At 64.7% G+C, this 56,439-nt stretch carries 52 protein-coding genes and 1 pseudogene (1 of these 53 only partly in view); 28 read left to right on the plus strand and 25 right to left on the minus strand.

All coding sequences use genetic code 11. The features are described 5' to 3' along the window. Nucleotides 1-949: 949 nt before the first annotated feature. Complete coding sequence (locus C7C56_RS06795) at nt 950-1,543, minus strand: group II intron maturase-specific domain-containing protein (protein ID WP_229458252.1); 594 nt, start codon at nt 1,541-1,543, stop codon at nt 950-952. After that, a complete protein-coding gene (locus tag C7C56_RS06800; RefSeq protein ID WP_106756703.1) occupies nt 1,500-2,060 on the minus strand; it encodes a chlorite dismutase family protein in 561 nt (186 codons plus the stop codon). The genes C7C56_RS06795 and C7C56_RS06800 overlap by 44 nt, the downstream gene beginning before the upstream one ends. A gap of 409 nt (nt 2,061-2,469) precedes the next feature. Between C7C56_RS06800 and C7C56_RS06805 the strand changes: the two genes are divergently transcribed. From C7C56_RS06805 to C7C56_RS27980, 3 genes are all read left to right on the plus strand, one after another. Beyond that, the gene (locus C7C56_RS06805; protein WP_106756704.1) at nt 2,470-4,137 is read left to right on the plus strand and encodes a hypothetical protein; all 1,668 of its coding nucleotides are present in this window, start codon (nt 2,470-2,472) and stop codon (nt 4,135-4,137) included. Nucleotides 4,138-4,313: 176 nt separating this feature from the next. Next, entirely contained in the window at nt 4,314-5,648 is a 1,335-nt protein-coding gene (locus tag C7C56_RS06810) for an NYN domain-containing protein (RefSeq protein WP_106756705.1), read from the plus strand. 251 nt (nt 5,649-5,899) lie between these two features. Then, entirely contained in the window at nt 5,900-6,235 is a 336-nt protein-coding gene (locus tag C7C56_RS27980; protein ID WP_146204320.1) for a helix-turn-helix domain-containing protein, read from the plus strand. Nucleotides 6,236-6,543: 308 nt separating this feature from the next. Here the strand turns inward: C7C56_RS27980 and C7C56_RS28645 are convergent. The 4 genes and pseudogenes from C7C56_RS28645 to C7C56_RS06830 form a co-directional block, all read right to left on the minus strand. Next, nucleotides 6,544-6,816: pseudogene (locus C7C56_RS28645) on the minus strand (putative quinol monooxygenase); the annotation flags it as partial. A 178-nt stretch (nt 6,817-6,994) separates the two neighbouring features. Next, nucleotides 6,995-8,083 carry an alpha/beta hydrolase gene (locus C7C56_RS06820; protein ID WP_106756706.1) on the minus strand — a complete coding sequence of 363 codons (1,089 nt, stop codon included), beginning with the start codon at nt 8,081-8,083 and terminating at the stop codon, nt 6,995-6,997. A gap of 111 nt (nt 8,084-8,194) precedes the next feature. Continuing rightward, complete coding sequence (locus C7C56_RS06825; RefSeq protein ID WP_106756707.1) at nt 8,195-8,494, minus strand: antibiotic biosynthesis monooxygenase family protein; 300 nt, start codon at nt 8,492-8,494, stop codon at nt 8,195-8,197. Between the two features lie 279 nt (nt 8,495-8,773). Beyond that, nucleotides 8,774-9,241, minus strand: a complete 468-nt coding sequence (locus tag C7C56_RS06830) for an Lrp/AsnC family transcriptional regulator (protein ID WP_106756708.1) — start codon at nt 9,239-9,241, stop codon at nt 8,774-8,776. Between the two features lie 140 nt (nt 9,242-9,381). Between C7C56_RS06830 and C7C56_RS06835 the strand changes: the two genes are divergently transcribed. From C7C56_RS06835 to C7C56_RS06850, 4 genes are all read left to right on the plus strand, one after another. Then, nucleotides 9,382-12,939 carry an indolepyruvate ferredoxin oxidoreductase family protein gene (locus C7C56_RS06835; RefSeq protein WP_229458254.1) on the plus strand — a complete coding sequence of 1,186 codons (3,558 nt, stop codon included), beginning with the start codon at nt 9,382-9,384 and terminating at the stop codon, nt 12,937-12,939. A 73-nt stretch (nt 12,940-13,012) separates the two neighbouring features. Beyond that, nucleotides 13,013-13,219, plus strand: a complete 207-nt coding sequence (locus tag C7C56_RS06840) for an oxidoreductase-like domain-containing protein (protein ID WP_106756709.1) — start codon at nt 13,013-13,015, stop codon at nt 13,217-13,219. A 213-nt stretch (nt 13,220-13,432) separates the two neighbouring features. Beyond that, nucleotides 13,433-13,849, plus strand: a complete 417-nt coding sequence (locus tag C7C56_RS06845) for a hypothetical protein (protein ID WP_106756710.1) — start codon at nt 13,433-13,435, stop codon at nt 13,847-13,849. A 59-nt stretch (nt 13,850-13,908) separates the two neighbouring features. Then, complete coding sequence (locus tag C7C56_RS06850) at nt 13,909-14,709, plus strand: ferritin-like domain-containing protein (protein ID WP_106756711.1); 801 nt, start codon at nt 13,909-13,911, stop codon at nt 14,707-14,709. A gap of 16 nt (nt 14,710-14,725) precedes the next feature. Here C7C56_RS06850 and C7C56_RS06855 read toward each other — a convergent pair whose 3' ends face one another. Continuing rightward, nucleotides 14,726-15,205, minus strand: a complete 480-nt coding sequence (locus C7C56_RS06855) for a hypothetical protein (RefSeq protein WP_106756712.1) — start codon at nt 15,203-15,205, stop codon at nt 14,726-14,728. Between the two features lie 178 nt (nt 15,206-15,383). Here C7C56_RS06855 and C7C56_RS27985 point away from each other — a divergent pair, with 178 nt between their 5' ends. Next, nucleotides 15,384-15,632, plus strand: a complete 249-nt coding sequence (locus C7C56_RS27985) for a hypothetical protein (RefSeq protein ID WP_106756713.1) — start codon at nt 15,384-15,386, stop codon at nt 15,630-15,632. Nucleotides 15,633-15,642: 10 nt separating this feature from the next. Continuing rightward, a complete protein-coding gene (locus C7C56_RS06860) occupies nt 15,643-16,107 on the plus strand; it encodes an acyl-CoA thioesterase (RefSeq protein ID WP_106756714.1) in 465 nt (154 codons plus the stop codon). 138 nt (nt 16,108-16,245) lie between these two features. Here C7C56_RS06860 and C7C56_RS06865 read toward each other — a convergent pair whose 3' ends face one another. Then, nucleotides 16,246-16,587: an energy transducer TonB gene (locus tag C7C56_RS06865; protein ID WP_106756715.1), complete on the minus strand. Its 342-nt coding sequence runs from the start codon at nt 16,585-16,587 to the stop codon at nt 16,246-16,248. A gap of 360 nt (nt 16,588-16,947) precedes the next feature. On the opposite strand from C7C56_RS06865, the gene C7C56_RS06870 reads away from it, so the two are divergent. The 4 genes from C7C56_RS06870 (at nt 16,948) to C7C56_RS06885 (ending at nt 20,649) form a co-directional block, all read left to right on the plus strand. Beyond that, the gene (locus tag C7C56_RS06870) at nt 16,948-18,414 is read left to right on the plus strand and encodes an esterase-like activity of phytase family protein (RefSeq protein WP_106756716.1); all 1,467 of its coding nucleotides are present in this window, start codon (nt 16,948-16,950) and stop codon (nt 18,412-18,414) included. Nucleotides 18,415-18,558: 144 nt separating this feature from the next. Further along, complete coding sequence (locus C7C56_RS06875; RefSeq protein ID WP_106756717.1) at nt 18,559-19,089, plus strand: hypothetical protein; 531 nt, start codon at nt 18,559-18,561, stop codon at nt 19,087-19,089. Nucleotides 19,090-19,111: 22 nt separating this feature from the next. Continuing rightward, nucleotides 19,112-19,780 (plus strand): phytanoyl-CoA dioxygenase family protein, encoded by a 669-nt coding sequence (locus C7C56_RS06880; protein ID WP_106756718.1) that lies wholly within the window; start codon nt 19,112-19,114, stop codon nt 19,778-19,780. A gap of 170 nt (nt 19,781-19,950) precedes the next feature. Continuing rightward, nucleotides 19,951-20,649: a 2OG-Fe(II) oxygenase gene (locus C7C56_RS06885; RefSeq protein WP_106756719.1), complete on the plus strand. Its 699-nt coding sequence runs from the start codon at nt 19,951-19,953 to the stop codon at nt 20,647-20,649. 69 nt (nt 20,650-20,718) lie between these two features. On the opposite strand, the gene C7C56_RS06890 is transcribed toward C7C56_RS06885, so the two are convergent. Both C7C56_RS06890 and C7C56_RS06895 read right to left on the minus strand, forming a co-directional pair. After that, nucleotides 20,719-23,937: a ligand-binding sensor domain-containing diguanylate cyclase gene (locus C7C56_RS06890; protein WP_106756720.1), complete on the minus strand. Its 3,219-nt coding sequence runs from the start codon at nt 23,935-23,937 to the stop codon at nt 20,719-20,721. A 396-nt stretch (nt 23,938-24,333) separates the two neighbouring features. Then, nucleotides 24,334-25,863 (minus strand): DUF4832 domain-containing protein, encoded by a 1,530-nt coding sequence (locus tag C7C56_RS06895; protein WP_106756721.1) that lies wholly within the window; start codon nt 25,861-25,863, stop codon nt 24,334-24,336. Nucleotides 25,864-26,436: 573 nt separating this feature from the next. On the opposite strand from C7C56_RS06895, the gene C7C56_RS06900 reads away from it, so the two are divergent. Together C7C56_RS06900 and C7C56_RS06905 are read left to right on the plus strand one after the other, a co-directional pair. Next, a complete protein-coding gene (locus C7C56_RS06900) occupies nt 26,437-27,762 on the plus strand; it encodes an MFS transporter (RefSeq protein ID WP_229458256.1) in 1,326 nt (441 codons plus the stop codon). 360 nt (nt 27,763-28,122) lie between these two features. After that, the gene (locus tag C7C56_RS06905; RefSeq protein WP_106756723.1) at nt 28,123-29,901 is read left to right on the plus strand and encodes a M4 family metallopeptidase; all 1,779 of its coding nucleotides are present in this window, start codon (nt 28,123-28,125) and stop codon (nt 29,899-29,901) included. 85 nt (nt 29,902-29,986) lie between these two features. On the opposite strand, the gene C7C56_RS06910 is transcribed toward C7C56_RS06905, so the two are convergent. The 4 genes from C7C56_RS06910 to C7C56_RS06925 form a co-directional block, all read right to left on the minus strand. Next, on the minus strand, nt 29,987-30,208 hold the full coding sequence (locus tag C7C56_RS06910) for a hypothetical protein (RefSeq protein WP_106756724.1): 222 nt from the start codon (nt 30,206-30,208) through the stop codon (nt 29,987-29,989). Nucleotides 30,209-30,248: 40 nt separating this feature from the next. Further along, nucleotides 30,249-30,953 (minus strand): M23 family metallopeptidase, encoded by a 705-nt coding sequence (locus tag C7C56_RS06915; protein ID WP_106756725.1) that lies wholly within the window; start codon nt 30,951-30,953, stop codon nt 30,249-30,251. 174 nt (nt 30,954-31,127) lie between these two features. Continuing rightward, nucleotides 31,128-32,210, minus strand: coding sequence for a L,D-transpeptidase family protein (locus tag C7C56_RS06920; RefSeq protein WP_229458258.1), 1,083 nt, complete (start codon nt 32,208-32,210; stop codon nt 31,128-31,130). A gap of 139 nt (nt 32,211-32,349) precedes the next feature. Then, a complete protein-coding gene (locus C7C56_RS06925; RefSeq protein WP_229458269.1) occupies nt 32,350-33,297 on the minus strand; it encodes an alpha/beta hydrolase in 948 nt (315 codons plus the stop codon). A 189-nt stretch (nt 33,298-33,486) separates the two neighbouring features. Between C7C56_RS06925 and C7C56_RS06930 the strand changes: the two genes are divergently transcribed. Continuing rightward, a complete protein-coding gene (locus C7C56_RS06930) occupies nt 33,487-33,732 on the plus strand; it encodes a hypothetical protein (protein ID WP_106756726.1) in 246 nt (81 codons plus the stop codon). 53 nt (nt 33,733-33,785) lie between these two features. Continuing rightward, nucleotides 33,786-34,013, plus strand: a complete 228-nt coding sequence (locus tag C7C56_RS06935; protein ID WP_106756727.1) for a hypothetical protein — start codon at nt 33,786-33,788, stop codon at nt 34,011-34,013. Nucleotides 34,014-34,077: 64 nt separating this feature from the next. On the opposite strand, the gene C7C56_RS28650 is transcribed toward C7C56_RS06935, so the two are convergent. Further along, nucleotides 34,078-34,398 carry a hypothetical protein gene (locus C7C56_RS28650; protein ID WP_181373052.1) on the minus strand — a complete coding sequence of 107 codons (321 nt, stop codon included), beginning with the start codon at nt 34,396-34,398 and terminating at the stop codon, nt 34,078-34,080. 196 nt (nt 34,399-34,594) lie between these two features. Here C7C56_RS28650 and C7C56_RS28655 point away from each other — a divergent pair, with 196 nt between their 5' ends. Continuing rightward, nucleotides 34,595-34,735, plus strand: coding sequence for a hypothetical protein (locus C7C56_RS28655; protein WP_181373053.1), 141 nt, complete (start codon nt 34,595-34,597; stop codon nt 34,733-34,735). Between the two features lie 226 nt (nt 34,736-34,961). After that, nucleotides 34,962-35,345, plus strand: a complete 384-nt coding sequence (locus C7C56_RS06945; protein ID WP_229458272.1) for a hypothetical protein — start codon at nt 34,962-34,964, stop codon at nt 35,343-35,345. A 54-nt stretch (nt 35,346-35,399) separates the two neighbouring features. Here the strand turns inward: C7C56_RS06945 and C7C56_RS06950 are convergent, their stop codons facing one another. Then, entirely contained in the window at nt 35,400-38,288 is a 2,889-nt protein-coding gene (locus tag C7C56_RS06950) for a bifunctional diguanylate cyclase/phosphodiesterase (RefSeq protein ID WP_106756729.1), read from the minus strand. 243 nt (nt 38,289-38,531) lie between these two features. On the opposite strand from C7C56_RS06950, the gene C7C56_RS06955 reads away from it, so the two are divergent. The 4 genes from C7C56_RS06955 to C7C56_RS06970 all read left to right on the plus strand — a co-directional run bounded on the left by C7C56_RS06955 (nt 38,532) and on the right by C7C56_RS06970 (nt 42,777). Continuing rightward, nucleotides 38,532-38,807: a hypothetical protein gene (locus C7C56_RS06955; protein ID WP_106756730.1), complete on the plus strand. Its 276-nt coding sequence runs from the start codon at nt 38,532-38,534 to the stop codon at nt 38,805-38,807. After that, nucleotides 38,804-39,991, plus strand: coding sequence for a GGDEF domain-containing protein (locus tag C7C56_RS06960; RefSeq protein WP_307719031.1), 1,188 nt, complete (start codon nt 38,804-38,806; stop codon nt 39,989-39,991). The genes C7C56_RS06955 and C7C56_RS06960 overlap by 4 nt, the downstream gene beginning before the upstream one ends. 135 nt (nt 39,992-40,126) lie before the next feature. Next, a complete protein-coding gene (locus C7C56_RS06965; RefSeq protein WP_106756760.1) occupies nt 40,127-41,581 on the plus strand; it encodes a Ppx/GppA phosphatase family protein in 1,455 nt (484 codons plus the stop codon). 467 nt (nt 41,582-42,048) lie between these two features. Then, nucleotides 42,049-42,777, plus strand: a complete 729-nt coding sequence (locus tag C7C56_RS06970) for a hypothetical protein (protein ID WP_307719032.1) — start codon at nt 42,049-42,051, stop codon at nt 42,775-42,777. 113 nt (nt 42,778-42,890) lie between these two features. Here C7C56_RS06970 and C7C56_RS06975 read toward each other — a convergent pair whose 3' ends face one another. The 6 genes from C7C56_RS06975 to C7C56_RS07000 all read right to left on the minus strand — a co-directional run bounded on the left by C7C56_RS06975 (nt 42,891) and on the right by C7C56_RS07000 (nt 47,508). Beyond that, a complete protein-coding gene (locus C7C56_RS06975) occupies nt 42,891-43,178 on the minus strand; it encodes a hypothetical protein (protein WP_106756762.1) in 288 nt (95 codons plus the stop codon). Between the two features lie 193 nt (nt 43,179-43,371). Further along, on the minus strand, nt 43,372-44,028 hold the full coding sequence (locus C7C56_RS06980) for an ABC transporter ATP-binding protein (RefSeq protein WP_106756732.1): 657 nt from the start codon (nt 44,026-44,028) through the stop codon (nt 43,372-43,374). Between the two features lie 25 nt (nt 44,029-44,053). Beyond that, nucleotides 44,054-44,881: a phosphonate ABC transporter, permease protein PhnE gene (gene phnE, locus C7C56_RS06985; RefSeq protein WP_370660180.1), complete on the minus strand. Its 828-nt coding sequence runs from the start codon at nt 44,879-44,881 to the stop codon at nt 44,054-44,056. Beyond that, nucleotides 44,878-45,765 (minus strand): PhnE/PtxC family ABC transporter permease, encoded by an 888-nt coding sequence (locus tag C7C56_RS06990; RefSeq protein WP_106756733.1) that lies wholly within the window; start codon nt 45,763-45,765, stop codon nt 44,878-44,880. Before C7C56_RS06990 ends, phnE begins: the two co-directional genes overlap by 4 nt. 4 nt (nt 45,766-45,769) lie before the next feature. After that, nucleotides 45,770-46,600, minus strand: a complete 831-nt coding sequence (locus C7C56_RS06995) for a phosphonate ABC transporter ATP-binding protein (RefSeq protein ID WP_106756734.1) — start codon at nt 46,598-46,600, stop codon at nt 45,770-45,772. 20 nt (nt 46,601-46,620) lie between these two features. Continuing rightward, entirely contained in the window at nt 46,621-47,508 is an 888-nt protein-coding gene (locus C7C56_RS07000) for a putative selenate ABC transporter substrate-binding protein (RefSeq protein ID WP_106756735.1), read from the minus strand. A 184-nt stretch (nt 47,509-47,692) separates the two neighbouring features. On the opposite strand from C7C56_RS07000, the gene egtD reads away from it, so the two are divergent. The 5 genes from egtD (at nt 47,693) to C7C56_RS07025 (ending at nt 52,520) form a co-directional block, all read left to right on the plus strand. Further along, a complete protein-coding gene (gene egtD / locus C7C56_RS07005; RefSeq protein ID WP_106756736.1) occupies nt 47,693-48,658 on the plus strand; it encodes an L-histidine N(alpha)-methyltransferase in 966 nt (321 codons plus the stop codon). Between the two features lies 1 nt (nt 48,659). After that, a complete protein-coding gene (gene egtB / locus C7C56_RS07010) occupies nt 48,660-49,889 on the plus strand; it encodes an ergothioneine biosynthesis protein EgtB (RefSeq protein ID WP_106756737.1) in 1,230 nt (409 codons plus the stop codon). Continuing rightward, entirely contained in the window at nt 49,886-50,863 is a 978-nt protein-coding gene (locus C7C56_RS07015) for a YihY/virulence factor BrkB family protein (RefSeq protein WP_106756738.1), read from the plus strand. The genes egtB and C7C56_RS07015 overlap by 4 nt, the downstream gene beginning before the upstream one ends. Nucleotides 50,864-51,358: 495 nt before the next feature. Then, on the plus strand, nt 51,359-51,871 hold the full coding sequence (locus C7C56_RS07020) for a DUF4062 domain-containing protein (RefSeq protein WP_146204321.1): 513 nt from the start codon (nt 51,359-51,361) through the stop codon (nt 51,869-51,871). A gap of 58 nt (nt 51,872-51,929) precedes the next feature. Next, nucleotides 51,930-52,520 carry a hypothetical protein gene (locus C7C56_RS07025; protein WP_146204322.1) on the plus strand — a complete coding sequence of 197 codons (591 nt, stop codon included), beginning with the start codon at nt 51,930-51,932 and terminating at the stop codon, nt 52,518-52,520. A 164-nt stretch (nt 52,521-52,684) separates the two neighbouring features. Here the strand turns inward: C7C56_RS07025 and leuA are convergent, their stop codons facing one another. From leuA to senB, 3 genes are all read right to left on the minus strand, one after another. Then, the gene (gene leuA, locus C7C56_RS07030; RefSeq protein ID WP_106756741.1) at nt 52,685-54,373 is read right to left on the minus strand and encodes a 2-isopropylmalate synthase; all 1,689 of its coding nucleotides are present in this window, start codon (nt 54,371-54,373) and stop codon (nt 52,685-52,687) included. Between the two features lie 505 nt (nt 54,374-54,878). Next, complete coding sequence (gene selD, locus C7C56_RS07035) at nt 54,879-55,937, minus strand: selenide, water dikinase SelD (protein ID WP_106756742.1); 1,059 nt, start codon at nt 55,935-55,937, stop codon at nt 54,879-54,881. 12 nt (nt 55,938-55,949) lie between these two features. Next, nucleotides 55,950-56,439 carry the final stretch of a selenoneine biosynthesis selenosugar synthase SenB gene (gene senB, locus C7C56_RS07040; protein WP_229458281.1) on the minus strand. The gene runs 497 nt beyond the window's last position, so only the last 490 of its 987 coding nucleotides appear in the window; its start codon lies beyond the right edge, outside the window — the gene reads right to left on this strand; the stop codon is at nt 55,950-55,952.

Here is a 56,439-nt window from a genome sequence, read left to right on the forward strand (position 1 = left end):
CATGGGTACAAACGTGGGTAGGGATGGCCCGACGCTGACCGGTAGGGCGGACGCTATCGGCCATGCACGCGCGAACGGGACGTCGTCGTATCGGGTGTGACCTTTGGAAATAGATGCGACGTTTTGGAGATTACTGCGACTACAAGGCATGATGTAGCGAGGTCCATCGCTTCTTGCTGAGTTACACTAGGCGCGATGAACTTCCGCTTTCGGCAAGGAGCGGCCATTAAGCGTGCCTTGTGCAGGGATCACGCGTAGACCATGAACCGGAATGTATATGATGGAATTTTCCGTAGTGTTGTCAGCATTCATCGGGTCAAGTAGCTCCGCTGTCTGGCCAGAATTTGCAGCCGTGTTGCCTTACCTATGTCGTCCATGAATACGAGGTCGACGCTTGTGGTCGTCGCCTGCTTCGCCATTTTCCTGTTGTTTAGCTGCGCGCCTGAAGGGAAGCCACCATCCCTTCAGGCTCCGGCCAGTTCAACAAGGGACTATCCGGGCACCAGCGCGGAAGACGCACTATCTCGCTTACGGTTCGTCAGTATTAAGAATACTGCCGGCGGCCACATGTGCCAGAACGCGAGCGACCGCCATGAGTTGGATTTCTTTGCAGAGCGCGACGGCAAGACTTGGCTGGGAACAGTGTGCAAGACCGCAAATGGCCGCTACCACGTCGAGTCCCACGAATTTACGCCGCCGCCGCCAAATGCGGGACCAGAATAGGCAAAGGACTACTCTCCGTGGCTCGATCGAACTTGCGGGACACCGCTGCGTTCTCGGCGTTCGTCCCAGCATAGCAGCTTGCTCAGCCGGAAAAGTCACGGACTATCACGACAGGCAGAAACGGTAGAGTCGAGATGTGGCGCGGTAGTATTCGGTACCCCGTTTCCACATCCCGCTCATCGAACCGGACGTGCAGATCTCCCGCATCCGGCTCTCGGACAAGACACTACGCCTTCGCCCACGCCTCACTGCGCCCACGTGCGCTCAGGCGTACGAGACCGAAGTACCCGTAAAGGTGCGAGAGTGGATATGCCCCGCCCTTGCGTCGCCTGAGTTTGTACTTGTTGCGCAACCACCGACGCAACCGCGTTGCGGTGTAGCTGTCGAGCGCGCGATATGCACGGCTGACTGTACCTACATTGAAGTAGTTCGCCCAGCCGCGCAATGTGCGGTTCAATTTGCCCACCAACTCCGTGGTCTCTTGCCATACCCTTGAACAGTCAGTCAGCTCATGGACCTTTTCGACCATGCGCCGAATGCTTTTCTTCGACGGCCACAGAGCGATACGAGCCTTCCCTGTGGTCGCCGAATACCGCCGTCCAAACGTAAATCCCAGGAAATCGAACTCGCCTTCCGGGACCTTACAGATACGTGTTTTCTCCTCGTTCACTGTCAGCTTCAGTTTTCCCATGATCATGCGCATCTGCTGCAAGGCTTCTTCCGCCTTGCCGTGTTTGCACAGAATCACGAGGTCGTCAGCGTAGGTGACGATGCGACTACGACGCTTCTCGCATGAGACGGATGTCGACTTCTCTGTCAACGTACTTCCATTCCTCTGTTGCACGCAGTTCGGAAAGCAATGCGTTGAACTCAGCCTCATGGGCTGGCGCGAACTCGAACCAATTGAGAAAATCGAACGGTTCATTTTCAGAGAGGTCACGGCAGTGGTGGAGCTTGCGCGCTACTGCGGGCAAGTAGTTAAGCCCGATTTGGATGTGCTTTGACTTTTCGAAAACGCTCCGGCGCTCGTCTTGCGTGAATTCCCACCAAGCTGCGTTTTTTCGGATCGGTATCAACGCTGCGCAAGTTGCTTCCGGGCGCGCCAGCCCTTGCTGCTTCGCCACAATTTCGATCTTCTCTTCGCGCATGACATACCGTTCATTGCTTGTTATTCCACGAAGTACCCAGGGTGCACTGGTTTCAGGCTGCAACTCTGAGGCAGATATTACGTTGAGCCTTTTGGCTTCAGGCAGTGACTTGCCAACTATGGTTTCGGTTCCAACGATCCGCCACAGACCGCTGTCTCCGCCGACGAATGCAAATAATCGTGTATCCATACCAACCCTTTCATGTGAGTGTTTTCACTTTTTCACAGCTTCAAAGAACCTATTTTCCCATCCCATTCTTCTGCATCATCGTCTCGTGTAGTATTGCATCCTTACCAGCGCACCCCCAGTCAAATTGCCGATCTAACATCGAACTGGTCTGTGATACGAGCGGCAGAAAATGGCCGTTTGCTGCCGGTCTGTTGGCGCCGACACCAAATTGACCCACAGCGCCGATTGCGCCTGACCCTGGCGCTGCCGTCGGGATCCGCATGGCGCCTACGTTTGCGCGAATTCGCCTGGGTCAACGAATTTCGGCTGCCTGGGTCAATTTGGCGTTGGCACCAACACACTATTGCCAAATAGCATATTCCGGAATCAAAGGCCATCGCGGCAAAAATCACAATACCAGGGAACACGCATGGCGGAGCCGGTCGATATCCAATACAAGCAGGAAAGCATCACGCCGTTCTGGCAAAAGTTGTCCTTCTTTTTTCTGTTCCCCTTCCGCCAAGGACCGTTGGTATTCCTTGTCGGCATCACGATCGCCAGCGCCCTCGCCGGACTCGCGCTGGGCGGTTTTGGAACCGTGTTCAAGGGCACCCTGATCTACCTGGGCCTGCGCTATGCGTTCAACGTGCTCGAGCTGTTTTCCCAAGGCCGCTTTGAGGGCCACTCCATGGAGCACTCCTTGTGGGGCGGATCGGAGCGGCGGCCCGCCAAGCTGGGGTTGGTCGTCGCCCTGTTCCTGACGCTCTGTGTGGTGCTGGGCAATTCGGTGCTGGACGCGCGCATCGCCAAGAACGTGGCCGTGCAGGAGAAGTTGATCTCTCAGTACAAGATCGACCATGCCGCCGAGGTGGCGCGGCGCGAGGCCAACTCGGCCGCCTTCAACAAGCGCATCGGACTCGACTCCGATGACGACGCCCCGGTCGCCGACGGCGAAGCCGCGCCCGACAGCGGCGACGAATCGCCAAGCGGCGGGTTTGAGGCGGAGCCGGCCGAATCGTCCGAATACGTCGAATCCGGCCCCAGCCGCGCCGAGATATTCGCCATGTACCGTCCCACGCCGTCCGACCCGCTCTGGTACACGCTGCAGCCGTTCTGGTTCTGGCTGGTGGTGGTGGCGCTGAGCTTGATGCTGCCGTCCGCGTTCATCGAATTCGCGCTCGAGGATAAATTCTTCAGGGCGCTCAATCCACTGCACGTGTTCAGCTTTATCAGCTCGATGGGCAGCGCCTATTTTGCGATGTGGTCGCTGGTGCTGTTGATCGGCGGCGCGCGCCAATTGGCCATGTCGGCCGGTGCCGGCATGCCGGCGGCGCTGCGCTTTCCGCTGGAAATGGCGATCGCGGCCTATCTCGGGCTGGTGCTGTTTGCGATGATCGGTTACGCGCTTTATCAGTACCATCAGGAGCTCAGCCTTGATGTCGCCGTGGACTTCGACGGACATCGCCAGGCGGGCGGCGCCGAGGCGATCGCGCAGGCCGGTTCGGTGCGCGCGGCGTTGCGTGCGAGGGAGCCGACCGATCCCTTGGAGCGCAAGTTGCAGCCGCTGTTGGAGGAGGGCAAAGTAAACGAGGCGATCGCCGAGGTGAAGGATGCGATGCGCTACGATCGTTTCGACGCGAAATTGAACACGCGCCTGCATGGCTTGTATGCCTTGCTCGGCGATTCCGCGAAAACCTTGGAGCACGGCCAGCAGTGGCTGACCGCATTGGGCAAGGCCGACGACGGCCAGGGCGCGCTGGCGGCCGTGATGGCCATGTACGCGCGCGATCCGGAGTTTATGGTCGAAAATGGCGATGTCATCCTGCCCGCGGCGCGCGCGGCCATACTCAAGCGCGAGTCGGCCGTGGCCGTGAAGCTGGTGCGCAGTTTTGACAAGCGCTTTCCGAACCACAAGGATACGGCGGCCGTGTATTTCGTGGCCGCCAAGCTGGCAAGCGAACACTTCCGCCAGCACGCCACCGCGGTCAAGATTTTGCGCATGCTGGTGGCAAAATTTCCAGCCGACCCGGTCAGCGTTGAGGCTGGCACCTATCTGGCTGTGCTTGAGGCTAGCATTGCGCAAATGTCGGCGGCGTAGTCAAATACCTCGCCAATGCACGTCGACGGCTTGGCCCGTGGCGCTACAGCCCTTACTTGGGATTTGGTTTTTTATTATTCGGACACTTTTTTAAAGGTGCCGAGGCGCCAGGGCATTGTGTATAGTGCTTTTGCGATTCTCGGCTATTTCACGCCGGACATTCAGAAGGATTTTCCTTGAAGAGCGCCTTATTCGTCGACTTCGACAATATCTATTCCGGCCTGCGCCAGCTCGACCAGGCCACGGCCGACCGCTTCGCGAGAAGCCCGATGACCTGGGTGACCTGGATGGTCGAGTCGCTCGCATTGCCCGAGCATGTCGAGGTCAGCGCCAAGCGCCGCATCCTGGTACGCCGCTGCTATCTGAATCCCCAGGCGTACCAACGCTTCCGCCCGTATTTCAACCTTGGCGGCTTTGAGATTATCGACTGCCCCGCGCTAACGAGTGGCGGCAAGACCAGCACCGATATCCACATGGTGCTCGACATCATCGACCTGCTGCAGCACGAGACACGCTACGACGAATTCATCGTGCTATCGGCCGATGCCGACTTCACCCCCGTGCTGCGCAAACTTCGCCGCTGGGACCGGCGTACCACCGTGCTGGCGATCGGATTTCCTTCCGCGGCCTACAGGGCATCGGCCGACCTCGTCATCGACCAGGACGAGTTCGTGCGCGGCGCGCTTGGCATCGGCGCGCGCGATGAGCCGGCAACAGAGGGCAGGCCTGCGCCCGATGGTGATTCGTACCATGTTCCCAGTCAGGCGCCCAGCGAGACCGCGAGCGCCGTGGCGCCGTTGCCGGCGTTTTCAATCGCACCCGAGACGCCTGTCTGCGCTGTGCCTTCGCCAGATCTGCGCGCACTCGCCGCGTTGGTCATAAGGGAAGTGGCGGCTTCGGCCGAACCCGTCCCGTGTGCGCGGCTGGCCAGCGTGCTCTCGCGCCACCCGGGAACGACCGCCGAGTGGTTCGGACACGGTAGTTTTCGGCGTCTGATAGAAACCCTCGATCTGCCGAATCTGCAGATGGATTGGCGAGCGAACGGGGGTGTCGCGTATGATCAGCGCCGCCACACATTGGTAACGCCGGAAGCCGGCGCCAATGTCGAGGACGAGTGGGTCGATGCGCCGGCAACGCTCACGCTGGCGCGGCAGATCCAGGAGGTGACAGGCGTGCCACTTCTCAGCCCCGCACGTTATAGAACACTGTTTGGCGAGATAGCCGATGACGTGACCCGGCAGGGCTACAATTTCATTGAAACGGTCAAGCGAGTTCGCGCGCGCTGCCGCGAGCGCGGACAGCCCATCAGTCGTGCCGACATCACCTTCGTGGTGCGGGGGATCGTGCTGCGTGGCCACCGGTTCGACGAGCACGCCAACACTGCAGGTGACCTCGCACAAAAGTTCTCCAACAACGTGCGCTCTTTGTGCCTGCGCGAGCAGATCATTCTCGATTCGGCCACCGAGGCGGCCATCAAGCACTGGATTTGCGGGGACATGCTGCCAGCATAGCGGCGGAGATAGGTTTTGGCTGGTTGTCGCGCGCGTTCCCGCATCGCTAACAGCGACGCCCGCGCGCTCGTACGCGCAGGTGCGCGTCTGTTGCTCAACGCGACGGTCGACGCGCTCGCCGTGCGCGCGCCCGTGGCCGACATGCTCACCCTGCAGTAGATTTTTCTTTGAGAAGTATATTGGCAGGCGCGTTGAACCATCATAGAAATCGTATTGCGAGATATAATCCATGCTCTATGAGGGTGTTTGCCATGCCAAAAAAACTCTTGCACGCTGAAACACTACCGACGTTGGTCCAAGAACGTCTGAGCACTTGGGGACGCTGCATCCACACGCAACGCCTGCGGCAACGCATCACTGTTGCCGACGTGTGCGCGCGCATGAGTATTTCCGAAGCGACCCTGCGACGAATGGAAAAAGGCGACGCGGGATCGGGCGCTGGCGCCTACCTGACCGCTTTACTGATCCTTGGTATGTTCGATGAGGCAACGCCCCCGCTGGCGCCGACCCTTTGGTCCGACGCACCGCATCGCAGGGTCAAGCTCAGTAAGCAAGAACGCGGGGATGGCGATGTTGAATACTTCTAAGCTATGCCTACTACGCGGCCGGCGACAAGAACCCCCACCACTGGATGCTTCACTAAGCGAAAGGATGAAAAGGTCAACGCGCGTTACATCAGCTATTGGAGCCTCACCCATTTCTTGTTTCATTACGAAAATGGACGATACGCTCACAACTATCGGCAGTTGATCGAGGCGGGGGGATCTGTTGATGACTTCGAACGAATGGTCGGACCGCTCGATCGGATCGAGGGCGAATGGTACGGGTATCTGCAAGAGCAAGTAAAACGCATCAAGAGCGAAAAGGCCGCCCAACGTCATTGATGCAAACACGATCAAGGCGGGTCCTGAACCTGGCGACGCCGGCGACCTGGGCGGCTGTCGCATCGCAGCTGCCGGCTTTGCCCGCGCTTAGAATCCGTCGACAACGTCACAGGTATGCGAACGCGCGGCGGCTCGGCAAATAACCCGCCGACCAGCGCGCGCCAAGCCTGGAAATCTTCACTGCCGCGGAAGTGGATCTCGTGGTCTTCGAGCGTATCCCATTCAACCACCAGCCGATAGGCGTGCGCGTTCTCTTTGCCGCGCTCGAGCTTCATTGAACGGCATCCGCGCGCGCGCTGGAACTATGGCACGGCCGGGGTTACACAATTATTTTCGACTCGGCCACCGAGGCGGCCATCAAACACTGGATTTGTGGGGAGATGCTGCCGTTATAGTGGCGGAGAGATGTCGCAGGTCCGATGCGCTGGCCGAACCGCAAGGACAAGGATTTGGACACTGCGATCAGCGCTTGCCGTCTAACGGCTTCGCCAGCCCGCGCCGGGGTTCTTCTGCCGATATGGCCAGCACCCGTTTGATCGCATCGATCACAGCCATTGGTTTTTCCAGCTGAATGTAATGGCCCGCTCCTGGGACGATCTCGTGCACGCCCCGCGCGGACAGTTTGGCGACGTTCTCATGCAGGGTGACGACCACTTGATCCCTGACAGCCTTAACGGCCTGCTCCTCCGCGGTGAGTGGATTCCTTGGAGTTGATGGCGACCGTGTGAGTACTACCAGCGGCAGCGTGCCATAGGAGCGGCGCGCCGCGCGCACCTGGTCGGCGCTGGCACGAAATACATGTTCGTTTTCAGAGAGCGCAGCTTGCTGGTGGGCAGGCGTCATCTCGAACTTCAGGTTGGCTGCCTTGACCGCCTCGCTCAGCTGCGCAGGATACGGCGCGGAAATGCATTTTTTCAGCATCGCGGAGTCCGCAACAAACCCTGCCTTGGCTGCGGCGACGCATGCCCTGGCCTCTTGCAAACCCGACTCGACGGTGTCGAGATCCCATTGTCTGGCGTCACGTTTTTTGGAATCGAGGGCGCGATACGCCTCCGCCTGATCTTCTACAGTGGGGTCCACCAAAACCATGCCCACGACGTCCAACGGAAAAGTGGTTGCAAAGAGTCTTGCGCTAAGCCCGCCAGAAGAGTGTCCGACCAGCAAATATGGGGGCTTAATTTCTGCGGCGACCAACAACCGGTGCAAGTCGTCCACGATGTTTTGACTGGTTGACGCGCGCGTTCCCGCATCGCTAAAAGCGACGCCCGCGCGTTCGTACGCGCAGGTGCGTGTCTGTTGCGAAATCGCTGGCTGAACAAGTCCCCAAACATTGATCGCGTCGGCAAGCCCGGCCTCGAAAACGACAGTCGGCGAACCCGTTCCCACACAGTACAGATTGAGCCTGCGGCCAGGCTCAATCTCCACCATCCGCTGTGCCTGCGTGTAGGCGGCGCCGTCTATCAACGGCGGAGGTGTGTCGGCGGCGAATGCGGTGGCCGACAGGGCGCACGCGCCTACAGCACTAACAAATGACTCTTTGGAGAACAACATGGAGCGAGGCTTTCTGTGTTGGGTTGATTATCTGCGTAGCAGCGCTCAGGGCGACCTCGGCGCAGGCGTCCTGGGCGGCTGTCGCCTGGCAGCCGCCGGCAATGCCCGCGCTTAGAAACCGTCGAGAACGTTACAGGTATGCGACACGCGTGGCGGCTCGGCAAAGAACCCGCCGACCAGCGCGCGCCAAGCCTGGAAATCCTCACTGCCGCGGAAGTGGACCTCGTGGTCTTCGAGCGTATCCCATTCAACCACCAGCCGATAGGCGTCGGCGTTTTCTATGCCGCGCTCGAGCTTCATTGAACGGCATCCGCGTGCGCGCTGGAACAATGGCACGGCCTGGGTGACGCCGGCCTCGAATTGTTGCTTGCTGCCGGGTTTGACAAGAATTTCCGCAATTTCGGTGATCATCGTTTTCCTGATTGTTTGTGGGATTGCGCGATAGCCTATCAGAATCGCCGCTATCGAGCCCGCCTGGCCCGGCCCTTCGACGGGCGATCGCGGAGATGTAGTTCAACTACCTTACGCGAAACTTACGCCAAGGGCGAACGCGTGCGTTTTGGAGGAATGATTCTAAGCTTCCAAAGTTCAGTGGACATTCACGCTGCGATGCATCATTATCAAACCGTCTTCTCCACGTTCTACCAAGAATATGGAATTAGCCCACCCTCGAGGTGGGCGTTTTTTTGGTCAGATGGGTAGAGCGGTCTCGTATTTGACTTCGCGCAGCGCGACGCTGGTGTTGATCTGCGAGACGCCAGGCAGCTTGAGCAGCACGTTGTGCAGGAGGTCGTGGTAGCCGTCCATATCCGGGACCACCAGTTTGACGATGTAGTCGGAGGTGCCCGTCACCTCGTAGCATTCCATGACGGCGGGACAGATTTTCATCTGCTCCTCGAATTGGGCGACTATCCCGGCCTCGTGCCGGCTTAGCGAGACATGCAGGATGCAACATAAGCCAAGGTCGACCTTGCGCCGCTCGAGGATGGCAGCGTAGCGCTTGATGTAACCGTTTTCCTCCAGCTCTTTTTGCCGGCGCCAGCATGGCGAGGCCGACATTCCCACCTTTTCAGACAACTCGTTGAGCGACAGGCGGCTGTTCTGCTGGAGCTCGCGCAAAATTTTCTGGGAGGTGGGGTCGAGGTTAGATTTGTCCATGGATTGCTAGTGGGAGAAAGGATTTGCCCTGATTGTCCTCATATGGGACTGGATAGGAATGATATTTCGCATCTTGAGATTATCATATTTCAATCGAGAGGTGCACTTCGCCACGTCCAAAACAATAGCAAGGAAACAAAATGGGTTCGATGGAACAAGGTCTTGATGCAGTGGAACAGGGCGCCCCGTCGGCACTCGCGGACCCGGACTATCGACTCGACGACAACCTCAGGCGCACCAGCGGCCGCGTGTTCATGACCGGCACCCAGGCCCTGATCCGGCTCGCCATCATGCAGAAGGCGCTCGACGAGCGCGACGGGCTCAATACCGCCGGCTTCATTTCCGGCTATCGCGGCTCGCCGCTCGGCGCGGTCGACCAGGAGGCGTGGCGCGCGTCGGCCTTGCTGCAAAAAAGCGGCATCGAGTTTCTGCCGGCGATTAACGAAGACCTTGCCGCCACCGCCGTGCTGGGCTCGCAGCAGGTCGGCACCGACCCGCAGCGCACGGTCGATGGCGTGTTTGGCATGTGGTACGGCAAAGGACCGGGCGTCGACCGCTCCGGCGACGCGCTCAAACACGGCAACGCCTATGGCTCGTCGCGCATCGGCGGCGTGCTGGTCGTCGTCGGCGACGACCACGGCTGCGTTTCCTCGTCGATGCCGCACCAGAGCGAACATGCGCTGATGGCGTGGAGCATGCCTGTGCTCAACCCCGCCAACATCGAGGAGTATCTCGAATTCGGTCTTTACGGCTGGGCGCTGTCGCGCTTTTCGGGCACCTGGGTCGGCTTCAAGGCGATATCCGAAACGGTGGAGGGCGGCGCCGTCGTCGAACTGCCAAAATTGCCCACGTTCAGGCTTCCCGAAAGCTACATCCCACCTGGGAACGGCCTGCATTACCGTTGGCCCGACCTGCCGAGCCTCGAGATAGAGCAGCGCGTCGCCGACAAACTCGAGGCGGTGCATGCCTTTGCGCAGGTCAACTCGATCGACCGCCTGGTGGTGCCCGCGCCGTCGGCAAAGCTGGGCATCATATCGGCCGGCAAGGCCTATCTCGATCTGCTCGAAGCGCTCGAGCGTCTTGGATTGCCTCTGGCAAAGCTCGAACAGGCCGGTGTGCGCCTGTACAAGCCGGGCCTGACCTTTCCGCTTGAGCGGACCCGGCTGCACGCCTTTGCCGATGGCCTGTCGGAGTTGCTGGTGGTCGAAGAGAAGGGCGACGTGATCGAAGCCCAGCTCAAAAGCTTGTTTTATAACATGGCGCCCGAGCGCCGTCCGATCGTCATCGGCAAAGCCGACGCGGCCGGCGCGCCCTTGTTGTCGGCCCTGGGCGAATTGCGCCCCTCGCGCATCGCGCCGGCGCTGATCCGCTGGCTCGGCCCCAAGATGCCGTCGCGCCAGCTCGAACAGCATCTGCCGCATTTTTGCCGTGCCGAGCAACTATCCAACGGCGCCGACAAGGTCAAGCGCACGCCGTATTTTTGCTCCGGCTGTCCGCACAACACGTCGACCAAGGTGCCGGAGGGCAGCCGCGCGCTGGCCGGCATCGGTTGCCATTTCATGGCGACCTGGATGGACCGCGAGACCGTCAACCTGACCCAGATGGGTGGCGAGGGCGTGGCATGGGTGGCCGCCTCGCGCTTCAGCAAAGAAAAACACGTCTTCCAGAATTTGGGCGACGGAACGTATTACCACTCGGGCTATCTTGCCATCCGGCAGGCGATCGCGGCGCGGACGACGATCACGTACAAGATTTTGTTCAACGATGCCGTGGCGATGACGGGCGGCCAGCCGGTCGATGGCACATTGACGGTGCCGCAAATCGTGCAGCAGGTGCTTAGCGAGGGCGCGGTGCATGTGGTCGTCGTGACCGACGAGCCAGACAACTACGCGAACGTTAAGCTGCCCGGCGGCGTGAAGGTCCACCATCGCAGCGAACTCGATGTGATACAGCGCCGCTTGCGCGAGATCGAGGGTGTATCAATTCTTATCTACGACCAAACCTGCGCGGCCGAAAAGCGCCGCCGCCGCAAAAAGAACAAGCCCGGCAAGATCGCATTCCCCGATCCGGCGCGGCGCATGGTCATCAACCCGGCCGTGTGCGAAGGTTGCGGCGATTGCGGCGTGCAGTCGAACTGCCTGTCGATCCTGCCGCTCGAAACAACGCTCGGCCGCAAACGCCAGATCGAACAGTCGTCCTGCAACAAGGATTATTCCTGCGTCGAAGGTTTCTGCCCGAGCTTCGTGTCGGTCATTGGCGGCAGCTTGAAAAAGCCGGCCAACTCGTCGATCGCCTTGCGCGATTTGGAAAGAATGCTCGAAGCCTATCCAAGGCCAGTGCCGTATGCCTACGACAAGCCGTTCGAGCTGCTCGTTGCCGGCGTCGGCGGCACGGGCATTGTGACGGTCGGCGCGCTGATCACGATGGCCGCACACCTCGAGGGCAAGGGCGCTTCCACGCTCGACTTCATGGGTTTTGCGCAAAAGGGCGGCGCGGTCATGTCGCATGTGCGCCTGGCGCGCTCGCCGAAGGCGCTCAACCAGGTGCGCATCGACCTGCAGCAGGCCGACGCCATTCTTGCCTGCGACCTGGTCGTGGCCTCGATGCCCGACGCGCTGGCGGTCATGCGCCGCAACCACACCAAAGTCATCGCCAACGAGTGCGAGATTCCGACGGCGGAATTTACCTGGAACCCGGACGCCGACATCCGCAAGGATGACCTGCTGCATAAAATCCGCGCCGCCGCCGGCGAAGGCTCGACCTTCGGCCTCAACGCCCAGGAAACCGCCTCGCAGGTGCTGGGCGACCCCATCGGCGCCAATATTTTGATGATGGGCGCGGCGTGGCAGCGCGGACTGATTCCTGTCAGCCTAGAGGCTTTGCTGCGCGCCATTGAACTCAATAACGTCGCGATCGACATGAACAAGAAGGCCTTCATGCTCGGGCGCCTGGTCGGTTCCGACGCCAACAGCGTCGCGCGCCTATTGGCGCCGGCGGCGAAGGTGATCCAGTTTTCGCCGCCTGCTTCGCTCGAGGAGATCGTCGCATTCCGCATCGACTGGCTCACCAAGTACCAGAACGTCGCCTACGCGGAAGCGTATCGCGCGGCCGTGGGCAAGGTGGAGGCGAAGGAGGTCGACGTCGACGGCGCCGCGTCGAAGAAACCCCTGACCAAGGCCGTGGCCCGCTATTTGTTCAAAGTGATGGCCTACAAGGACGAATACGAAGTCGCGCGCCTGCACACCGATAAGAGTTTTCTCGACAGTGTGCGCAGTCAGTTCGAGGGCGATTTGCGCCTTGAATACCATCTGGCGCCGCCCGCGATAGCCAAGAAAAAGCCCGGCACCGACGTTCCCGCGAAAATGCGTTTTGGGCAGTGGATGCAGACCGCGTTCCGTGTTTTGGCGCCCTTAAAGGTCGTGCGGGGCACCCCGTTCGACGTGTTCGGCTACACCGAGGAACGGCGCCACGAGCGGCGACTGCGGTCCGAGTACTTTGCCCTGACCGATTTGATTGCCACCAAGCTCACGCCGGAGAACAAGCAATTGGCCTTGAAGCTGGCGCAGGTTCCCGAGAAGATCCGCGGTTACGGCCACATCAAAGCGGCCAATATGAACAAGGCCAGGTTGGAGAGCGAGCAGCTGATGGCCGAGTTTAAGAGCGCGGCGAAAGTCATTGTGCTGCAACGGCAGGGTTGACCTCTCAGCTCGATCGGAAATCGACGGGCGGTTTTAGCTGGACATTCGCTTGAGTGTAAATTAAGTTGAAGGCATGACCGACACCCGCCCGCGCACCATACGCCATCCGCAACTTGAGCCGGACATTCCGCCGGCGCCGATTCCGCCGGTCCAACCTGGCCTGGAAGACTGCTGCCGCGGCGGCTGCACGCCATGCGTCTTCGAGCTCTACGACGAGGCGCTCACGCGCTACGAAACCGCGCTGGCGAGGTGGAAGTCGCGCCACGCCGCCCGCGGCTGAACAAACGTGGAACATCGCTTGCGCGGCGCACCGAATGCCGCGCGGGACGTCACCGCATCGCCAACCTCATTGCAATGATCAAGAACGCGACGGAGCCGGCGCGCACGCCCAAGCACAGTAAGCTGCTCATGGGTATTCGCGCTGGCGAGACGCGGCTTGATTGCCGGGGAAAACTAGTTCACACTTGTTCGTTCAAATTGTATTTGGAAATTCATGAGCAAGTTTCGGCCCCACGGGAACTACAAGCTGCGCCTTGACGGCCGAATACTTGTGTCCGATTTGCAGGGTCCCTGGAACCTGGAACTGGTCGATGCCTGGATGCGGGCGGCATACCCGATGGTCAAGGAGCTCGCCGCCACAGGCCCGCATGTGCACCTGACCGTCGTCACCGGCTCCCTGTTGTGCACGCCCGAATCCCTCGACAGGCTGACCGAGGTCATCGTGTACACCACCGCGCATATGAAATGCGTTGGCAATCCTGTCGTCGCCGCCGCAGAGGTCGAGGGCCGGGCGCTTTTCGAACCCATGTATGCCCGTATTTACGACGGCAGTCCGCCCCGCGGCCTTTTCTACGATATTGAAACCGCCAAAACGTGGGCGCTCGAGTTATTGGCTAAAGAGGGCTTCTAAGCGCCTGACGCCAAATCGCATTTGGTACACTACGTCCTTTTGTCGGATGGGACCACACGATGGCGCGACCGCCCGAGCTGCGTGCATACGCGCTGCAATGCCTGCTTGAAACCGATCCAACCGACAAAGCCGAGGCTGTCGCGACCATGGCGGACGCCTTTGCCGCTGGTGCTCTGTGCGTGGAAAGTCGCGGCGACCTGCCCGTTTCGGGCGTCATTCCCGGCCGCCCGGCGCGCCCGGAGCTGGTACCGCCACGGCTCGTGGGGCGCCGCTCGATGGTCACCGTGGAAGGGCGCGCGATGCTGATCCATTCGCTGGCCCACATCGAATTCAACGCCACCAATCTCGCCCTGGACGCACTCTGGCGCTTCCCGGATATGCCGGTCGCCTATTACACCGACTGGCTGCGCGTGGCAAAGGAGGAGGCGATCCATTTCTCGCTGCTCACGGCGCATCTGCAAAAACTCGGCTACCAATATGGCGATTTTCCGGCCCACGACAGCTTGTGGGAGATGGTCGAGAAAACCCGCGGCGACATCGTGGCCCGCATGGCGCTGGTGCCGCGCACGCTCGAGGCGCGCGGCCTCGACGCGATACCGCCCTTGCGCGCCAAGATCGCGCAGGCCGGCGACATGGAAGCCGCCGCCATTCTGGAGCGCATCCTGTGCGACGAAATTGGGCATGTCGAGATCGGCAACCGCTGGTATCGCTATTTGTGCGATCAGCGCGGCATCGAGCCGCGCGCCACCTACGACGAACTGGCAAAGCGTTACGAGGCGCCCGTTCTAAAAGGGCCTTTCAATATCGAAGCGCGCCGGCTCGCCGGTTTTACCGAAGCCGAGCTGACGGGCTTCGCCTGATTTCAAAGCGAAGGCATCAGGTCCTGTTCGCGACGGTGCCGCTGCGATGCCACCCCCTACGCGTTCCCGCGGCAAAGCCAAGACCGGTCGCGAGACAGATAGCCGACGTGACAATGAGAATGGCGTTGATGCCGACGCCATCGTACAGGCCGATCATTTTTTGTGGCCACAACAACACAAGGGGGATGAACGCGACGCCGTGAATGAGCAGTGCGGTGGTGATTAGCACGAGTGCCGTCCTTAGAAAAGGCAGCCGCGGGATAAGGCCCGCGCCAGAAAATGCAAAGCCCGCGCATGCGAATAATACGGCGGCCGCAAAGAGGCAGACGATGACCGGAAACGCGTGGCCTTTGGCTGCAAGTCGCACGATCGGTTCAGTCGCGCCGATCAATCTATACCAGGCAGGGCCGCCAAAGATAACCGCCACATGCAAAAGGCCACCGGCGGCCGCGGCGATTCCTGACCAAATCAGATAGTTGTTCTTAGCTTGTTGCATGGGTTCCTTTGATGACTTGGTGCGCAAGCAGCATGCTTGCAAGCTTGCAAGCTAGCAAAATCGCCGCGTCGGCTGCTACAGTATGCGACGGGCCGCATAAAAAGCGGCCCGAGAGGTGGAAACCCGCCATTGCCTCGCTGGACGAACAACGCTGTGGCCTTTCAAAGGATCCCAAACATTGAAGCACCATCGATCGGCATTCCTTCTTTGGCTTGGCCTCCTTGCGGCCCAAACCGCGCAGGCCGACGACATCACGGCCTATAAGGCCCGGATTGTTCCGGACATCGCCGCCAAATCCCTATCCGGCACCACGCGCATCTTCATCAGCATACGGCGGGACGCACCTCGGCGCCGCTATTTGCGCAATGGGTTTATTGAAATCCCCGGCCTCATCCGGTACGATCCACGCGGCATCAACGTTTTCTGAAGGAGTCACCTTGGCCTGGGATTATCCGGATCCATTTACTTGCGCGCTATCGCCGCGCGCCGACGACATCGACGGTCTGAACCACACCAACAACGCCGTCTACGTGCGCTGGTGCGAACAGATTGGCTGGGCCCACTCGGAAAAGCTGGGCCTGGGCTTGGGCGACTACCAGCGCCTCGACCGCGCCATGGCGATCCGGCGCGGCGAATACGATTATCTGTTGCCGACCTTTGACGGCGAGGCGCTGACCCTGGCCACCTGGCTGGTGGCGGGCGACGGCAAGATCGCGATGGAGCGCCGCTTCCAACTGATCAGGGAGCACGACCAGGTCACGGTGCTGCGCGGGCGCTGGGATCTGGTCTGCATCGAGATCAGCACCGGCCGGGTGCGCCGCATGCCGCCAGAATTCCTCGCGGCCTACATGGCGCAAGTGGTGCGGGTGGCGGTTCCCCGAACCGGCGATCCGCTACAATAATGCCGGGATATCCCCCGATCAAATTCTTCGATCAACCGGTGAATTTGGCCATGTCAAAACGACTCTTCCTCTCGCTGTCGTCGTTGGGCCAAGCGCGCGAGCGCCCCCGGGAGGTTTGTGCCGGGGGCTCCGTCAACGCTATGCCTGCTCGATTTCCCACGAATAGCGGATCTTGGTCCAGACCGGCGCATGGCCGCTGTCGGCCGCGCGCGGTCCGAATTTGCAGCGCGATCCCCCGGCCAGCGAGGCCTTGTCCAATTTCGACGAGCCGCTCGATTTGAGAATCTTCGCATCCAAAATATTGCCGTCGGGCTCGACCAGGAATGCGAGTTCCACATCGCCTTGCACATCGTCGTTGACCCATGCCGACGCATACTCGGGGGTCGGGCAACTGGCCGACAGCTTGGCGGCGTGGGCCGGCGTGGCGATGGTTGCGGCCAACAAGGCGGCAGCGGCAAAAACAGGTTTGATAGCAGTCATGATAACTCCCAATGTTATTAAATTGAATTAACCCGGCGCCGGCTGCGGGTGCAGTCCTGATCGCCCTTAATTCAATATACTGCGCTGCACAATTCGCCGTGATTTTTAGTTCGCATGGTCGATCTGCGCGCCGACTATATCTGAAAACACGCACCAATAATGGTCGCGCGGCCGCGCGTTCGGCGCCCCGCTTTCCCGAAAAGGGTGCGCGTTTTTGCCGATGCGCGAGATAATGCGGCGCGCGCGCGGCAAAACGCACCAACAAGGCCGCCGGCGCGATCGACAAAAAATTTGTTGCAAATTCGTCGCGCGGACCCGATCGACCGATCCGGGGCCTGCGCCGGCACCAGGGAGTATTAGATGCACGAGCAAGACGAGGCAACATTCAGCCAAACCACGCCGCTGGGCGTGGTTGTCGGCACGGTCCACCGCTACCCGATCCGGATCGCGGCCCAATTCCATGTGCCGTACGAAGGCGCCAACAGCGCCGTCAGCGGCGAATTTCCCGGCGGTTTCGCCCCGTCCTACGGTTCCGGCCTGTCCTTCAAAGGCACCAACGCGGGCGGCGAGCGCGAATTCTATTGCCTCACCGATCGCGGGCCCAACGGGGCGGGGCCGTTCCTGCCGTCGCTCGACGGTCCGGGCACGAGCGGCAGCCAGATTTTCCCGTCGCCCAGTTTTGCGCCGGCCATCGGCGTGATCACGCTGGGCGCGGCCGGTGCCGCCCTCAGCGCGAGCCTGCCGATCCGCGTGTCGGCGCAGGTGCGCGCGTCCGGCCTGCCGATCCCGTTCGGCGCGGCCGGCAGCGTGCCCGAGATCCCCGTGCTCGACGCCATGCGCTACGACGCCGCCGGCAAAGCCGCGTTCAGCGCGCACGGGCTCGATACCGAGGCGCTCGCGTTCGACGGCAGGCGCCAGGCGCTGTGGTCGGCCGACGAGTATGGCCCGTTCATCGTCCGGCTCGATCCGCTGACCGGCATCATCGTCAACAAGTACGGGCCCGGCGCCGGCCTGCCGCCGGTGCTGGCCAAGCGCCGCGCCAACCGCGGCTTCGAAGGCATGGCGTTCGACCATGGCAGCGACAAGCTGCACGCCTTTTTGCAAAGCCCGCTGGCCGACGGCGACCACTGGCACGCGGCGAGCAACCAGGCGCAGCCGGTCGAACGCTACGCGCGTTTCACGCGCTGGATCGAATTCGATCCGGCCAGCGGCAGCACCAGCCGGATGTTCGCCTATCCGCTCGACGGCGCCGACTACCACGAGGGGCGCACCGGCCACGCCAAGCTCGGCGACATGGTCGCGCTCGGCGGCGGGAAATTCGTCGTCATCGAGCAGGGCCCCGGGCCGGACGGCAACATGTTCCACCGGCTCATGCTGCTCGAACTGGCGGGGGCGAGCGACATCGCCGGCGCCGCCTTCAATCCCGACAGCGCCGACCTCGAGAAGAGCAGCCTGGGCGGCGCGCCCGTCAACGGCGCCGACTGGGCCGCCGCCGTGCCGCTGAAAAAAACCTTGCTGCTCGACCTGGACGCGCTCGGTTGGCACATGGAAAAGGCCGAGGGCCTGGCGCTGGTCGACGGCTCGACGCTGGCGCTGAGCAACGACAGCGACTTCGGCCTGCGCAGCATGGTGTTCGACGCGCTCGGCCAGGCGATCGCCGGCATCGACACCGACGCGTTCACCGTCGATGCCGGGGGCGTCACCGTGGCCGGCCTGGCCGCCGTGCTGGCGGCGCCGCATTCGTTCCGCGTGACCAAAGGCGACCCGCGCGAACGGCAGGGGCAACTGTGGCTGATCGGTTTCGACCAGCCGTTGGGCGCGTATTGAAAGCGCTGGGCGCCTATTCAAATTTGTTTCATGCAGGCGATATCCATTCAAGAATGTATAAGCATCAATTATTGCTATTTATTATGTTTGAAGAATATGATGTCGGATTGGCGGGCACGGGTTCGCATTGCAGAGGAAATACAGATGAAACTGGTTCAAATCCTGGCGCTGTCCGGCCTGATGGCGATTGCGCCTGTTTTCGCCGCGGCGCCGGCGGCGCCGGTCGCCGCGGCCGCACCCAGCGCCGCCCAGATCAGCGCGATGCAGGGCCTGATGGCCGCCATGCAAACCGAGAAAATGATGCGCACGACGGCCGGCATGAGCCGCTACTCGAGCGAAAAGCATCGCCTCGAGGTGGTCGCCAAATTGGCCAAGGTGCCGCCGGCCGAGATCCACCGCCGCCTCGCGGCCCCCGTCGCGCGCTTCGTGACGACCGAAACCGCACTTGAAATGACGCGCTTCTATGCGACCCCGTACGGCCAGCGCGTGCTGTTTGCCAGCTATAACAGCGGCCCGAGCATCACCGGGCCGGGGCAATTGAAGATGTCCAAGGCCGAGGCGGCCGCGCTCAAGCGTCCCGCATACGTGCAGGCCAGCCATCTCTTGCAGCGCGCCGAACGCGCCATCAAGCGCGAGACCTTCGTGCTGCTCGGCCAAATAAGCAACGGCAAGTAGGCGCACCGGGCCCGCCGCGCCGATGCACGCCTTCGACCGGGACGGTTTCGCGCTGCTGCCGGACATACTCTCGGGGGAGGCTTGCGCGCGGCTTGCCGCCCAGGTCACCCCGGCCGCGGGCGGCTCGGGCGGCACCCGCGCGCTGCTGTCGACGCCGTGGTGCGCCGAGCTGGCGCGCATGTTGCGCCGCCATCGCGCCCTTGCCCCATACATACCGGCCGGCCATGTCGCGGTCCAATGCACCTATTTCGAGAAGACCGCCGCGCGCAACTGGCTGGTGCCGTTCCACCAGGACCTGAGCATTCCCGTGGCCGCGCGTGTGGATGACCCGGCGCTGCGCGGCTGGTCGCGCAAGGAGGAGGTCCAGTTCGTCCAGGCCCCGCCCGCGGTGCTCGCGCAAATGCTTACCGTCCGGCTGCATCTGGACGACTGCGGCAGCGACGACGGTCCCCTGCGCGTGCTCGCCGGTTCGCACCGCCAGGGCGTGATCGACGATGCCGGGGCCGCCGCGCTGCGCGCCACCCGGGACGCGCTCGCCTGCACCGCCGCGCGCGGCAGCGCGCTGGTGCTGCGGCCCTTGCTGCTGCACGCCTCGTCGAAGTCGCGCGGCGACAGCCGGCGCCGCGTGCTCCACCTCGTGTTCGGGCCGCCGGCCTTGCCGCACGGCCTGGATTGGCATTGTGCGCTGTGAGCCGCGTTCAAGGCGGGCGTTGCTTGGGCGTTGCTTGGGCGTTGCTGGGGCGTTGCTGGGGCGTTGTAAAAGCGCCTTCAAGCCCGCTGGAAAGCATTGCGGCAGTGACCTGCGGGCGCGCCTTGTGTACTATCTCGGCTACGACAACCGCACCTGCATGGAGGCAATCCTTGGATGACTTTCTCGAGATCTACGACAACGCGCTGAGCCCGGCGCAGTGCGAGATGATCATCGCCCGTTTCGGCGCCAGCGACAAGGTTGTGCGCGGCAAGACGGGGCAGGGCGTCGACACCAAAAAGAAGGACAGCTACGACATCACGATCAGCCAGCATCCCGAGTGGAACGACGTCGGCAACCTGATGATGGCCGCCGTGCAGCGCCACTTGCATGCCTATATGAACAAATACCGGATGCTGCTCGTGGGCGCGCTGTCGCCGCAGGTGGCGCATCCGGCCACGGGCGAGCCGGTCCTGCTCACGCTCGACAATTTCGACGAATGCGGCACCCCGCTCATCGACGAGCTGATGCGCACGATGTACCGCGCCGGGCAGATCAATGTGCAAAAATACCTGCGGGCGAGCGGCGGCTACCACCATTGGCATTCCGAAATCTATCCCCAGAACGCGAGCTGCGAAACCTTGCACCGCGCGCTGCTGTTCCAGTTTTACCTCAACGATGTGGCGCAGGGCGGCGAGACGGAGTTCTATTACCAGAGACGCAAAGTGGAAGCGCGCGCGGGGCGCCTGGTCATCGCGCCGGCCGGCTTCACCCATTCGCACAAGGGGCACGTCGCCACCAGCGGCGACAAATTCATCGCCACCTCGTGGATCTTGTACCAGCGCGCCGAAGTGCTGTACGGCCAAGGCTGAGGCTGAGGCTGAGGCTGAGGCTGAGGCTGAGGCTGAGGCCAAGGCCAGGCCCGGGGTCCCGGACCGGCCTCACGAGACATCCTGTTTCTCGTCCTCGGTCGGCTCGTCCTCGGTCGGCTCGTCCTCGGCCGGCTCGCCCTCGGCCGGCTCGCCCTCGGGCGCCCGGTAGTCGCGCGAATTGATGATGCCGAGGCGGCCGCCGTCGAGCATCGGCTGCACGCCCGTGTGCAGGCCCGCGATCAGGTCCTCGAGATCGGCATGCTCGGTCGGGCGCAGCGCGGCCCAGCCGTCGCGCCCGTTCTCCTTGACCCAGTACAGGGCCGCGTCGGCCAGTTCGATCATCTGCTCCCAGCCCACGCGCTGCTTCGGCGCGCGGAACAGGCCATATTCGGACAGGCCGACCGAGCAGGTGATGGGAACTTGCAGGTCCTCGCCGACGTCGAACATGCGTCCCGCCACGGTCGAACGTATGCGCTCGCCGAGCACATTGACGAAACGGCGCGGCACGGGCCTGAACACGAGCAAAAACTCCTCGCCGCCCCAGCGCACGATGTAATCGCCCACGCGCGCGAGCGAGGTGAGCACCTCGGCGAACTGTTGCAGCACGATGTCGCCGGCCTTGTGGCCGTAGGTGTCGTTGATGCGCTTGAAATGGTCGATGTCGACCAGCGCGAACAGCAGCGCGTGCTCGCTGCTGCCGGTGCGCGCGTACTCGCGGTCGTAAAAGGCCAAGTCGGCCGGCAACTGGTTCGACAGGTAGCGCCGGTTGTGCAGGCCCGTCAGCGGGTCGGTCTGGCTGGCGTGCTCGAGCTGCAAAATGGCGGTGTTGAGCTGTTGGGTGCGCTCGGCCACCAGCTCCTCGAGCCTGACGCGCTGCAGGTTGTGCAGGCGGCGCTGGCGGCGGTAGCCCGCGTACACCAGCGCGCCCAGCGACAAGGCCAGCAAGGCGTAGAACAGGCCGGTCTCGTAAAAATGCGGGCTGATCGAAAAAACCATGGCCGCCGGCGCCTCGCTCCAAACGCCGGCGTTGTTGCTGGCCTTGACCTCGAAGGTGTAGTCGCCGGCTGGCAAGTTGGTGTAGTTGACAGCGCGCGGCACCCCGGCCGGCAGCTCGCGCCAGTCGGTGTCGTAGCCGCGCAGCCTGAAGCGCACCACCACGCTTTTCGGATCCTGGAAGCTGAGCACGGTGAACTCGAAGGCCAGGTCGCGCGCGTTGTTGGCCAGGTTGAGCGCGGTGGTCGGGTCGACGTCGTGCCACTTCCCGAGATATTGCACGCGTTCGATCGCGACCTTCGGCACCACCCGGTTCTTGGTCACTCCGCCGGTGTCGAGCGTGACCACGCCGTCGCGCGTGGGCAGCCACAGGGTGCCGGCGGCGTCGATGAATCCCTTCGAGTTGCCGGCGCCGTTGCAACAGAAGGCTTGCTGGCCGCTGTGGCGGTCGCCGCGTTCGTTGAGCACCATTTCGGCGGGCACGGTCGCGATCTCGCCGCGTTGCAGGCGGCGCATGTCGGCCAGCGGCACGCGCACCAGGCCGCGCAGTCCGGCCGCCCACAGGAAGCCGTTGCCGTCCCCGGTCAAAAAGAACGGCGCGCTCGGCGGCAGGCCCTGCTTGCTGCTGAATTCGGTCCAGCGCTTGCCGTCGAACATGAAGATCTGCTCCGACAGGGTGCCGATCACCAGTTCGCCGCCGGGCAGCTCGAGCAGGGCGGTCACGTCGATGCCGGCGGGCAATCCCTGCCCGAGGCCGACCCGGGCCAGGCGTCCATCCTCGAACTCGAACAAGCCGTCCTGGGTGCCCACCAGCAGGAGGCCGTCGCGCAGCTCGCGCACCTGGCGCAGGCGCACATCGGTGAGCCCCTCGGCCTGGCCGAAGCGGGTCAGCACCTCGTCCCTGAAACGGAACAGGCCGTCGCTGGTGGGGATCCAGATGGTGCCGTCGCGCGCGCGCACGATGCCGTTGATTTGCGCCGCCGCCATGGGCGCGAACTGGGGCGGCGCCTCGACCCTGCCGTCGCGCCAGAGCACCAGGCCGCGGCGGGTGCCGATCCAGATCGTGTCGGCCTCGGCCAACAGGTTGTAGGCCTGCGGGTGCGGCAGTTTGTCGCCCGGCACCACCTGGGTGTAGCGGCCCTGGTCGAACACGCTCAAGCCGTCGTTGGTGCCGACCCAGGTGCGCCCGTCGGGGGCGCGCGCGACCGACCAGACGATCGGCTCCTGCAAGCCTTCGACCGCGCCATAGCGCCGGGTCCAGCCGTTCCACAGGCGCGCCAGGCCCTGCCACTGGCTGCCGAGCCACAGATTGTGCTCCCGGTCCTCGTACGCGGCGATCACGCCCTTGAACGCGGCCACGCTGGCCGCGGGAATGAATTCGGCCAGCAGGCCGCCGCGCATGCGCGCCAGCCCGGCATTGCTGCCCACCCACAGGTTGTCGTCGCGGTCGGCCATCAGCATGGTCGTCGGCGACTGGCTCAGCGCCGTCTCGCTGGTGGCCAGCCTCCAATGGTCGCCGTCGCGCAGGTACAGGCCGAGCGTGGTGCCGGCCCAGATCCGGCCCTGCGCGTCGGCCAGCCGGGTCACCGTGGCCGTGGCCGCCTCGGCGGGCAGCGGCAGATCCCGCCTGCCGCCCTGGTTGTCGAGGCGCACGACGGCGCCGAGGGTGCCGACCCACAGGCCGTCGGCGCGCCGCAGGATCGACTGCGCCGGCGCCGGGCCGCCCGCGCGGTGCACCAGCTTGCCGTCGACCAGGTCAAACAGGCCGTCGGTGGTGGCGGCGATCAGGCCGTCGCCGTCCTGCAGCATGGCGTGCACGTCGATGCTGGGGAAGGCGCCCGGGTCGGCCACGGGAATCCGGCTGAACTTGCCATTATGGAAGACGGCGATCCCCTTGTAGGTGCCGATCCAGATGCGCCCGCCGGTGTCGACCAGCAGCGAGCGGATCCACACGCCGGGCACCGCCGGCTCGTTGTCGGGGGTGTAGGTGGTGAAGCGCACGCCGTCGAAGCGCGCCAGTCCGGCCTGGGTGCCGACCCAGATATACCCCTGCTGGTCCTGCACGATCGCTTGCACGCTAATTTGCGGCAGGCCCTCCTGGATCGACCACGCATTTTGCACGTAGTGGTGGAACGACTTGGTCGGGTCGAGCGCCAGGGCCGGCGCGGCGGCGAGCAGCGAGGCCAAGGCGAACATGGCGAGGAGCGAGGCGAGGAGCGAGGCGAACAACGCGCGCGCGGGCGCCGCGCGTTGCGGCCGGGCGCGGCTGGCGGGCGTGGGGCGGGGGGCTGGCATGGGGTTTAGCGCCGGCCGGCGGCGCGCCGGGATGGGCGCGCGATGCCGGTCGCGGGGCGGGGCGCGGCGGCGCTATCAACTCGCGAAACGGCAATCATGGGCGCTCCCTGCCTGCGTGGAAAATGGCGTCAAGCCGGCGCGCCGGCGCGACCGGCACAACAACTTGACTCAAGCCAATTCTACGCGAGATAAAGTCCTTGTAGCCGCCTGTTCGTACCGTGTGCGGCGTCAATGGCAGGCGCCGGCGGGAAAAATGTCACAAATACCCTGTGGCAACTAATATTTCTTTTGCGCAATAGCGACAGGCGCCCGCCCGTTCGCGCGCGATGCCGGCGGGGCGCCTTCGCGATTGCCGCCCCCGCCGGCGCTGCGCGCCGGGTGGTGCCCGCGCTTGACTTAGCGGCGCACCAGCGTCATCACCGTGAAACCGTCGCCGGCGATCCCCTGGTTGACCCATTTGAGTGGCGGCCGGGCCGGGCTCGCCGTGGTCGACGGGCGCGTGTCGCGCGCGATCACGCGCAACTTGTAGCTGCCGGCGGCCAGCGCGGGCAGGGTGAAGCTGGCCTGCGCCATCTGCGAGGCGCCGGCGCCGCTCAGCGCGTTGAGGTTGAAACCGCCGAGCAAGCCGGTCCAGCTGAGCGCGCCGGCGCTGTTGACGAGTTCGACGCGCACGCTCCACGGCTCGTAGGTCGGCGCGTTGCCGTCGTTGCGCACCGTGGCGCTGAAGTTGAGCACGCCGTTCGAGACGCCGACCACGGTGCGTTCGACGCCGTAGCGGTAGCCCGCCTCGCGGCCCAGCATGCGCAGGTCCTCTTGCTCTTGCGGCGTGAGGTCGCCCCAGCGCTCGGCGTCCGGCTTGTGCAGCTGGAAGTTGCCGTTGCCGATGGTGGAGATGTGGTAGGTGGCGGCCTGCACCCGCGCCGTGGCCGGGTTGTTGAGCGGGTCGAGCGTCTGGAACGGGCAGAACTCGGCGATGAACGGGGCCTTCTTCCATTGGTTCTCGAACGGCACCCAATGGCTCGGGCGGTCGCTCCATTGCCTGAAATAGCCGTCCCGGCTCAGGCAGTCGACGCGCAGGCCGACCGGCTTGGCCGTGATGGTCTGCTCGAGCAGGCCGTAGGTGAGCGCGTCCTCGTTGCTGTATGGCACAAACATCACGTGCTGCTGGGCCGGAAACACCTCGAAGTGCATCTTCGCGTATTCGCGCTTGTTGGCCAGCGTGACCGGGGTGATGGCGGCCGGCGCGCTGGTGTACACGCTCGACTTCATGGCCCATTCGCCGTACTGGCCGAGCATGCCGACGTCGATCCAGGCGATGCTGTTGGTGACGCCGTTGCGGTCGAGTTCGGCCTTGAGCGCCTTGAGCAGTTCGCGCGAGCGGGCGATCACATGCGGGTCGTTCCAGTCGGGGATGAAGGTCTTTTCGGGATTGGCGGGGTCGTGGTCGAGCCAGAAGCCGCAGCCGCTCAGGCACAGCGGGTTGCCAACCATATAGGCCGGGGTGTACAGGCGGTTCTCGTCCTCGTAGCCGGCCATGTTGCGCAGGCGGAAGGCGAACTTGCGGCCGGCCTCCCTGGCCTTCTGGATGTCGCCCAGGATCAGGGCGAAGTTGTAGACGCCCGGGCTTGTCTCAAGTTCGCTCCAATAGTAGCGGCGGAAAGAGTCCTGCATGCCGTTGGGCACCGGCACCAGGGCCTGGTTCTGCCACAGGTGGTAGCCGCGCATCGGATTGACGGTGTCGTCGGTGGCGAGAGGCTGGAGGTTGTAGCTGGCCGTGGCCGTGGCCGAGGCGGCGTCCCAGCTGCCGGTGGGCGGGCGTGGTTTCTTGGCGGCCTGGGCGAGGCCGGCCAGCGTGGCCAGCGTGGCGAGCGTGGCGAGGGCGAGGGCGCGGCGGACGGGAAGGTGCGGCGGCGTGAAGCGGATCAAGGGCGGCGTCCTATTGTGGTTCAGCGGGGCATCGGGAGGGGGATCGCAATGCGCGTAGGAAAATGTGAATAATGAGGCAGTTCATTTGTCTTTACAAGCGACTGATGGGCTTGCTTTGCGCCCGTTCCGGGGTCAAAATTTCCTAATGGAAATGCACTTGTTTTTGCGTTAATGCGACGCGCGCCGGCGCCATAGTGGCGGGCCTTGGCGGCGCGTGGCGGGGCCCGGCGCGGCGGCCGTGGCGCGGTCTGTTGTTTTATTGCATGAGACGATGGGGGCGGGCAGCGCCGCGGTGGCGCCGGCGCGCCGCGGCGAACGTGGCGGCGCTGGCGCATGGGGTTGTGGTGTCTCGCTGTTTTTCGACTACAGAAATGCTGTCGGAATTATCAACTTGTATAGTGTGTGGATGTGAATTTTTTCAATTGACAGCTCCAGGCATCGATGTTATTTTCCTACATATTGGATTGATATAGCGCAAGAAATTCCCCGCTTTGGACGGGCGGGCCCTGGCCAGGGCAAACAATGGCAGCCACTCCGCGCGGCCGCGGCCACTTTCACCAACCTTAAAATAAAATGCAAAAAATACAAGAGACAGTACAAAAACCGCGGTTCGGCTTCTGGCAACTGTGGAATATGAGCCTCGGCTTCATGGGCATCCAGTTCGCGTTCGCGCTGCAGAACGGCAACGTCGCGCGGATCTTCCAGACCATGGGCGCCGAGCTCGACAAGATTGGCTACCTGTTGCTCGCCGCGCCGATCACCGGCCTGATCGTGCAGCCGATCGTCGGCTACATGAGCGACCGCACCTGGGGCCGCTTCGGACGCCGCCGTCCGTATTTCATCATCGGCTCGCTCTTCGCGGGCGCCGCGCTGATCGGCATGCCGCACACGACCGTGTTGTGGATCGCGGCCTTCACCTTGTGGGTCATGGACGCGGCGATCAATATTTCGATGGAGCCGTTCCGGGCCTTCGTCGGCGACTTGCTGCCGAAGGAGCAGGTGACCCAGGGTTTCGCGTTCCAGACCTTCTTCATCGGCGTTGGCGGCGTGGCCGCGTCGATCCTGCCGTACGCGTTCACCAACTGGTTCGGCGTCGCCAACACGGCGCCCGCGGGCGAGATCCCCGACTCGGTCGTCTATTCCTTCTATTGCGGCGCGGCGGCGTTCTTCTTCGCCGTGCTGTGGACCGTGCTCAAGACCAAGGAGTACTCGCCCGACGAGATGCGCATGTTCCATCCCGAGCCGGAGCTGGCCGCCGAGGCCAGGCCGTCGAGCGGCATCGTCGGCTTTTTCAAGGACTACGCGACCATGCCCAAGGTCATGGTGCAACTGTCGATCGTGCAGTTCTTCACCTGGTTCACCTGGTTCGCCATGTGGGGCTACGCCACGGCGGCCTTCACCCAGCATGTGTACGGCACCAGCGACACCACCTCCGCGCTGTACAACGAGGGTGCCAACTGGTGGGGCGTGTGCTCGTCGATCTACGCGGGCAGTTCGGCCATCTTCGCCTTCATCCTGCCCGTCATCGCCGCGCGCACCAGCCGCAAGGCGACCCATGCAATCTGCCTGGCGGTCGGCGGCCTGAGCTTCATTTCGGTCTTCTTCATCAGCAATCCAATGATGCTGGTGCTGCCATTCCTCGGCGTCGGCCTGGCGTGGGCTAGCACCCTGTCGATGCCGTACGCGGTGCTGGCGGTGACAATCCCGGCCAGGAAGATGGGCATGTACATGGGCATGTTCAACATGGCGATCGCGATCCCGCAAATTGTCGCCGGCAGCATCCTGGGCTTTTTGCTCACCAGCGTGTTCGACGGCAAGGCCATCATGATGCTCGTCGTCGGCGGGGCGTCGATGCTGATCGCCGCGGCGGCGTCGCTGTGGGTGCAGGAAGCCGAGTAATCGGCTTGCGCGCAAGACAAAAAGCCCGCTGACGCGGGCTTTTTTTCGTCGGACCCAGTCGCAAGTTTTGCGACGGCGGACGCAAACCCGTGTGCGCCAGGGCAAGCCTGGGCCGCCCGCCGTCGCCAAATGCCGCAGCGACCAAGACAAATCACCCCGCGCCGCCCCCCCAAAATTCCTATCAGCTATAAAACCCGGCGTAATTCATGCGCCACAGAAAAAGCCCGCCGCGCGCGGGCTTTCCTGCCTCTATTGCCGCGCCCGCCTTATGAGTTGCGGCAATACCTTGCCTTAAATTGCGCCCACACTTCGCTTGAAAGCCTGGTGATATTTTAACAATATTCTCGATAGGAGAAGATCATGAATCTTCGTAAAACATGGCTGGCCACGTCGCTCGCGGCCTTGCCCCTGCTGGCCGGCGCGCAGGCGCCGCGCGCCGAACCGATGATGGGTCCTCCTATCGTTAAGGAGGGACAGGTGCAAACGGGACAGGCGTTGCCGCAAGACCCGGCGCTGGTCGCCGCGCTGATGGCGCAGCGCGCCGCGCGCGGACTCGACGCCAACCACAACTTCGTCATCGCCAAGCAGCATCCGGGCGTCAAAGACACCCGCATCACGCGCGCCGACCACACCTATATGGGCGTGCGCGTGTTCGGCTCGGAATCGGTGGTGGTCACCTCGGCCTCGGGCGCCATCGTGAGCGAGTCGCTGTCGGACCGCCGCCACGGCCTGGGCAAAAGCGCGCAAAAGGGCCGCGGCGCCAATTTCAGCGTCGAGCCCAAGATCAGCCACGCCAACGCGATCACCTCGGTCATGCGGCGCCAAAGCGCGCGCGCGGTCGCCCTGGCGCCGCCCAAGGCCGAGCTGATCATCTATCCAATCATGAAGGACGTGCGCGTGGCCGCCGCCGCCAACAAGGCCGAGGACGAGCTCAACGCGATGGACCTTGAGCAGGTGGTCGAGCACTATGTGCTGGCCTACCTCGTGAGCACCCGCATGAGCGTTGGCAACAAGCCGGTGTTCTTCGACAGCGTCGTCAACGCAACCAACGGGCGCCTCATCGACCAGTGGAGCATGCTGCAAACGGCGGTGGGCAAGGGCAGCAGCCAGTACAACGGGATGGTGCCGCTCAGCACCACCCTGACCGGCACCACCTACTGGATGAAGGACCCCGAGCGCGGCACCGGCGGCAAATTCGGCGCGATGGCCATCACCAACGCCAACAACACCACTAGCGCCGGCAGCGTGTACACCAACGCCACCAACTCCTGGGGCGACGGCAAGCAATTCATCGAGGGCGGCAGCACCACCAACGCCAACGGCCAGACCGCGGCCGTGAACGCCATGTGGGGGCTGATGAACACCTACGACATGCACAAGAACGTGCTGGGCTGGCACTCGCTCGACGGCAACAACACCGCCACCTACATCGCCGCGCACGTCAACACCGCCTACGACAACGCCTATTACAGCGACACCTGCAAATGCATGTTCATCGGCGACGGCTCGCACTTCACGAGCCTGGGCGCGATCGACGTGGTGGGCCACGAGATGGCGCACGGGGTCACGGCCTCGACCTCGAACCTGATCTACCGCGGCGAGTCGGGCGGGCTCAACGAGTCGTCCTCGGACATCACCGGCGACGTCGTCGAGGCCTACGCGCGCGCCGGCGGCACCGGCGACACGATCGCCAACACGGGCAACGACTGGGTCATGGGCAAGGAGATCAGCAAGTCCGGCACCCCGCTGCGCTACCTGTACAAGCCGAGCAAGGACGGGCGCAGCCCCGACGCCTGGAGCGCCAAGCTGCGCGGGCTCGACGTGCACTACAGCAGCGGGCCGAACAACCGGATGTTCTATTTCCTGGCGCAAGGCTCGCAGTCGGGCACGCAGACCGATTATTACAGCAAATACCTGGTCAAGGAGCCGCTCGCGATGACCGGCATCGGCACCGACAAGGCCTACCGCATCTGGTTCAAGGCCAACACCACCAAGTTCACGTCGACCACCAATTACGCCGACGCGCGCGTCAAGATGGTGGCCGCCGCGCAGGAGCTGTATGGCGCCGGCAGCAAGGAGGTCAGGGCCGTCGAGCGCGCCTACGCGGCCATCAACGTGGGCGAGGACGTGGCCGAGTAAACCCAGCGCCGCAATAAAAGAAGGCCCGCGCGAAGCGTTCGCGCGGGCCTTTCGTTTTTTGAAGGCGCCAGGAAGGACCGGCCGGTCAGCCTTTCTTGGCGCCGATCAGCAACACGCCGGCGCCGGCGGCGATCGCGGCGATGCTCGCCCACAGCGGGATGTTGACCGATTCCTTCTCCTCGACGGAAAGGTTGATCGGGCCGATGTTGGCCTTGTGGGTTTCTTTGGTGAAGCTGAAGCCGCCGAAGGCGAGGCCGAGGACGCCGGCCACGATGAGCAGGGCGCCGATGATTTTGACTGGGTTCATGTTATTTCCTTTTAGTTGTTTTGGGTGCTTGTGAGCGTGCCTACTGGGTCAGCAGGGGAAACGGGTTGATGGGCGTGCCCTTCCACCACTGCTTTTCGGAGGTCAGCTCGACCACCGCGAAATGCAGGTGGGGCGCGTCGGGGGCCGAGTTGCCGGTCACTCCGACATAGCCGATCACATCGCCGCGCTTGAGCGCCATGCCTTCGGTCACGCCGTCGGCGTAGCGGTCGAGGTGGGCGTAGTAGTAGGCGTACTGTTCAGTCGGATCGAACTGGTAGATCGTCAGGCCGCCGGCCTTGCTGTTGAACAGCTTGACGAGCTTGCCGTCGGCCACCGCGAACACCTTGGCGCCCTTGGGCGCCATGATGTCGAGCGCCTCGTGGTGGCGGTCCTTGCCGCGCGGCTGGTCGAAACCGTCGGACAGTTCGCTGAGCTTGACGCCTTCGACCGGCAGCAGGAGCTTGACCGGGGCCGGCGGCGCGTCGGGCGCCCGGGTCGCCGGCAGCGCGTCGGCGCCGGGGGCGATCGGCAGCTCGGCCACGCTCAGGTCGACCGGCACGATGGGCGCGCCGGGCAGGCCGGCCGTCTGGGCCGGTGCGGCCGGCACCGCCACCGCCGCCACCGGCACCTCGATCGTTTGCACGACCGGCGCCGGCAGCGGATCCTGCGGCATCGAGCGCAGCAGGAAGAACAGGGCGCCGGCGCCGAGCAGCACGCCGCCGAAAAAGGTCAATATGAATTTCATGGTGGTTCCTCCATTTGGGGGTTTGCGGCAAGCCGCGACGCCGGTGTGATCCGGTCTGTTTTAATTGTGGCGCGCCGCGCGCGCCGTTTTCACTTCTTGCTCTTGCTCTTACCCTTACCCTTACCCTTACCCTTACCCTTACCCTTACCCTTACCCTTACCCTTACCCTTACCCTTACTCTTTCAGCAGAACGGCGGTGCCGGAGCCGACCGACTGCATCATCGTCGTCACGTCCCAGTTCGTCATGCGGATGCAGCCGTGCGACTCGGTCTTGCCGATCGAGGCGGGCACTGGGGTGCCGTGGATGCCGTAGTGCGGCTTCGACAGGTCGACCCAAGCCACGCCGACCGGATTGTTCGGGCCGGCCGGAATCTTGGCCTTCTTGTCGCCGGCCGTGGCGTCCCAGAACAGGGCGGGGTTGTAATGGAACACCGGCGCCTTCGAGATGCCGTTGACTTTCCATTTTCCCAGCGGCAGGGGATCGTGCTTGCTGCCGGTGGTGACGGGAAACTGGGCCATCGGCTTGCCGTCGCCGTCCATCAGGGTCAAGGTGCGGTCGGTCTTGTCGACCACGATCTGGCTCGCCTTGGGCAGCGGCTCGGTGTCGAGCACGTTGGGAACGATGATCTGTTCGCCCGCGCGCGAGAAATTCTTGCCCGGGTTTAAGCGCTGCAACAGGGCGGGGCTCGCGTGGAATTTCTCGCCCAGGGCCTCCTCGACGCTCGAATAGCCGAGCGCGCTCAACTTGGCCTTGTCGGCCATTTTCTGCGGGATCGCGACAAACGGGCCGGCCACGTCGGCGTCGGTGATGGTGTAGGTGACGAGGGCGGCGGCGGCGCCGGCGTTGAGCGCGGCCCAGGTCGCGGCATCGGCGACGCCGGTGGCCGGCAGGCCCATCTTGCGCTGGTAGCCCGACAGCGCCTGGCGCACGTTCGAGCCGAAGGCGGCGTCGATCTCACCGGACGAGAAGCGGGCGCGGTTGAGCAGGATCTGGGCGCGCAGCACCGAGGCGGCATCGGCGCGCGCGGGCGCGACCGCGGGCGCGCCGGGCGCGTTGACCGTGGCGGCGTCGAGCGTCACGGCGGCCTTGGCATTCTTGGCCGCCTTGGGGGTGGTGGAGGTGGTGGTGGTGGTGGTGGCGGCGGTGGCGGCGGTGGTCGCCGCGGTGTCGCCCGGCGCAGGCGCGGCGGCGGGCGGCTGGGCCAGGGCGGTGCCGCTGACAAAGGCGGCGATCAGTGCGATGGATGTGCGATTCAAAATAGTTCCCGGCAAATGTATAAATTGGAAGCGTCAGGTTAGTGCCTGCCGGATAGAGGGTCTGTGCGGCAGCGTACAAAGGTGCTGATGCCGGGAAGTGGGCGTGGACGGGGGACGTGCCGCCTATTTGCGATATCGGTCAGCGCCGGTCCATCCGCAGCGCCTTGCGGATTTCGGGCAGGATCAGTTTCCATGCGGGCGAGCTGGCCGCGATCTCGTCGTAGTGGCTGGCGTCGGGCAAGATGACGACCCGGGCCTGGTCGCCCGCCGCCTGCGCCCGCGCGGCATAGGCGTACGCGGCGCGTGGCGGCGAGATGGTGTCGAGCGCGCCCGTGATGAGCACCGTGCGGCTGCCGTTGGGCACCAGTTCGGCCGCGTTGGTGTCGGCGAACACATCGGGCCGGGCGGCGCTCGGCTCGCCGGCCAGCTGCGCCAGTTCGCGCCCGCAACTCTTGTTGATCAGCGCCTGCTCGTGGCGCAGGTCGGCCAGTCCACCCAGGCTGATGACCTCGCGCACCGTGAACGGGGCGCTCTGGAACAGCGGGCTGGTCGCGGGGATCCGGGCGCGTCCGACCAGCCACTGGGCCAGTTGGCCGCCGGCCGAATGCCCCATCGCGAGCACGCGGTCGGTGTCGAGCTGGTAGTTGGCCGCCTCGCTGCCGAGCTTGTCGAGCGCGGCGTTGATGTCGAGGTAGGTGCCGGGGTAGCCGCCGCCTTCCTCGTCGACCCGCCGGTATTCCACGTTCCAGACCGCGATGCCCTGCGCGGCGAGGGCGCCGGCCACGTTGCGCATCTGCGCGATGCCGCCGTACTGGACCGTCCAGCAGCCGCCGTGGATCAGCACCACGACCGGGAACGGCCCGGCGCCCGCGGGGCGGAACAGCTCGGCGTACTGCGACGGCGCCGCGCCGTAGGCCAGCGTGGCGGTCGGACCGGGACCGCTGAGTTTGAGGTAGTCGTCGAGCGTCATCGGGGCCGGCGCGGCCGCCGCGCCGCCCATCGCGACGATGGGCAGCAGGGCGGGCAGCAGGGCGGGCAGCAGGGCGGGCAGCAGGGCGTGCAGCGGGGAGCGCGGGCGCATCTTCATGTGGAAAGTTTCCTTCGGTCGGTGAGGAGGGAACTATAAGCAAGTTCGCGCCAACCGGGAAGCGGCTTGCGCGCCGCGCAAGTTGGCGCGCACGATTGAAAATGGGGCAGGGCGGCGCGGCGGCGCTTCATGCTAGTGTTTGGCCTGACATATCTTGCTACTTAAACATGCGATTTTGACGGAGACACCATGCAAACTGCGCGCGAAGAATACCGGGGCTACACCATCGTCGTGCAACCCCTCAAGGATTGCAACGACATGTGGGATTTCGAGTACGAGCTCACGCGTCTGGACGACAAGGCCGCCACCCCGATCAAGCGCGCCCAGACCGCGGGCGGCCACGCCGACGAGGGCGTGGCGACGCTGGCCGGGTTCAAGGTGGCCAAGATCGAGGTCGACAACCTGCTCGCCCTCGAGGCCGCGCCCGGCGCTTAATCTCGGCGCCCAAGCGGCGCCGACCGTTCAATTTTTAGCCACAAAGGCCCACCATGAGCAACATGCAACAAAGCAGCTGGAGAAATGAGCAGTCGGGCAACGCCGACGCCTGGGATTGCGGCATCGCACCGCGGCGCGCGCATTCGACGCCCGACCCCGACGCCATCCCGCCGCGCGAGCCGCCCCCGAGTCCGCTGCCCGACGACGTGCCGCCGCCGGCCAACGCGCCGGTCGAGGAGCCGCGCATGCCCGAGCCACCCATCAGGGCCGCGGCCGCGTGACGCGGGCGGGCCGGCCGCCGACTTGCCCGGGGCCGGCCCGCGCGTGTCGTTAGCGGCCGTGTCTTTAGCGGCCCTTCGGGGGCACCGGGTCGAGCTCGCCGAGTTGCGCGCCGGGTTCGTCGCGTTCGAGCGAGGCGTCGTGCTCCATGCGCTGGCGCGCAGCGCCCGTGTCGAAACCGCCGGCGTCGTCGGCGTCGTCGGCGTCGGCGTCGCTCCAGGCGGCGCCGGCCTCGCGCTCGCCCTTGTTTTCAGGCAATGGCGGAATCTGGCGGATGATATCCTCGGTCTCTTTGTCGGCGGGTGTCTTCTCGCCGCTGCCGATGTCGGACTCGTTCAGGAGGGGCGGCGCCTTGGCCGGATCGGGGAAGGGTGGTTTGATGCTCATCGTGTACTCCAAAAGTTGGCTGGTGGTACAGCGGATGCTAGCAGCGTGCGGTTGGAACCGGCGCGCAATACAAAGAAGACCACTTTGTTGCTATGTAGATACAGATCCAGCTAAATATTGCGCGCGCTGCGCGGCGCCGGCGGATAGTTTCTATAATGAAACATCAAAACCTCGTTTCGTCACCCGGGAGAGCGTCATGGGCAATTCCTTGCATAACAAAATCCACCTCGGACGTCCTTCGCTGCTCAGTTCGGGGCGGGTGCGGGCGGCGTTGGTGCTCGGGGCGATGGCCGTGGCCAGCCTGGCCTGGCTGGCCGTGCGCGCCCTCAGAGGCTGAGAGTTTTTCGGACGTGCCCGAGCAGCGCGCCAGAAGGTGGCCGATCGAGGCGCAAAGCACAGCCATAGCTCGGGCTATGGCGAGCATTTGCAACGACGAGCGGGCGCTTTCTGGCGTGCTGAGCGGGCATGATGGAAAGACTCTCAGCCTCTCAGGTAGTGCGCCGCGCCGATACCGGTTGCCGATGTGGTGGTGCCGGCGTACCATGTGGGCCGGAAAGCCCCACATGAAAGCAGCAATGAAGAACGAAAAATTGACGACGGACGAATATGACGCGCTCGAGCACATCCTGCGCGGCGCCAGGCACGACCGGGTGAACGCCTGCGTCGGGCGCAACGCCAAGCGCCTGTCCGGCCTGAAGATGGTCCAGTACAGCAAGGACGGCAAGGTCGCGCTGACCGACAAGGGGCACCAGACCTTGTTCGTGCGCCGTTGCATCATCGGCCTGCGCGCGCTCGCGCAAGACCCGGCCGCGGCGGTCGAGGCCGACGTGTCTCTGTTCCTCGGCAAGAAATCACACATCGTGTTGCGCGAGGCGGGCGGCTTCGAGGTCACCGACAAGGGCCGCGAGTCGCTAGCCGACATGGACGCCCAGGACCAGGCCAAGTAAGGAAAACCAAGCCGAGGTCCGGTTTCCGTTGCGCCGGCTCAGCCTCTCAGCCTCTCAGCTGGCCGTGATCGCGTCCTCGGGCTCGGCGATGTCGAGCCGCCTGCGCTGGCGCAGCATTTGTTCGAACTCGGCGGCCGGCACCGGCTTGCTGAAGAAGTAGCCCTGCATCTCGTCGCAGCCGTGCCCGCGCAGGTAGGCCAGTTGCTCGGCCGTCTCGACGCCCTCGGCGATCACCGACAGCTTCAGGTTGTGCGCCAGCGCGATGATCGAGCTCACCAGCGCGGCGTCGTTGGCGTCGCGGTTGATCGCCGAGACGAACGAGCGGTCGATCTTGAGCACGTCGATCGGGAACCGGCTCAGGTAGGACAGGCTCGAGTAGCCGGTGCCGAAGTCGTCGATCGACATGCTCACCCCGAGCGCCTTCATGCTGTGCAGCAGTTCGACCGCGACCGTGATGTCGTCCATGAACAGGCTCTCGGTGAGCTCGATGTCGAGGCAGGCCGGGGGCAGCCCGGTGTCGGCCAGCACCGCCTCGATCTGGGCGATCAGGTTGGGCGCGGCGAACTGGCGCGCCGACAGGTTGACCGCCACCCGCAGCCGGCCCAGCCCGGCGTCCAGCCACGCCTTGTTCTGGGCGCAGGCGGTGCGCAGCACCCAGGCCCCGATCGGCACGATCAGGCCGGTGTCCTCGGCCACCCCGATGAAGCGCACCGGCGGCACCATGCCCAGCTCCGGGTGCTGCCAGCGGATCAGCGCCTCCATGCCGACGATCTGCCCGCTGGCGAGCTCGACCTGGGGCTGGTAGTGGAGCACGAACTCGTCGCGCTCGAGCGCGTTGCGCAGCGCGCTTTCGATGCGCACGCGCTCGAGCGCCTCCTCGTTCATGGCCGGGGTGTAGAACTGGAAGTTGTTGCGCCCGAGCTTTTTGGCGCGGTACATGGCGATGTCGGCGTGCTCGATCAGGTTGTCGATGCCGCCGCCGTCGGTCGGAAACACCGCCACCCCGATGCTGGCCGTGACGAAGAACTCCTTGCCGCCGAGCAGCACCGGCTGGGCCACCGCGTCCATCAGGCGGCGCACGATGTCGACCGCGAGGCGCTCGTCGTGGTGCTCGGTGAGGATGACGACGAATTCGTCGCCCGACAGGCGCGCCACGGTGTCGGTCTCGCGCAGCGCCCCGCGCAGGCGCGCCGCGACCGTCATGAGCAGCACGTCGCCGGCCTTGTGGCCCATGCTGTCGTTGACGAACTTGAAGCGGTCGAGGTCGATCAGCATGACCCAGATCGGGTGCCCGGTGCGGCTCGCGTAGGCCACCGCCTGGCCGAGCCGGTCGTGCAGCAGGCTGCGGTTGGGCAGGCCGGTCAGGGCGTCGTGCTGGGCCACGTGGTGGACCCGCTGCTCGGCCTGCTTGGCGGCGGTGATGTCGCTGCCGGTGCCGCGGTAGCCCGTGAACTGGCCCTGCTCGTCGAACAGCGGCTCGCCGTTGATGCAGTACCAGCGCATGGCGCCGTCCTTGTCGGCGCTCTCGTATTCGAAGCGGGTGAACGGCTGGCGCGCGCGCAGCAGGGCCATGTGGGCCCGGCCCCAGTCGCTCTCCTCCATGCCGGGCACGCTCTCCCAGCGCGTCTTGCCGAGCAGGCGCGTGAGCGGCACGCCCGATTTCTCGACCAGGCCGCCCGTGATGTTGATGAAGCGCAGTTCGGCGTCCTGCTCCCAGTACCAGTCGGACGACATGGTGACGAGCTGGCGGAAGCGCAACTCGCTCTGCTGGAGCGCCTTTTCGGCCTTCTTGCGCGCCAGCACGTCGTCGATCAGGCGCTGGTTCGACAGTTCGAGGTCGGCGGTGCGCTCGTTGACGAGGCGCTGCACGCGCCGCGAGCGCTGCACCAGCGTCTCGACGAAGGCGGTCATCAAAAGGGTGAACAGGATGGCGCCGACGAGGATCGCGAGCGAGCCGAAATGGTCGACCGCGAACGGGCGCGCCGCCGCGCCGAGCTCGATGCGCCAGAACTTGTCGGCCACCCGCACCCGCCTGACCAAGTGCTCCTGGTCGCCGGCGCCGGCGAACGGCTTGAACCCGGCGCGCGGGCTGGCGCCGGGGGGGGGCGCCGCGCCCGCGCCCTCGCTGCGGTACACCAGGCTGCCCGGCTCGGCGCGTTCGCCCGCGTACACCCACACCAGCACGTCCGGCTCGGCCATGAGTCCGCCGCGCGCGAGGATGTGGTTGACCAGGTCGTTGGCCATGATGATGGCGGCCGTGTCGCCGGCCAGCGCGGCGCGCCGCTCGGGGGCCGTGGCCAGCGGCGCGCCGGCCCGGTAGACCGGCATGATCGCCTCGAAGGCGCTGTTGGGCCGGTCCACCTGCGCCAGCGTGAGCAGGCCGGTGGCGGCCACCCCGCCGGTGGCCACCGCCACGTCGAGCGCGTCCATGACGGTGCGGTTGGGCGAGACGTTCAGGCCGAAGGCGGCCTCGTTGCCGCGCATCGGCGTGAGGTAGTCGACGACGCTGTAGAACGGACGCGGCGGCGCCGTGACGAGCTTGCCGCCCCGCATCTCGGTCAGGACGGTGCCGGGCACGAGCGCCTGCAGCGCCGCCTCGGCCGCGGCGCGTTCGGAGTGCGGCAGCCGGCGGTGGAAATTGAAGGCCTTGATGAAAGGGTAGCGCAGCAGCAGCGGCGTGGTGAAGTCGTGGAACTGGGCGCGCGTGACCGGGTTGACGGCGGCGAACAGGTTGTTGGTGACGGTGAGCACCTCGACCGCCTCGTCGAGTCCGGCGTCGATGGCGGCCACGCGCGCATTGGCGCGCCGCTCGAAGTGGAGCGCCATTTTGTCGTATTCGAGGCCGGCCACGGCCGCGAACAGGGCGGCGCTGGCGGCCATCCCGCCGGCGAGGGTCAGGACGGCCGCGGCGGAGATCGATAAGGGCGGACGGCGAAGCGGCATTTCCTGGTTCCCGGCGTAGGCGTGGCGGTGGCGTGGCAATGGGGGCGCGCGCCCATCCGCATGTTGCCGCAAGTGTTGCACAGAAAACGGGAATTGCAAATTCCTTCTTGGCACTAATGTTACCGCGAGGTCGGCCCGGGGGCCGGTTCGCTTGGTTTGACGGGGGCCGGCGGCGGGGCCGCGCGCGGCCTTGTTCCGGGACATGGGTTTCTGATAAGCTGACCCCGCAACCACGGAGAGCCCATGTTCCTAGACCATCCATCGCTGACCGCCACCAACAGCCAGACCGAGCCGGACCGCATCGAGCGCCTGACCCGAGTCTACGGCTACGTGGTGGCGCTGGCCGACCAGCATGGTTGCGAGCGCTTCATCGAACGCATCACCCAGCTGCACGACCACAAGGGGACCCTGATCGTGTTCTGGAACGACCCGCCCGGCGAGGTAGAGAAGGGCTTCTTCGCCAAGGCCTGGGCCAGCCGCATCGGCGACGGCAGCACCCTCGTGGAACACGAGATGTGAGCCCGGCCGCGCCCCTGATGGACATCACCACGATGGTGCTGGCGCTGGCGCTGGGCAACCTGGCCCTGTCGGCCGCGCTGTTTTTCTACGCGCACGGCGGCGCCAGGGCGCTGTCGCTGTCGACCTTCACCGTCGCCAAGCAATGCCAGGCGGGCGGCTGGCTGCTGCTGTACCTGAGCGCGGGCGGGGTGCTGCCGGGGCCGCTCGCGGTCGTGGTCGGCTACCCGGTGCTGTTCACGGGCGTCGCGCTCGAGGCGGGCGCGCTGTGGGAGGCGAGCGAGCGGCCGCGCTGGCGCCGGGTCGCCTTTCCGCTGCTGGCGCTCTCGGTGGTGCTGTACCTCGTTTGCTACCTGGTCGACGACCTGGGGCTGCGCGTGCTGGCCTCGTCGCTGATCCTGGGCGGCTTCTACCTGTCTGCGGTGGCGGCGCTGGCGACCGGCTGGCGCGGCGGCAGCATGCTGCGCCGCTTCCTGGTGCTGGCCATGGCGCTGCTGTCGCTGCTGGTGGCCTCGCGCGCGCTGCTGGTGCTGCTCATGCCGCAGGGCTGGAGCTGGATCAACAACGCGATGCTGCCGATGCTGGTCTCGGGCGCGTTCTACATGCTGATGCTGCTCGGCGGCTTCGGCTTCCTGCTGCTCGCGCGCGAACGCGAGCAGCAGGAGCTCGCGCGCCTGCTGGTGGTCGACGCCCTGACAGACGTGCCGAACCGGCGCGGCCTGTTCCAGGCGCTCGCGCCGTGGATGGCGCTGGCGCGCCGGCCCGGCCCGCCGACCTCGATGATCGTGCTCGAATTCGACCAGTTCAAGCGGCTCAACGACAGCTACGGCCACCCGGCCGGCGATACCGTGCTGCGCGCCCTGGTCGATGTGTGCAAGAATGAGCTGCGCGACAGCGACCAGATCGGCCGCCTGGTGGGCGTCGAATTCGCCGTGCTGCTGCCGCGCACCGGCCAGGACGAGGCGCTGCTGGTGGCCGACCGGATCCGCGCCGCGATCGAGGCCACGCCCGTCAAGACCGGGCGCGCGATGGTCGGCCTGACGGCCAGCTTCGGCGTGACCGCGTTGCGCGCCGACGACAGCACGGTGAGCCTGTTCCAGCGCGCCGACCAGGCCTTGCAGCGGGCCAAGGCCGACGGGCGCAACCGGATCGCCGTGGCGCCGCCGCCGGAGGCGCCGCCCGCTTGAAGGCCCGCCCGCTTGAAGGCCCGCGCGCCTGAAGGCGCCGCGCGCCGTCATCACCCAGTCATATTCACCGGCTACCGTGATACGATTTTCACCGCCGGAGAGCCCCTTATGTGCACGCTTGAGAAAGAGGCTTCAATGTTCGCCGCCGTCGATTTGGGTTCCAACAGTTTCCGCCTCCATGTGGGCAAGCACGACGCGGGCGCCATCCGCGTCCTTAAAAGCATGCGCGAGCCGATCCGGCTCGCCGCCGGCCTCGACGCCAGGGGCTGCCTGACCGAGGCCGCGATGCAGGGCGCCCTCGAGTGCCTGACCAATTTCGGCGCCGCGCTGCGCTCCTACAAGCTCGACGCCGTGCGCGTGGTCGCCACCAGCACCTTGCGCGTGGCGCGCAACGGCGCGGCCTTTTTGCCGGAGGCCGAAAAGGCGATCGGCTATCCGATCGAGATCATCTCGGGCGAGGAGGAGGGGCGCCTGATCTACATGGGCGTGTCCAACGCGCTCGGCGGCGCCGAGCGGCGCCTGGTGCTCGACATCGGCGGCGGCTCGACCGAACTGATACTCGGGCATGGCACCGAGATCGACCGGGTCGAGTCGTTCAGCGTCGGCACGGTCAAGCAGAGCCTGTCGTTTTTTGTCGGCGGGCGCATCGACGGCCCCTCGTTCGAGGCCGCCATCCTGTCGGCGCGCAGCCATTTCGAGGACGGCGCGCCGCCCTACCACCCGCAGTTCTGGAAGACCGCTTACGGCTCCTCGGGCACCATCCGCGCCATCGCCGACATCATCGCGCGCAACGAGCTCGGCGACGGCAAGCTGACCCCGGTCAGCCTCGAGGCGCTGCGGCGCCGCTTCATCGAGGCCGGCCAGGTCGCCCGCATCGACATGCCCGGCCTGCGCCCCGAGCGCGCCGGCACCATCATCGGTGGGCTCGCCATCCTGATCGCGCTGGTGGCCGAGCTTGGCATCACGCAGATCACGCCGATCGAGGCGGGCCTGCGCATGGGCGTCATGTGGGACCTGTACCTGCGCTCGATGCAGCGCGACCGGCGCGACGAGTCGGCGCTGGCGCTGGCCAAGAAATTCCACGTCGACGAGACGCGCGCGCTGCGCGCCGCGCGCGACGCCGCCACCCTGTATGCGCGCCTCAAGCCGTCCGCCGAGACCTACACGCGGCTGCTGTACTGGAGCGCGCTGCTGCACGAGATCGGCATGGTGGTGTCGCAGACGGGCTACCACAAGCACGCCGCCTACATGGTCGAAAACGCCGACCTGCCCGGTTTCACGGCGCGCGAGCAAAAATCGATGAGCCGCCTGGTGCTGGCCCAGAAGGGCAATCTGCGCAAGGTCAGCGAGGCGCTGGCCGACCCCGATTTCGCCAAGGCGGTGCTGGCGCTGCGGCTCGCCGTGCTGCTCATGCACGCGCGCATCGACGGCGATGTCAACGAGCTCAAGCTGCGCATGAAGAGCCGCATCGACCTCGAACTGCGGCGCGAGTGGGTCAGCGCCCATCCCACGCTCTCGTATTGGATCGAGAAGGAGCAGGAGTGGTGGGACGAGGTCGGGGTGGACTTCAGCATGAAGGCCGTGCCTTAGCGCGTGAATACAGGGAATGGTTCCTGGGAAATAATCCTTGGGGAACAATCCTGGTGGAACAATCCTCGGGGAATAGACGGCACGCACCGTGGGTGCGCTCCCACGCCCCTCTCTGGCATTCGGTCTCGTTTGACGTCGCGTTCCTGCGCGTTCTGTCTCCTTTTGTCGCCGGTTTTTTTCGATGGAAATATCGGAGGCGAGACGCGACAGAATAAGACAAAAAGCGACGTCAAACGAGACCGAACGCCAGAGAGGCGTGGCTGCGGGGCTCACTTGGCAGGCAGTCTCGCAAATGCCGGCGACATGACGTACATCAAACTTGCGCGCTCAATCTTGCCCGCTTACAGCTCAAACGCGCCAAACTTGCGCAATGCTGCGCCGGGAAACCTCGCGCGGCTGGCGCGTGCATCTTCCGGAAATAGGGTAAATCGTATATATTATATAAACTATACGCAACGGAGCATTCAATGAGCAAAAACGGCACTGCCAAGACCAATGGACATTCCGTCCCCGCCCTGTCACCGGCGACACCGCCGGCCACGATGAGCAAACCGGACGAAAAGCCGGCGCCAAAAACGGTGCGAAAGCCGGCAGCCAAGCCGTCGGTCAAAGCCGGCGCGCCAGTGGTCAAATCGGTGGCAACGCCGGCTCCAGAGGCCGCGGCGAAATCTGCAACAAAGCCTGCAACAACGTCTGCAGCAAAGCCTTCTGCCAAGCCCATCGCTAAATCCGCCGCGAAAACCGCGCCAAAACCAGCGGCACAAGCCGCAGCCAAGCCAGCCGCAGCCAAGCCAGCAGCAGTCAAGCCGGCAGCAGCCAAGCGCGCGCCTAAGCCGGCAGTAGCAAAGCCGGCAGCGGCAAAGCCCGCAACCGAATCGACATCAAAAGCAGCACCGAAAGCCGCCGCCAGGCCAGCGGCCAAAGCGCCCGTAAAAGTCACCAAAGCCGCGCCCGAGGCGCCCAAGGAAAAGCCGCGCAAGGCCAAGCTGGTGCGCGACAGCTTTACCATGCCCGAGCAAGAGTACGCGGTGCTCGGTCAGGTTAAAAAGGAGTGCCTCAAGGCGGGATTCGACATCAAGAAAAGTGAGCTACTGCGCATCGGCGTTGCGCTCATCAGGCAGCTCGACCTCGCGACCCTCATGAGCGTGCTGGCAGATCTGCCACAGCTCAAGACAGGACGTCCAAAGGCGGAATAAGCACTGACCGGGCGCGCGCTCGCGTGCCGTCAGGCCAAACACAGCAAAAACCAGGAAAAACACAGCAAAAATGCAGGCGAAATAAAGGCGCCCTCGGCGGGGCGCCCGCTCAATCAGTGCATCGAGGTGCTGGCCAGCTCTTTGAGTTCGCGAATCGGCATTTCTGATTTTTCGTGCATGCGCAGCAGGATCGTGGCGCCCACGGCCAGCTTGCGGTGCCGGATCTTGCTGATGATCGGCGGTTGCACTTCCAACACGCGGCACAGTTCCGCGTCGTTCTTCAAGCTCATCTTTTCGATCAGGGTGTCGAGCAACTTGTTCGGCACGAAGCTCGAAGGCTCCAATGCCCTTGCACGATTCATCGCCTCGATCATTTCCAATTTTTTCTGCCGTACGTTCATCATCATACTCCTCCCGAGAGTGACGAAAAACGATGGGCGACTCGATCGAGAGTAGTCTGCCTGCACCGTTACCGTCTGTTGTCCGCTTCCTACCAGTTGTAGATGTTTATGCAAAGCGGGTAAGACTTGATAATACTACTATAAGAATATTTTCACAGCATTGTTGATAAAAATCGGGGACAAAGTGCAGCTTTTAGTTAACATTGCGCGCATTTGTGAGCCCCAAACTGGTTAGAACGAGGGTTTTGTCCGCTTTTGCGGCCGCCGCGTGAGAATGTGTGACCATTATCGCGCAGGCGCCGTTGGCTTTGACCTCGGCGCGCAGCAGCGAAAGCACGCTGTCGGCGGTCTCCGGGTCGAGGTTTCCGGTCGGTTCGTCGGCCAGCACCAGCGCCGGCCGGTGCACCAGCGCGCGCGCGATCGCCACGCGCTGCATCTCGCCGCCCGACAACTGGCGCGGGAAATCGTCGCCGCGCCCGGCCAGTCCGATGGCGGCGAGCATGTCGTCGGCGCGCCCCTGCGAAGTGTTGTTGAGCAGCAGCGGCAGCGCGATGTTCTGGCGCAGCGTCAGGTGCGGCAGCACGTGGAAGGCCTGGAAGATGAAACCCATGCGGGTGCGCCGCAAGCGCGTGGCCGCCTCGTCGTCGAGCGCCGACATGGGCGTGCCGTCGACCAGGATCTGGCCGCCGTCGGGCGCGTCGAGCCCCGCGATCAAATTGAGCAGCGTCGACTTGCCGACCCCCGATTCGCCCATGATGGCGACGAACTCGCCCGCCTGGAACTGGTGCGAAAGGCCGTTCAGGACCGGGCGCCCGTTGTAAGTTTTGGTGAGATTTCGCAGTTCGAGCATGGGATGGTCCAAAAAGGGGAGGGGGCTAGCGCGTGAGCGCGCGCCGCAAGGCCACGCTGACCGCGTCGACCATCGCCACCATAAGTAACATTGCGATCACGACGGTCGCGGCGTTTTGCATCTGGAACAGCGACAAATGGTACTTGAGCATCTGGCCGAGGCCGCCGGCGCCGACCACGCCGAGCACGGCGGCGGCGCGGATGTTGTTCTCCCAGCGGTACAGGGTGTACGAGAGCATCTGCGGCAGCGTCTGCGACAAGGTCGCATAAAAGAAGGCGCTCATCGGCCCGGCGCCGTTGGTGCGCAGGGTTTTTTCGGGCAGCGGTTCGGCGTTCTCGAGGGCGTCGGCGAACAGGCGCCCGAGCACGCCGCTGGTGTGCGCGGCCAGCGCCAGCGTGCCCGCGAACGGCCCGAGGCCGGCCAGCACCAGCAGCAGCGCGGCCCAGACCAGCTCCGGGATCGAGCGCAGCACATTGAGCACCACGCGCGAGGGCACGCGCAGCAGCGGGCCAAAGCGCCCGGCCGCCGGCAGCGCCAGCGCCATTGCGCCGAGCACCGCCAGCAGCGTGCCCAGCGCCGACATCGACAAGGTCTCGACGCTGGCGGCGAGGCACTTGCGCAGGAACGGCAGCGACAGCTCGGGCGGGGCGAAGCCGTCGAGGAATTCGGCGGTGGTCTCGGCCGCCTCGGGCGTGAAGAACGCGCCCCATTTGAGCTCCAGCGCGGCGAAGCTGGCCACCACCAGCGCGGCCAGCGCGGCCAGCACCAGCAGCGGCATGATGGCGCGCGGCGGCGCCGGCGGCATCGGCGGCGCCGTCGGCGCGCCCGGTTGGTGGTGCGCCGGGCTGCTCATCCCAAGCCCCGGCGCAGCATCTTGGAGACCGCGTCGGCGGCGGCCACCAGCAGCACGAACACGATCAACATGGTCGCGACCTCGGAGCCGGCCATCATGCGGGTCGATTCATCCATGCGCTGGCCCAGCCCGCCGGCGCCGACGAAGCCCATGATGGCCGAGCCGCGGATCGCGCACTCCCAGCGGTACACCGTGTACGAGATCAGCTCCGAGGCCGACGCCGGCAGCGCGCCGAACAGCAGCGCGGCCAGCCGCGGGCTGCCGTTGGCGAGCAGGGCGTCGGTCGGATGGGCGTCGGACGACTCGAGGATTTCGGCGTACACCTTGCCCAGCATGCCGCAGTAGGTCAGGGCGATGGCGAGCACGCCGGCGGTCGGTCCGAGGCCGACCACGCGCACGAACAGCAGCGCCCACACCAGTTCGGGCACGCTGCGCAGCAGCACCAGCAGCCAGCGCACGGCCTGGCGCAGCAGCTTGGCGGGCAGGCGCATGCGTCCGGTGCCGAGGCGCGAAATGGACAGTTGTTCGGTGATGATCAGGGTCGCGGGAATGGCGCCGAGCAGGGCCAGCGTGAGCCCGGCGGTGGCGATGGCGACGGTCTGCCAGGTCTCGCGCAGCACCATCCATAAAAATTCGGGTTCGTGGGCCGGGGTCAGGAAGTCGGCCAAAAAGCCGCCGGCCGATCTGAGGCTGCGCAGGTCGAACAGGATCCACGGCTTGAACTCGCTGAACACGAGCGCCGGCCACAGCAGGGCCAGGCCGACGACCGCGTACGCCACCCGCGCGCGCGAGGCCGGGTCGGGCGGGTAGTCGGGCCGTTGGCCGCGCGGGTGGCCGGGAGGGTGGCCGGGCCGGTGCGGCGGCGCGCTTGACGGTTGCGGCATGCGCTCAGAAACAGGCGCCGACGGCGAGCCGGTCGGGCGTTTCGTGCTTGGCCGGCGCGTGCGCGTTGTCGGCCTCGTTCTGGTACAGCGCCGCGATCATGGCGTCGCTGACGTCGGCGCGCGCGGCGTCGAACACCACCCGGCCGTCGCGCAGGCCGACGATGCGCGCGAAATTGGCGCGCGCGATGTCGACCTGGTGCAGGCTGCAAATGAGGGTCGCGTTGCGTGCGGCGGCCTCTTGCTGCAAGGTCGCGAGCGTGATCTGGGACAGGGTCGGGTCGAGCGCGGACAGCGGCTCGTCGACCAGGAACACCTCGGCCGACGACAGCAGCAGCCGCGCCAGCCCGCAGCGTTGGCGCTCGCCGCCGGACAGGCGGTCCACCCGGGCATACAGTTTGTCGCCCAGGCCGAAGCGCGACAGGGCCTGGTGGGCCGCGCCCGGGTCCGATGGTTTTATGAGCGAGCCGAGCGCGCGCCAGAAGCCCCAGTGCGGCAGGCGCGCCGCGAGCACGGTCGTGACCACGCGCTGGCGCGGCGGCAGCGGCGGCGTTTGCGGCGCCAGGAACTGGCGTGCGCGCAGCCGGTGGCGCGCTTTTTCGGGCAGCGCCCACGGGTCCTGGCCGAACGCGAGGAAGCGGCCGGCGTCGGGCCGGTGGGCGCAGGCCAGGGTCGCGAGCAAGGTGGTCTTGCCCGCGCCCGAGGGGCCGATGATGGCCAGTTGCTCGCCTTGCCCGACCACCAGGTCGATCTGCTGCAGCGCGATCGCGCCGGCCAGGTGGCGCACGGTGAGCTGGTCGAGGCGGTAGGTCACTGGCACACTCACCGTTTCGCTCATTGGTACGCTCATTGGCAGGCCTACTTGAGCAGGCCCGCGGCGCGGGCAGCGCCCTCGATCGACTTGTAGTTGTCGGCCTTGGTCGGGATGAACTTGGCCGCCTTTTGCAGGTCGAGGATTTCCTTGTCGGCCGGCTTGTTGAGGTCGAGCGCGAGGAAGGCGGCGGCTATCTTCTTCTTGAGCGCCGGCGACATGTCCGAACGCACGGTCCAGTTGTAATCGAAGTAGGTCGGGGTGGTGTGGAACACGCGCACAGCGGCCGGGTCGACCTTTTTGGCGTCGACCAGTTTCTGCCATACAGAAATGTTGAGCGCGCCCGCGTCGACCTTGCCGCCGGCCACCGCGGCGACGGTGGCGTCGTGCGCGCCCGAGTAGGCGACGCGCGCGAGGTCGGTGTCGGCGTTGACCTTGGCGGCCAGCATGTACGAGCGCGGCATCAGGTGGCCCGAGGTCGACGACTCGGAACCGAAGCTCAGGGTCTTGCCCTTGAGGTCGGCCAGGGTCTTGATGTCGGGCGAGCTCGTGATGAAGACCGACTGGAATTTCTCGTCGATGTCGCGCTGCACCAGCGGCACGACCTTGCCTTTGCTGCGCACGTTGGCCTGCACGAACGTGAAGCCGCCGAACCAGACCATGTCGAGCTTGTTCGTGACCAGGCCCTCGACCGACGCCGCGTAGTCGGTCACGGGCGTGAATTCGACCTTCAGGCCGGTGGCCTTGGCCAGGTATTGGCCGAGCGGCTTGAACTTGCGCTGCAATTCGGTCGGCGCCTCGTCCGGAATGGCCGACACGCGCAAGACGCCCGGCGTTGCATGCGCGAGCGCCTGGGTCGACGTGAGCAGCAGACCGGCGGCCAACGCGGCGCCGAAGGTCGATTTAAGTGCGCGCAGGGCGGAAAACGAGGTCATGGTTGCCTTTCAAAGCGGGTGGTGTGTGAAGGACGACAGGATATAGCACGTTAGGGAATCGTGCAGGCGCGGCAAACGGGCATATTCAGCTATGATAACAAACACATCAAACTTGCCCATAGCCATTTCGCCGCGCAGCCTGTGGCGCGCGCGCTCACCGTTGCCATCGACAAACGAGATTCCCATGCCGACATTGCCCCAGAACGATTTTGGCCGCGCCCATGCGAGCGCCGACGTACTCGCTGAGCTCGGCGAGAGCCTGAGCGCGCGCGACGCCGCGATCTCCCCCAAGTTCCTGTACGACGCGCTCGGATGCAAGTTGTTCGAGTCGATCTGCGAGCTTGCCGAGTACTATCCGACCCGCACCGAGGCGTCCATCTTCGCCCGCCACGGCGCCGACATCGCGCGCGCCATCGGCGCCGGGTCGGCCATGCTCGACCTTGGCGCCGGCAACTGCGCCAAGGCCGCCAGCCTGTTTTCGCTGCTGCACCCGAGCCAGTACGTCGCCATCGACATCTCGCACGATTTTCTGCGCGAATCGGTCGAACGCCTGCACCAGCGCTTCCCGCACATCGAGATGAACTTGCTGAGCCAGGATTTTTCGAACGGGCTCGCGCTGCCGGCCTTCGTGCGCAAGGAGCGCCGCCTGTTCTTCTACCCGGGCTCCTCGATCGGCAATTTCACGCCCGAACAGGCGACCTTGTTCCTGCGCCGCGCGCGCGCCCAGTGCGACGCTGACGGCGCGCTGCTGATCGGGATCGACCTGGTCAAAGACAGCGCCGTGCTCGACGCCGCCTACGACGACGCGCTCGGCGTGACCGCCGCCTTCAACCTCAATGTGCTGCGCCACGTGAACCACCTCGCCGGCGCCGACTTCGACGTGCGCCAGTGGCGCCACCGCGGTTTTTTCAATGCCGCCGACAGCCGCGTCGAGATGCACCTCGAGGCGCGCGAGGACCTCACCGTCAACTGGCAGGGCGGCACGCGCCGGTTCGCGCGCGGCCAGTCGATCCACACCGAGAACAGCTACAAGTACAAGCAGAGCGCCGCCGTCGGCCTGCTCGAACAGGCGGGCTTCCAGACCATGAACGTGTGGACCGACCCCGACGCCTGGTTCGCCGTCATTTACGCGCGCGCGGTCAAGGCCTGACATGGGCCGCAGCGAGGCAGTTTCCCTGGGCGATACCTTCGACCGCGTCCGCCGGCGCACCCTGATGCTGGCCGAGCCCCTGTCCGACGAGGACTGCGGCGCCCAGTCGATGGCCGACGCCAGCCCCGTCAAGTGGCACCTGGCGCACACCACCTGGTTTTTCGAGACCTTCGTGCTCGAGCGGTTCGAGGATAATTTCGCGCCGTTCCACGAGGCGTTCCGGTTCTTGTTCAACTCCTATTACAACGGCGTCGGCGCGCGCCATCCGCGCGCCCAGCGCGGCCTGCTCACGCGCCCCCCGATGCCCCAGGTGCGCGCCTACCGCAGCGCGGTCGACGCCCGCATCATCGCCTTGCTGGCGGCGCGCCCCGGCGACGCCGAACTGGCGTGCCTGGTCAACCTGGGCCTGCAGCACGAGCAGCAGCACCAGGAGCTCATTCTCACCGACGTGCTGCACCTGCTGGCGCAAAATCCCATGCGTCCGGCCTACACCGAAGCGGCGCCCGGCGCGGCCGGTCCCGCGCCCGCGCTCGACTGGCTAGAATTTGACGGCGGCGTGGCCGACATCGGCCACGGCGGGGCCGGCTTTTGCTTCGACAACGAGCTGCCGCGCCACCGCCAGTTGGTGGCGCCGTTCGCGCTGGCCTCGCGCCTGGTCACCAACGGCGAGTTTTGTGCCTTCATCGACGCCGGCGGCTATGCCAACCCGTCGCTGTGGCTGGCCGAGGGCTGGGACGCGGTCTGCGAGCGCGACCTCGCGCATCCGTTCTACTGGCAATGCGACGGCGCCGGCCGGTGGCACGAGTTCACCCTGCACGGCCTGCAACCGCTCGACCTCGCGCGGCCGGTCTCGCATGTGTCCCTGTACGAGGCCGACGCCTACGCGCATTGGGCCGGCGCGCGCCTGCCCACCGAGGCCGAGTGGGAGCTGGCCGCGGCCGGCGCGGCGGTCGAACACGGCCGCTTGCAGCCGGAGCGCGCCGCCCACGGCGGCCTGAGCCAGATGTTCGGCCAGCTCTGGCAATGGACCAGCAGCAGCTACTCCCCCTATCCCGGCTATGCCTGCGCGCCCGGCGCGCTGGGCGAATACAATGGAAAATTCATGCTCAACCAATACGTCCTGCGCGGCTCGTCGTGCGTCACCCCGGCCGGCCACGCGCGCGCCAGCTACCGCAATTTCTTCCCCGCCGGCGCCCAGTGGCAGTTCACCGGCATCAGGCTGGCCCGATGAGCTGGATGCACCTGCCGGAGGCGAAACTGCTGAACCGGCGCGCCAACAAGTACATCGTCAAGCATCCCTTCGCCTTCATCTGGCAAACCCTCAAGGCCTTCCGCGCCAACCAGGGCATGCTGCTGGCCGGGGCCGTGGCCTACTACGCGCTGCTGTCGATCGTGCCGTTCCTGATGCTGGTGGTGGTGGCGCTGTCGCACTTCATCGACCAGGCCGAGCTGCTCACGACCATGCACCGCTACCTCGAGTGGCTGGTGCCGGGGCAGTCGCGCGCGATCGTGGCCGAGGTCTCGCATTTCCTCGACGAGCGCGCCCTGATCACCTGGGTGCTGGTGGCGACCATGCTGTTTTTCAGCTCGTTCGCCTTCACCGTGCTCGAGAACGCGATGAGCGTGATCTTCATCCACCGGGTGGCGATCCGGCGGCGCCACTTCCTGATCTCGGCGCTTCTGCCTTACTGCTACATCTTCGCGCTCGGCGTGGGCATCTTGCTCATCACGCTGGTCGCCGGCACGCTCGAGGTCATGGGCGAGGAGAGCATCGCCTTCCTCGGCTATGACTGGTCGCTCGGCGGCGTCTCCGGCGTGCTGCTCTACATGCTGGGATTGACGGGCGAGATCCTCGTGCTCAGTTCGATCTACATGGTCATGCCGGTTGGGCGCCTGTCGGTGTGGCACTCGCTGATTGGCGGCGTGACCGCGGCCCTGCTGTGGGAAATCGTGCGCCATCTGCTGGTCTGGTATTTCTCGACCCTGTCGCAGGTCAACATCGTGTATGGGTCGATGACGACCGCCATCGTCGTCATGTTCAGCCTTGAACTGGCGGCCGCCCTGTTGCTGTTCGGCGCCCAGGTGATTTCGGAATACGAGCGGGTGGGGCGCGACGAGCAGCACGAGGAGCCCGAGGAGATGAGCACCCAGGTGCCGGGCGAACCGGAGCCGATCGCGCCCGGCGAACACGAGCCGAAGATATAATTGCTGCGCCGCACAAAGGTGTGCTATACTACGTCCAGTGGTGAGGTTCGCTTGCGGACCGCTTCACAATCCGGGGTTTGCGCCGCGGCCAGTATGTGTAATGCTGGCACCGCGAATGGATGTAAGAACCAGGATTTGTACTTCCGAATACGTTGGTCGATTTACACGTCAGGGCACCACGCAGATAGCATGGGCGCCTGAGACACGATTAAAGCATTGGTAATACATTGGAACAGAGCTCGCTTCGGCGGGCTTTTTTTTTATGCGCGGAAGGCTTGCAAAGTGCGCTTGCAGCCCGCTCGGTTGTTCCGGTGGCGCGCGTGCGGCGGCCCGCGATGCGAGCTTGTTCTCGCGACACATTGCGCAATGTCAAAGTGTTGAATAGTTGCCGAATGATAATGATTTGATCCGTTTTGTCATGCTTGTGGCGCAGCGCGGATCGGGCCCTCTTTGCGCGAGGCCTTTAACCTTATCAAAAACATCGGTGGATATACCATGCAAAAAAGGTTTCAGATATTTATCAGTTCGACCTATCTGGATCTCCAGGTGGAAAGAGATGAGATCATCAAAACCGTGCTGTCGATGGGGCACATTCCGGTCGGAATGGAAATGTTCAGCGTCTCCGATCACGTTCAGTGGGAGGTGATAAAGCGCGAGATCGATTCAAGCGACTACTATGTGGTTGTCGTCGCGCATAGATATGGATCGCAGACGGACGATGGGATTAGTTACACCGAGAAGGAATTTGACTATGCCTCAAGCAAAGGCATTCCCATTCTTGGATTCGTGATCGACGAGAACGCCCTCTGGGCCAACAAAAGAACCGATGCTGAAAGTGATCTGCGCGACAAACTTAAGAAATTCAAGCAAAAACTTCAAAACAAACTTATTCAATTTTGGATGAGCAAGGATGATTTGTCGTCCAAACTTTCCATCGCTTTGACGAAAGCCATCGTCGATTCCCCCCAGAACTGGCTGGGGCAGGGCTTCGGATTGGACTGCAAATGACAATTTTCTGCGGCTTGATGACTTTGTGAATTGTCCGGAGTTGGAGGCCCATCAGGAAGTGATCGGATTCACATCATTTTCTTTCGAGAGATTCAACTGGGTGCCTGTCTTCCAGAGGAATAAAAGCCTCAAGATAATGTTCATGTACGCGAGGAAGTGGCGCGAGGACAATAAGAAAAACATCACCACTTTCCTGCAGAACGGTGGCGTCCTGACGGTTGTATTGCCGAACTATAAAAATCCGAAAATCATTCAGGCTATCGGACTCCACCACGAATCGTCTGAAGCGATAATAAAAAAGAAGGTCGAGGCGGCAGCCCTGGCCTATCTTGACTACGCGGCGAGATTTCCGGGGCAGGTGGAATTATTTTTCATTGATCGTATGCCAAGCGTTGCCTTGTACTTGTTTGCCGATGAGGCAATTTTCACGCTGCAACCGAACATCCCCTACAAGAGTTCGGTGGGAACAATTCGGATGAGGCAAGGCGTACTCTATAAATGTATGGAAGCTGAATTCGATCGGATCACCACAGAGTTCAACACCAGGCACGTCCGGAAATTGACGGCATCGACGGCCAACCCCCTGTCCGACCAGGCCGGCTCGGCCGGGGAGCGCCGTGCAAGCGCACTCCCGCCGCCGCTGAAGTAGCCCAGGAGGCTGTCGGACTTAGGGAGTCGAAGCGAAAAAAATGCCGGGCGAGGACAGATTTTGGCGATTTCGCAGTGCCAATAGCGAGCTATTGGCCGAGAAAGCGGCGAAATATGGACCGTCCGACACTTTTAGCAGCCGACGATCCTAAGTCCGACAGGTTCCTAGGCGCACACGGCGGCGCCGGCCTTCTCCGCAACCGCGAGTTGCCGGTTGACCGCGCTGAGCACGGCCTTGAACGAGGCCGTCACGATGTTGCTGTCGATGCCCGCGCCGAACAGGGTGGGGCCGTCGGCCAGGCGCAATTCCACATAGCAGGCCGCGCGCGCGTTGGCGCCCGAACCGATCGAATGCTCGTGGTAATCCATGAGCCGGATGTCGAGCCCGAGCGCGTTGACGAAGGCGTCGATCGGGCCATTGCCGCCACCCTGCAATGCGAGCGCGCCGTCGCGGTGGCGCAGCGCCAGGTCGATCTGCACCGGCTCGTCGCTGCTGCTGTCCTCGACCATGCGGTGCCCGCTGTAGGCGTACGGTGCAGCCTGTTCGAAATATTCGCGGCAGAAAATGGCGTGGATCTCGCTGGCGGCGATCTCGCGCCCGCTGGCGTCGGCCACCGCCTGCACCGCGCGGCTGAACTCGATCTGCAGGCGGCGCGGCAGGCACAAACCGTATTCCTTCTCGAGCAGATAGGCCATGCCGCCCTTGCCCGACTGGCTGTTGACCCGGATCACCGCGTCGTAGCTGCGGCCGAGGTCGGCAGGGTCGATCGGCAGGTAGGGCACTTCCCAGATCGCGTCGCCCTGTTGCTGGGCGAAGCCCTTCTTGATCGCATCCTGGTGCGAACCCGAAAACGCGGTGAACACGAGGTCGCCGGCATACGGATGGCGCGGGTGCACCGGCAACTGGTTGCATTCCTCGACCACCTGGCGCACCGCGTCGATGTCCGAAAAATCGAGTCCCGGATGCACGCCCTGGGTGTACAAATTTATCGCCAGCGTCACGAGGCAGACGTTGCCGGTGCGCTCGCCGTTGCCGAACAGGCAGCCCTCGACCCGGTCGGCGCCGGCCATCACGGCCAGTTCGGCCGAGGCCACGGCGGTGCCGCGGTCGTTGTGCGGGTGCACGCTGATGAGGAGGGCGTCGCGCCGCGCCAGGTTGCGCGACATCCATTCGATCTGGTCGGCGTACACATTGGGCGTGCTGCACTCGACCGTCGAGGGCAGGTTGATGATCATCTTGTTGTCCGCGCTCGGCTGCCAGATCTCGCTGACGGCGTCGCAGATGTGCTTGGAGAAATCGAGCTCGGTCGTCGAGAACGACTCCGGCGTGTACTCGAAGCCCCAGTCGGTTTCGGGATGCTCACGGGTCAATTGCTGCACGAGGCGGGTGCCGGTGACGGCGATCTCGGCGATCTGCTCGCGCGACATGCCGAACACGACGCGCCGGAACACGGGCGCGACCGAGTTATACAGGTGCACGATGGCGCGCCTGGCGCCGGCGGCCGAGGCGACCGTGCGGCGGATCAGCTCGTCGCGCGACTGGGTCAGAACGATGATGGTCACGTCGTCGGGAATCCGGTCCTCCTCGACCAGCTTGCGCACGAAGTCGAAATCGGCCTGCGAGGCCGACGGGAAGCCGACCTCGATCTCCTTGATGCCGATCTCGACGAGCATCTCGAAAAACCGCATCTTCTTTTCCGGGCTCATCGGCTCGATCAGGGCCTGGTTGCCGTCGCGCAGGTCGGTGCTCATCCAGATTGGCGGGTGGGTGATGGTCCGGTTCGGCCATTGGCGGTCGGTCAGGTTGACGGGGGGGAAGGCGCGGTATTTGGACGACGGGTTTTGCAACATCATGGGGTACTCCTGGACTGGCGGGTGTGGGGTGCCTTGGCGGCGCGTTGTGGCGGGGAGGCTGCCGGGCGGCCACGTTACGCTAGGCCAGGCAACCGATCGGTAGTTTTAGCGTTAGCAGCGCGCGCGCAGGGATGCCGTCGGCCTTGGCGGCGCGGACGGACAACGGTGTGGCGTGGTGGCTGGCTGACATCGGTGAAACTTTCCTGGGGTGCGACTTGGGTAGAAACTGGGGTCAAACTGGTCGGCGCTGGGCCGGGCGTGCGGTGCGTTTAAGCGCGCGCAGCTAGTAGCGTTGCTAGCGATGGGGCGCCGGCAAGCAGGGGGATAGTTGTATTTGGGAACGAAGACATGCGTTCAATTTACGCGAACGGGGCCGCGCTTGTCAAGCTGCGGGTTTGAAAAAGGCCAAAACCCGCGTCGTCAAGGCGCCGGCGCCCGCCGCCGCGCGGTGGCGATGTGGGTTTCTTTTTTTTTACTGACGGCAGCCTCTCAGCCTCTCAGCCTCTCAGACGCCGACCGTGACTCCCGCCGCGCCTTCGGCCATGCGCCCGATCACGGCGGCATGCCCGAACCCCTCGCGCGCGAACAGCGCCAGCACGGCGTCGACGCAATCGGGCGCGCACGCCACGAGCAGTCCGCCCGAGGTCTGCGGGTCGGTCAGCAGCGCCTGCTGGGCTTGGGTGACGCCGGCCGCGAGGGTGACATCCTTGCCGTAGGCATCCCAGTTGCGCCCCGAAGCGCCCGTGAAATAACCCTCGTGCGCCAGTTCGAGCACGCCAGGCAGCAGCGGAATGGTGGCCATGTCGAGGTGCGCCGCGAGCTTGGCGCCGCGCGCCAGCTCGAGCAGGTGGCCGAGCAGGCCGAAGCCGGTGACGTCGGTCAGCGCGTGCACGCCGTCCATCTCGGAGAGCGCCTTGCCCGGCTTGTTCAGTTTGGTGGTGTTGGCGATCATGGCCGCGTAGCCGTCTTCGCCGAGCGCGTCCTTTTTGAGCGCGGCCGAGAGCACCCCGACGCCGAGCGGCTTGCCCAGAATGAGCACGTCGCCCGGCTTGGAGTCGGCGTTGCGCTTGACCTTGGACGGATGCACCAGCCCGAGCACGACCAGACCGTAGATCGGCTCGACCGAATCGATGGTGTGCCCGCCCGCGATCGGGATGCCGGCCTCGGCGCAAATGGCCTCGCCGCCGCGGATGATCTGGCCGATGGTCTCGAGCGGCAGCTTGTTGATCGGCATGCCCACCAGCGCGAGCGCCATGATCGGGGTGCCGCCCATCGCATACACGTCGGAGATGGCGTTGGTGGCGGCGATGCGGCCGAAGTCGAACGGATCGTCCACGATCGGCATGAAGAAGTCGGTGGTGGCGATCAGGGCCTGCTCGTCGTTGAGCTTGTAGACGGCGGCGTCGTCGGCAGTTTCGATGCCGACCATGAGCTCTTTGGGCACCGGAAAGCCGCTCGAATTCTTGAGGATTTCGGCCAGCACGCCCGGCGCGATCTTGCAGCCGCAGCCGCCGCCGTGCGAAAACGAGGTCAGTTTGATCTTTTGCCCGGGTGCTGTGCTCATGGTTATTCCGTTTCAGTGAGGTGGTGCGGCGTGCGCGATGAGCAGATTATCCACTAAGTGGCGCAGCGCCGCTTGTTCGGCGGCCGGCGCGAACAGGGCAGCGCGCTGCGCGCACTGCGCCCGCAGCTGCGCGTAAAAGGCGGTGTCGTCGATGCTGCGCTCGATCAGGCGCGCCAGCGCTTGCGCGTCGCCGGGCGCGAAGTAGCCGGCGTAGTCGTCCCCGAGCATGCCGCGGTTGCCGTCGATATCGCTGGCCAGCACCGGCACCGCGCTCGTGACGGCCTCGATGATGACGTTGGCGCCGCCCTCCATCAGCGACGCGATCACCATCGCGTGGCTGCGCTTGAGGCGCTGGCGCGTGGCCGCGCGCGCGAGCGCCCCGAGCCAGTGGTAGCGCGGATTGGCCTGCTGCGCCGCTGCCGCCTGCGCGCCGAGGGCCGGGTCGAGCGCGCCGCCGATGTGCAGCATGCGCGCCATCGGCTGGCGCACCAGCGCGCTGGCG

This window comes from Massilia glaciei (genome assembly GCF_003011895.2).
In the GTDB taxonomy this organism is placed as follows: domain Bacteria; phylum Pseudomonadota; class Gammaproteobacteria; order Burkholderiales; family Burkholderiaceae_D; genus Telluria_A; species Telluria_A glaciei.

Bases quoted from the DNA above. Each gene is read 5' to 3' on its own strand.
- C7C56_RS06800 (WP_106756703.1), bottom strand. From the start codon at position 2,060: ATGGATACACGATTATTTGCATTCGTCGGCGGAGACAGCGGTCTGTGG.
- C7C56_RS06805 (WP_106756704.1), top strand. From the start codon at position 2,470: ATGGCGGAGCCGGTCGATATCCAATACAAGCAGGAAAGCATCACGCCG.
- C7C56_RS27980 (WP_146204320.1), top strand. From the start codon at position 5,900: ATGCCAAAAAAACTCTTGCACGCTGAAACACTACCGACGTTGGTCCAA.
- C7C56_RS06820 (WP_106756706.1), bottom strand. From the start codon at position 8,083: ATGTTGTTCTCCAAAGAGTCATTTGTTAGTGCTGTAGGCGCGTGCGCC.
- C7C56_RS06825 (WP_106756707.1), bottom strand. From the start codon at position 8,494: ATGATCACCGAAATTGCGGAAATTCTTGTCAAACCCGGCAGCAAGCAA.
- C7C56_RS06830 (WP_106756708.1), bottom strand. From the start codon at position 9,241: ATGGACAAATCTAACCTCGACCCCACCTCCCAGAAAATTTTGCGCGAG.
- C7C56_RS06835 (WP_229458254.1), top strand. From the start codon at position 9,382: ATGGGTTCGATGGAACAAGGTCTTGATGCAGTGGAACAGGGCGCCCCG.
- C7C56_RS06840 (WP_106756709.1), top strand. From the start codon at position 13,013: ATGACCGACACCCGCCCGCGCACCATACGCCATCCGCAACTTGAGCCG.
- C7C56_RS06845 (WP_106756710.1), top strand. From the start codon at position 13,433: ATGAGCAAGTTTCGGCCCCACGGGAACTACAAGCTGCGCCTTGACGGC.
- C7C56_RS06850 (WP_106756711.1), top strand. From the start codon at position 13,909: ATGGCGCGACCGCCCGAGCTGCGTGCATACGCGCTGCAATGCCTGCTT.
- C7C56_RS06855 (WP_106756712.1), bottom strand. From the start codon at position 15,205: ATGCAACAAGCTAAGAACAACTATCTGATTTGGTCAGGAATCGCCGCG.
- C7C56_RS06865 (WP_106756715.1), bottom strand. From the start codon at position 16,587: ATGACTGCTATCAAACCTGTTTTTGCCGCTGCCGCCTTGTTGGCCGCA.
- C7C56_RS06870 (WP_106756716.1), top strand. From the start codon at position 16,948: ATGCACGAGCAAGACGAGGCAACATTCAGCCAAACCACGCCGCTGGGC.
- C7C56_RS06875 (WP_106756717.1), top strand. From the start codon at position 18,559: ATGAAACTGGTTCAAATCCTGGCGCTGTCCGGCCTGATGGCGATTGCG.
- C7C56_RS06880 (WP_106756718.1), top strand. From the start codon at position 19,112: ATGCACGCCTTCGACCGGGACGGTTTCGCGCTGCTGCCGGACATACTC.
- C7C56_RS06890 (WP_106756720.1), bottom strand. From the start codon at position 23,937: ATGCCAGCCCCCCGCCCCACGCCCGCCAGCCGCGCCCGGCCGCAACGC.
- C7C56_RS06900 (WP_229458256.1), top strand. From the start codon at position 26,437: ATGCAAAAAATACAAGAGACAGTACAAAAACCGCGGTTCGGCTTCTGG.
- C7C56_RS06905 (WP_106756723.1), top strand. From the start codon at position 28,123: ATGAATCTTCGTAAAACATGGCTGGCCACGTCGCTCGCGGCCTTGCCC.
- C7C56_RS06910 (WP_106756724.1), bottom strand. From the start codon at position 30,208: ATGAACCCAGTCAAAATCATCGGCGCCCTGCTCATCGTGGCCGGCGTC.
- C7C56_RS06915 (WP_106756725.1), bottom strand. From the start codon at position 30,953: ATGAAATTCATATTGACCTTTTTCGGCGGCGTGCTGCTCGGCGCCGGC.
- C7C56_RS06925 (WP_229458269.1), bottom strand. From the start codon at position 33,297: ATGAAGATGCGCCCGCGCTCCCCGCTGCACGCCCTGCTGCCCGCCCTG.
- C7C56_RS06930 (WP_106756726.1), top strand. From the start codon at position 33,487: ATGCAAACTGCGCGCGAAGAATACCGGGGCTACACCATCGTCGTGCAA.
- C7C56_RS06935 (WP_106756727.1), top strand. From the start codon at position 33,786: ATGAGCAACATGCAACAAAGCAGCTGGAGAAATGAGCAGTCGGGCAAC.
- C7C56_RS28650 (WP_181373052.1), bottom strand. From the start codon at position 34,398: ATGAGCATCAAACCACCCTTCCCCGATCCGGCCAAGGCGCCGCCCCTC.
- C7C56_RS28655 (WP_181373053.1), top strand. From the start codon at position 34,595: ATGGGCAATTCCTTGCATAACAAAATCCACCTCGGACGTCCTTCGCTG.
- C7C56_RS06945 (WP_229458272.1), top strand. From the start codon at position 34,962: ATGAAAGCAGCAATGAAGAACGAAAAATTGACGACGGACGAATATGAC.
- C7C56_RS06950 (WP_106756729.1), bottom strand. From the start codon at position 38,288: ATGCCGCTTCGCCGTCCGCCCTTATCGATCTCCGCCGCGGCCGTCCTG.
- C7C56_RS06955 (WP_106756730.1), top strand. From the start codon at position 38,532: ATGTTCCTAGACCATCCATCGCTGACCGCCACCAACAGCCAGACCGAG.
- C7C56_RS06965 (WP_106756760.1), top strand. From the start codon at position 40,127: ATGTTCGCCGCCGTCGATTTGGGTTCCAACAGTTTCCGCCTCCATGTG.
- C7C56_RS06970 (WP_307719032.1), top strand. From the start codon at position 42,049: ATGAGCAAAAACGGCACTGCCAAGACCAATGGACATTCCGTCCCCGCC.
- C7C56_RS06975 (WP_106756762.1), bottom strand. From the start codon at position 43,178: ATGAACGTACGGCAGAAAAAATTGGAAATGATCGAGGCGATGAATCGT.
- C7C56_RS06980 (WP_106756732.1), bottom strand. From the start codon at position 44,028: ATGCTCGAACTGCGAAATCTCACCAAAACTTACAACGGGCGCCCGGTC.
- phnE (WP_370660180.1), bottom strand. From the start codon at position 44,881: ATGAGCAGCCCGGCGCACCACCAACCGGGCGCGCCGACGGCGCCGCCG.
- C7C56_RS06990 (WP_106756733.1), bottom strand. From the start codon at position 45,765: ATGCCGCAACCGTCAAGCGCGCCGCCGCACCGGCCCGGCCACCCTCCC.
- C7C56_RS06995 (WP_106756734.1), bottom strand. From the start codon at position 46,600: ATGAGCGAAACGGTGAGTGTGCCAGTGACCTACCGCCTCGACCAGCTC.
- C7C56_RS07000 (WP_106756735.1), bottom strand. From the start codon at position 47,508: ATGACCTCGTTTTCCGCCCTGCGCGCACTTAAATCGACCTTCGGCGCC.
- egtD (WP_106756736.1), top strand. From the start codon at position 47,693: ATGCCGACATTGCCCCAGAACGATTTTGGCCGCGCCCATGCGAGCGCC.
- egtB (WP_106756737.1), top strand. From the start codon at position 48,660: ATGGGCCGCAGCGAGGCAGTTTCCCTGGGCGATACCTTCGACCGCGTC.
- C7C56_RS07015 (WP_106756738.1), top strand. From the start codon at position 49,886: ATGAGCTGGATGCACCTGCCGGAGGCGAAACTGCTGAACCGGCGCGCC.
- C7C56_RS07020 (WP_146204321.1), top strand. From the start codon at position 51,359: ATGCAAAAAAGGTTTCAGATATTTATCAGTTCGACCTATCTGGATCTC.
- leuA (WP_106756741.1), bottom strand. From the start codon at position 54,373: ATGATGTTGCAAAACCCGTCGTCCAAATACCGCGCCTTCCCCCCCGTC.
- selD (WP_106756742.1), bottom strand. From the start codon at position 55,937: ATGAGCACAGCACCCGGGCAAAAGATCAAACTGACCTCGTTTTCGCAC.